Genomic DNA, 57671 nt, shown 5'->3' on the forward strand with positions numbered 1-57671 from the left:
ATCTTCGGATTGAATGCCCAACTGTTACTGGTCAACGGACCATAGACACGCTCGGCCGTGCCGCCAAAAACGCCCTGCAGGAGACCATCGTAGTCGATCGCATGCGCAATCGCTTCACGTGCCTTGACGTTGGCAAAGGGGCCGTCCTTCTTGCTGTTGTTGAATTCGAGCTGACGGATGATCTGGCTGGACGCTTCCAGAACTTTCACGTCCTTGTTGTCCTTCAAGGCTTCGATGTCCTCAGCAGCAATCGCAGACAACTGCCCTTGCTGCTGGACGACATCAACCCCGCCGCTTTCCAGCTCCAGGCGCCGTGTCGAAGCATCCGGGATAACGCGGTAAATGATGGAGGAAAGTTTCGGAGCACCGCGGAAGTAATCCGGATTGGCTTCAAGAACGACATTCGTATCGGCCTGCGCGCTCTTGAACACAAAGGGGCCGGTGCCAACCGGATTTGCGGCAAACTTGTCGCCATATTTTGCGACTGCCGCAGGGCTTACAATCGCAGACTGCGGCTGCGCCATGATGGAGAGGAAGGCTGGGTAAGGGGCACTCAGAGTAATCTTGACCTCGCTCGGTGAGACGACAGCGATGTCCTTGATCAGATCGAATGTTGCCTTGACATAGGAATTCGACGCCTTGGTGCGCTCCAGCGAGAATTTGACGGCGGCAGCGTCAAAGGCGGTGCCGTCCTGAAACTTCACGCCATCGCGCAGCTTGAAATCAAACTCCTTGCCGTCGGCCGAAACAGTCCAACTCGTTGCGAGGCGGCCTTCCAGCTCCTTGAAATCGGGCGAAGTCCAGGCAACCAGCGTGTCGAACACATTGAGGATGATCTCGCTACCGATCGGCTCGGCCTTGTTTGTACCCGGCTCCAGACTGACCGGATCGGACGGAACGGCGACCACCAGCGTTTTTACTGGGTCAGCGTTTTGCGCCAGGCCGTTGCCGGCAATGAACGGCAAGGCAACCAACGCCGCCGCAAATCCCTTGAAGAGGTTCATTCTACCACCCTTTCCTAGCCATAGCTTGCCAACGTCCGCGAATTGCCGCCACGTCCATCGGTCTGTGATATACTACGAAATATATCATGAAGCACACCACTGTAAAGCTGCCTTGGCGAGTCTTTAAACAATCGCCAAAATCGCACATTATTTATGCAAGATAAGAAAAAATATGCCGATTATTCGCTCATCATGAGAACAGAAATGAGCATTGCAGACCCTAGAGCGGATCAGCACCCGTAATCACCGGCCGCCTCGGATCGCTGATCCACTGGGACCAGGAGCCTGGATACATGGCAGCCTCTATTCCGATCGAGGCCAATGCCAGAACTGTATGCGCGGCCGACATTCCCGCGCCGCAATAAACCCCGACGGGAGAGGAACCGTCGGCACCCAGTGCGCGGTACATTTCCATCAGCGTCGGTCCATCGGTGAAATTACCGTAGTCGGTCACATTGTCAGGTGCCGGCGCGCTGATTGCGTATGGAATATGCCCCCGTGCCGGCTGACCCGGTTCGACGGGTCCACCAATGTAGTTTGGTCGGATGCGGGCATCGAGCAGCACCCCTTCCCGGCCGAGGCGCAGAGCGCCCTTAGCATCCAGCTCCGGCATGTGGCCAGGCGAAAGCACAATATCACTGTGATGAGGCGCAGCAACTGCGTCGGTGGTAGGCAACCCCGCCGCGATCCATGCTGGCATGCCGCCATCCAATACCCTGACGTCGGGCAGGCCTGCCCATTTCAGTACCCACCAGGCTCTCGCCGCAGTCATGCTGCGATCCCCGTCGTAAACGACGACTGTGCTTTCCTTCCGGAGTCCCCAGCGACGAGCCTTCTCCTGAAGAACGTCAATTTCCGGTAGCGGTCGCTGGCCGCCCGCAAAGGAGGCAGGCGCCTGAAAGTCCGAGTAAGCCTCCGTGTCGACTGCCCCGGCGATCCGCTGACCCTTGAACGAAGGCGTACCCGTGTACGGATTGATCGAATGAACTGCGAGGATCGTCACGTCGTGGCCGGATGCGCGAAGTTCATCCAACTGGAGAGCCGTCAGAAGAACCTTTCTACGAAGATCATCCGTCATGTGCGGCCTCCTCTGGAGCATGAATTGTCCATCCATCCTCCCTTATCGGAAGCGCCTTGGCAAGACCAAATATCTTACGTAGTATATCACGACATTTCCGGACCCGGCCCCATATAACAGGGTCTTGGCCAATCGCCACGGAGTTCCTGCGTGACCATTCTATCTCTTGACCACCTGACAACCTCTTTTCGCCGTGACGGCCAGTGGGTGCCTGTCGTCAATGACGTCAGCCTGACGGTCGCGGCGGGTGAAACGGTGGCAATCGTTGGCGAGTCGGGTTCGGGAAAAAGCGTGACAGCCATGTCCATCATGCGACTGCTGCCGGAAAAGTCATCACGGGTCGAGGGGAGCGTCAAACTTGAAGGCCGGGAGTTGCTGACCTTGCCGGAACGTGAGATGCAAGACATCAGAGGCAATGAGATCGCGATGATCTTCCAGGAGCCAATGACATCGCTCAATCCTGTCATGACCGTCGGACGCCAGATCGCCGAAGCGATCCGCCGCCACCGTGGCGTGACAGTTGCCGAAGCACGAGCACAGACAATCGCCCTTTTGGATCGCGTGCGCATTCCGGCCGCTGCCAAGCGTTTCGACGAGCATCCCCACCAATTGTCTGGCGGTACGCTACAGCGCGTGATGATCGCCATGGCACTTGCCTGCCGGCCCAAGCTCCTGATCGCCGACGAGCCGACGACGGCGCTTGACGTCACGGTCCAGGCCGAAATCCTCGAGCTTATCAAGAGCCTGCAGGACGAAGAGCAGATGGGCGTCCTGTTTATTACGCATGACATGGGTGTCGTTGCCGAAATTGCCGACCGCACTGTCGTCATGTTCCGCTCGCGCGCGCTCGAGGCCGGAAGAACCGATGAGATATTCGCCAGGCCGGAGAACAACTACACGCACGCCCTCCTGTCGGCCGTTCCCCAGCTGGGGTCGATGACAGGTCATAATAACCCTGCGACCTTTCCCTTGATCGACGTCGAGAGTGGCAAGCGGCTTGCCGAGCGCGAGATTGCCGGTGCCGGCGTCAAACCGGTGCTGGAAGTTCGCAACCTGGTGACGCGGTTTGATATCAAGAGTGGCGTGCTGGGGCGCGTGACCGGTCGAGTGCACGCCGTGGAAGACGTTTCCTTCGATCTGAAGGAAGGTGAAACACTATCGCTTGTCGGGGAGTCGGGCTGCGGTAAGTCGACGACGGGCCGTTCAGTGCTTCGCCTCGTCGAGCCTTTAAGCGGCAGCATTCGTATCAATGGCGAAGATGTTCGCGCCATGGCGCCCGCAATGCTGACACGACAGCGCCGCCGGATGCAGATGATCTTTCAGGATCCCTACTCCAGCCTCAACCCACGCATGCGTGTTGGCGACGCCATTGCGGAGCCGATGATCGCTCATGGGCTGGCACCGAAGGCGCAGGCGCGCGAAACAGCAGTCGACCTTCTGGAGCGCGTCGGATTGAAGGCCGACATGGCGCGGCGGTTCCCGCATGAGTTTTCCGGCGGCCAGCGCCAGCGCATAAGTATCGCCCGCGCGCTGACGCTCAGTCCCGGCCTGATCGTTGCCGATGAGGCGGTTTCGGCGCTCGATGTTTCGATCAAGGCACAAGTTGTAAACCTGATGCTCGAACTACAGGAAAGCCTGAAGATCGCCTACCTCTTCATCAGCCACGACATGGCAGTCGTTGAACGTGTCAGCCACCGTGTTGCCGTCATGTATCTCGGTGAAATCGTCGAGATTGGCTCGCGGGCGCAAGTCTTTGGTAGCCCTCAACATCCCTATACCAGGCGTCTGCTCGATGCAGTACCGGTCGCCGATCCAAGCCGGCGCCATACACGAAGCCGTCAACCGGCAATCGAGCTCGGCAGCGCTGTTCGGTCTGCAGACTATGTACCGGTAAAGGCGATCTATCGTGAGGTCGCAGCTGGCCACCTGGTCAAGCAGTGACGATGTGGGCGGGGCCGCTTTGCTAAAGCGTGAAGCCGCCCTGCGCATTGGAAATCAGCGCATTCAGCAACCCCTGCCGGGTGTTTTCGTTGTGCTCGACCATGGCTTGGCGCGCCTTCTCGCTGTCGCGTTCGCGCAGCACAGCAACGATCCGATGGTGGTCATTGGCCGTCTCCGGATTAATGTCGCGCACGCGCGTGCCCATGTAAAAGAGACGGGCACATTCCTCCAGGTGACTCATGACAAGCCCGTGAAGACGTGGATTGCGCGAACCGCGAGCGATCGCGGAATGAAACTCCTCGTTGGACGTGACAAACGTCTTGGTGCTGACCCCCTCCCCCATGACATAGCTTGCATTGGCAAGCTGATCGAGGACGTCCAGCTCCTGTTCCGTCAGGTTCTTGGCGGCAAGTGAAGCGGCCGTCCCCTCCAGCATGCCGCGAACCGCGAAAAGATCGTTCATGTCGCTGACCGTGACAGGCGTCACCCGGTAACCACGCCGCGGAATTGCCTCCATGAAACCTTCGACACATAGCCGAGCGAGCGCTTCGCGAACGGGCGTTTTGCTCATCTCCAGCTGTTCGGCGAGCTCCGGCTCTGAAACGTCTGCCCCCGGTGCCAGATCCCCTTGAATCAGTCGCTCGCGCAATATCGCGTAGGCCTGCTCGGTCAGTGATTTGGCGCGCTTGTCAGTAGCCGGTGCAAACGTGTCAGTCTTGTTCAAAACCTATCTCCAGTTGCCCGAATACGGGTCAGACGCCTTTGTCGCCAGACATTGCAGGCAAGTCAAAGACTTTCGATATCGCAGGCAGTTGGACCTCATCAACGGAAGGACTTTGACACCCGACGACCTCTGATATACTACGTAATATATCTATCTTGTGCAACAGGCTTCCCGTCTGACGGGAGACCCAACAGGTGCATGCCCCGTGTCCGATATCCTCGTCATCAACCCCAACAGTTCGACATCCGTCACGCGTTCCATGGAGGCTTGCCTCTGCCCTGTGCGGGCATCGACATCGCACAGCATCAACTGCATAGAGCTCGCCAAGTCACCGCCTGGCATAGAAACGGACGATCACGTTGCCGCAGTCGTCCCCAACATCATAGAAGCGGTCTCGAACTCATCGGCCGATGCCTTCGTTGTCTCGTGCTTTTCCGATCCAGGCATCGCACAGGTAAGAAAGCTGGTCGCCCGGCCGGTCGTTGGCATTGCAGAAGCGGCCTACCTGGCAGCCCTTGGCCTTGGCAATCGCTTCGGCATCGTCTCCCTTGGGCAGTCTTCAATCAATCGGCACTTGCGCTACCTGAAGGCGCTTGAACTTGACCGGCGTCTGGCTGGTGACCGATCGATCAACATGACGGTCGTCCAACTGATGGCAGGCGATGTTGTTGAGACCGTCTCGCGCACGGCCCGGCTGTTGCGCGACGAGGATGGCGCCGACGTTATTATCCTCGGTTGCGCGGGTCTCGGCTCCTACAGACAGGCAATGCAGGAAAGCCTTGGAATTCCCGTCATCGATCCGGTTCAGGCAGGTGTTGCTCTGGCCTGCACCAATCTAGATCTGGCCTACGGAAAGAAGAAACAATGACGTTTGACCTTGTCGTGCGCGGAACCGCCATCTTGCCCGACGGCCCCGTGGAAAATAGCTGGATCGGCATCAGCGACGGCAAGATCTCCGCCATCGGAAGAGGCAACCCGCCAGATGCAAGAGAGACTTTCGACGCCGGCGACGATCTGATCATTCCTGGTGTCGTCGACGGCCAAACCCATGCTTGCAGCTACGGCGGGCTTCCAGGTATCCGGTCGACCACGAGATCGGCCATTTCAGGCGGCGTGACGACGATCGTTGACATGCCTTATGACAACCCAGCTCCTCTGAACTCGCTGCAGCGCCTCAACGACAAGATTGCAGCCATCAAGGAGCATGCCCATGCAAACGTTGCGCTCTACGGCACCGTCCTCCCCGGACAGACGACGGAAGAGATCCAGCCGTTGATTGAGGGCGGCGTGGTCGCATTCAAGATTTCGACGTTTGAAAGCAGCCCAACCCGCTTTCCCCGCATTGCGTCTGACCAGATCCTTGCGGTGTTCAATACGCTCGCCGACACAGTCATTCCACTCGGTGTCCACAATGAAGACCAGGAGATCGTCCGGGCCTATATCGCTGCGGCAAAGGCCAACAACCGGGACGGCATAGAAGCTCACTCAGGAAGTCGGCCGCCGGCCGCCGAGCTCGCGGCGACGGCACAGTTTCTCGAACTTGGCGCCGCAGCTGGAGCGCACGCACATATCGTCCACCTGACGACACCGCGGGGCTTCCACTTGGTCGACAACTACCTTGCTGATGGCTTTCGAGCTACCGGCGAACTCTGCGTGCATTATCTTTGGTTCGACCCGGAGCGAGATGGCGCATTGCTCGGCGCACGCATGAAGGTCAACCCGCCGATCCGCCCCGGACAGATCGATGCCCTGTGGGACGAAGTGCTTTCGGGCCGGGTGGCTTTCGTCAGTTCAGACCATTCCAGTTGGCCGATCGATAACAAGTTCACCCCGTCGATCTTTGACGCCGGTGCCGGTGTGCCCGGACTGGAAACATTACTGCCCGCCTTCTACACTGCGGCCGACAATCGGGGCCTTGACGCAGCTGTCACAACAGTCGAGCAGCTTTGCGAGCGGCCGGCAAAGTTCTTCGGCCTCTGGCCTGAAAAGGGAGCGATCAGGCTTGGTGCGGACGCTGACCTCGCGGTCCTTTCGAGCAAGGCTCAGGTGTGGGATTCTTCCCGAGCGAACGACGAGCTGTGCTGGAGCCCATTTGATGGCCGCGCGTTTTCGGTAACCGTCACGCGCACCTATCTCGGAGGCAACCTTGCTTGGGACGGCCTGTCCGTCGTCAATCAGCCAGGATCCGGACGCTATGTCCGCCGTGGCAACTCTCACTGGTTTGAATAGGATCGGATCAGCCCATGTCCCTTATCACAACAGATAGCAAAGGCGTCTTTGTCATTGCCGTGACGCCATTTAACGACGACGGCTCGCTCGATCGCGCGAGTGTCGACAAGATGGTGGATTTCTACTTCGACAAGGGTGCCGATGGCCTCACCATCCTTGGCATGATGGGCGAAGCCCCTAAGCTGACACAGGCAGAATCGATCGAAGTCACACGTCTCACCCTGAAACGCTCGGCGGATAAACCTGTCGTCGTTGGCGTCTCAGCACCCGGACTGGCAGCAATTGGCGAACTCACCAAAGCCGTCATGGATCTTGGAGCGGCTGGTGTCATGGTTGCACCTCCATCGTCGCTTCGCACAGACGACCAGATCATAGCCTACTATCGCAATGTGATTGACACTGTTGGTACAGACGTCCCCGTCGTCCTTCAGGACTTTCCGCTTTCTACCAGTGTCCAGATCACTTCGAAGACGCTTCTCTCGATCCTTGATGCCCACCCCAGCATCGTGATGGTGAAGCACGAAGACTGGCCAGGTCTGCAGAAAATTACGGATCTGCGAGAGGCCGAGGCCAAAGGCCGGCGCCGCGTCTCTATCCTGTGTGGCAATGCCGGCATCTTCCTGCCAGAGGAAATGCAGCGCGGAGCCGATGGTGCCATGACCGGGTTCCCCTATCCCGAGATGATGGTCGATGTCTGCCGCCTGAGCAATGCAGGCAGGTACGATGACGCGCAGGACATCTTCGATGCCTATCTGCCGCTGATGCGCTACGAACAGCAACCGGGCCTTGGCCTTGCTGTGCGCAAATATGTCCTTGCCAAGCGAGGAGCAATTGCCACGCCTGCGCAAAGACGCCCAGGTGCGGCTCTTGGCGCAATCGCCGTCAGGGAAGTCGAAAAGCTCATCGAGCGACAGGAACGCAAATTGGAGGCGCTGAAGTAATGGACCTGCAGATATCAGGGAAGAAGGCACTCGTTCTTGGCGCAAGCCGTGGTCTGGGTGCTGCGATCGCTGAAGGTCTCGCTGCCGAGGGCGTCAGGGTGTTTGCCGCGGCCCGCAATATCGACAGGATCGCCTCCTCCGAGAATATCACGCCAATTGCCGTCGATCTTTCCGATCCAGCATCTGTCACGAAGCTCATTGTGCGGCTTGCCGCACAACGAGGCGTGGATATCCTCGTCAACAACTCGGGGGGACCGAAGGCAGGGCCAGCACTTGGCCAGTCCCGCGAAAGCTGGCTTACAGCCTTCGAAGCGATGGCAACGTCGATCTTCGCCATTTCCGACGCCATGTTGCAGGGCATGATCAGCAGGAAGTGGGGCCGGATCATCACGATCGGCTCATCCGGCATTGAGCAGCCCATTCCAAACCTTGCGCTTTCCAATGGCGTTAGAGCAGCCGTGGCCGGCTGGTCAAAGACGCTTGCCGCCGAAGTTGCCCGACACGGCGTCACGGTCAACATGATCCTGCCCGGGCGCATCGACACTGACCGGGTCCGCGAACTGGATGCCGTCAAGGCGGAAAAGACAGGTGCCAGCATCGAGGATGTGCAGGCCGCGTCGCGCAACGACATCCCTGCCGGGCGTTACGGCAGACCTGAAGAGTTTGCAGCCGCAGCCGTATTTCTCGCGAGCACGCAAGCGAGCTATATTACCGGCTCGTCGATCCGCGTTGATGGTGGCATGATCAGGGGGCTATGACAGGTATGGTCAACTTCGATATTGTTCATGAGCGCCGCGGCACCGGTAGCTCCAAATGGAGCAAATATCCAGGCGACGTTCTGCCCATGTGGGTTGCAGACATGGACTTTCCCGCCGCACCCGAAATTGTCGATGCGATCCGCAACCGCCTCGAGCATCCACTTCTTGGCTACGGTGTGGCGCGCGACGAGTTGCGCACGCAAATCGTTTCGGACATGCAGGAGAAGTTCAATTGGTCGATCTCCGCTGACGAGATCGTCTTCCTGCCGGGGGTGGAGCCAGGCTTCAACATGGCGCTGAAGGCGATGCTTCAGCCGGGTGACGGTGTCCTTGTTCAAACGCCTGTCTATCGCCCGATCCTCAATGCGCCGGGGCATTGGGGCCTGAAGCGAATTGAAGCGCCGCTGACGGCGACCGTAACTGGCCATGTCATGGATGCCAATCTTCTTGGCGACAAGCTCGCGCAATCAAGGGCTTTCCTTTTCTGCAATCCGCAGAACCCGACAGGCAAGGTGTTCACAAGGGAAGAGCTGACCGACATAGCAGCACTTTGCCGAGCGAACGACACGCTCATCATATCCGACGAAATCCACGGCGATCTTCTTTTTGATGGACGCCCCCATATCCCGATCGCCAGCCTCTCGGATGACGCAGCCGAGCGAACCATCACGCTGATGGCCGCAAGCAAGACCTACAATATTGCCGGGCTGAAGACTGCATTCGCGATCATCAAGAACAAGGAGATGCGCGAGACGTTCGCCCAATCGCGGCTCGGCATGGTCGACAGTGTCAATATTCTCGGACTGGAGGCTACGCTCGCAGCATTTTCGAGCGCCGGGAAATGGAAGGCTGCGATGTTGTCCTACATCGCTGATAATCGCGACTATCTGTCGGCACAGATTGCCGACCGCTTCCCATCAATCCGCCTCGTCAAGGCGGAAGGCACGTTCCTTGCCTGGCTTGACTGTGCGGACCTTGGGCTTAGCCCTGATCCGCAACGACACTTTCTGGAGCACGGCAAGGTCGGGTTCAGTGCGGGCGCAGAATTCGGCGAGGCTTATGGGAATTTCGTCCGGTTCAATTTCGGCTGCCCTCGACAGCTACTCGACGACGCGCTTGATCGCATGGAGAATGCGCTGCGCTAGGGACGAAAACGGCTCGGAACCGGTCGCGCCGCCCGGGTGATCGGTTATGCATCTGCGCCTCATGGATGAGGACCTGTAAAGAGCGAACTCGTGAACTCCAGCTGCCTGTCAAGCTGCGGGACCACGATGGGCGCCGGTTTTCTGCGTTTGGCGGAAGGCGACCTACCGCTAAAGCGGTACGTGTCAACCATGTCCGGTTGTGCTCTTATGAGCGCGGCCGACAATGGTGGCCGTTTCTCAACAATGCTCGGAGGTCCGCAGAAACCCCAGCGGACCTCAAGCTTCTCTGGAATACTGCCCCACCCAGGCTAACATTCCTTCTACCGTGGTCAGATACTCTCGCAGGGCTTGCTGGTTTTCAATATTGGCGGAAGTGGTGGCCAAGCGCCATTTCGGTCCGCCCTGTGTCTTTTCCTATGGCGGCGCTACGTTGCGCTGTGCGTCGGCTTTTGAGGACTTTTGACCTAAGCTGGTCCGGCACTCGAGGGCGTCCTTCAACTTCACGCCATCGGCATGTGTGAGATTTGCCACACTGACGAAGGAACCTTCTCTGCTGCGCAAATTAGCGAGGATCTGGGCTTTTCCTTTTTTAGGAACTCCTCATAGCTTGCTCCCACCCGAAACCGGGTGGAAACGCCGCCGACCTTTGTCGAAGGCAACAACTGAGTGTCGGTGGCGTTTCATTTGGTACGAGGTTCGACCTCGGGCGCCTCACGCAAATGAGATGGATCCCTCATTCTTGATGATGCGCCAGCAACCATTTGCATGACGATTCAATTTACCGGGCTCTCGCGTCTCCCCACTGTAGCTTTTCGTGAAGCGAAGGCAGCTGCCCGCATAAGAATCCCATCGGCATATTCCACGATCGCATGACCGCCGATACAGCCTACCATGGCATCATCGCCGCCGGCGGTCCGAACTGGACGGACCTGTCACGCTCTACGCTGGCACATCGAAGATCCTGCAATCTTTCAAAAGCAGATCCGTGTGACGATTGAGCATGGTCATGCGAACCGCCGCTCGGATGACATTTCTCCCGTAGCCTTCTTGTATCAATCCGAACCGCATAAGGCCTGCGAGCAGCTGCCACCTGTCGAGGAACGTGTTCCGACCTTCCGGCGCCCCCATCAGAACTGGGCCGCAGCCGAGATGCAGGCTAAAGGGAAGACCGCCTCAGACGCATAGGATGTTCTCCGCCTTGGGTGGCGAGAATTTACTCCACCCGCGGTGACGCGGGTGGCGATTTACCCCGTCCACACTAGTTTTGACGGCGCCACCACCTCGGTTCGGCACGCCCCTCGGACAGACTTTAGCGTCGGGCAGAAGTGCATGAAGGCGGACCACTGAACTGGCCCCCAGGGTTTCCATTCAAAACGCGGTCGACGATACGGATCCGCCATCGTCAAACGGATCCAAAGTCGTGACGCGCCTATCGCGGATCTGGCGTCACGCACCTGCAAATGGAAGTCGAACCACGCACGGAACATGACTGGTCTTTTACGGGAGTCCACTGCGAAAATTCTCGAGCGAAAGCAGACTTCAGAAAGTCCTGAATTTCGTCCTGAACTGGGCTGATTTCGGGGGGCAGGCTGAAGCAACTTCCGGTTTGACCGGATGTGAAACCCACGTGGTCAAATGTCGTCCAGCCACCTGCCCTACGGAGAAGTGTTTCCCCCTTGAACCCCGGTGCACGGACCGCAGTCTCAATCTTTCTCAGCCTGGCGGGGTCCTCGTTGCAGAACCATAGTGGATTGTCGTTTTCCCAACTCTCGACCGTGCAATTGGCCCCGGCGTATATGCTCGGGATCGTGTTCCCCCACGCGTCGGCCTCGTTCACGTCGATTATCTTGAGGAGATAAGGCCAGGTCGACTCGACGCCGGCATCGAAAACTCGCATCATCTTAAGAGTGCCGTTGCGAAACTCTCCCTTCAGGTCAATACCGTCGGCGGTTAGCTCGTCAACGATGGTGATGTACTCTGAGTGGGGAAGCCCGTTGATTGATAGGAGATTGATGTTCTCCTTCACCCCGCGAATATGCTCGAACCCCTTGCTCTTTAGCGCTCTTATGATCCGAACCGTGGAGTCAGCACCGCGTCGTTTGACACCCCCGACGGCAACAACAAATGCGCCAGAGGCGCGACCCGCGAAATAGTCCCACCCTTGCTGGTCGGCGCCGTTCGCCAACAGTAGTTCGATCAGGTGGTGATCTGCCTCAGCCTGCAGAGCCTCTTTTACAAAGCTCCGCTTGAATCGCCCGTCGGCAAATCCGTTCCCGTCGACATGGCCACGAGCTAGGATAGTTTGAGCGCCAAGGAAATCGTTCTCTCCTATCGCCGTTATCATCGCCCGGCCATCATCGGTAACTGGATCCGCGGCAATGCCCCTTGAAGGTCCCCAACCGAAACAGACCGATACGAGCGCCATTGCGATTAAACGCCGTCGCAGTCGCCCTTTCCATCCGGGTGCGACAATCATGTCTCGTCATCCTTACGACTGGTGCTTTCCGTTGCCAACCGCTCCAGCTGCCTGGTCCCCAATTCTAAGCACTGCAGGGCTTCGTTTGCAAAGTTTTGATATCGTTCCTCGAGAACACGAACGCCAATTGCCGACCATTGCGGCCGACCGGGGGCGCGTCTCCGCGCGATCGAGCTGCATGGGCTCAATGCGAAAGAGTTCATTCTGCCTCCCCACCTGTCGTCAAGCTGCGAACGTGGTCGAATGTCGACTTGAGTCAAAATCAGTGGGTTAGATGGAACTAACATAGCGCTTGTGCATTTATGAGAGTTCCGAGAAATCAAACCCCTCTCGGGGCCTGTAACGATCAAACTTGCCCCGCACCTTCCTGCGGGGTTTTTCTTTCAATTTTGTCTGCCTTCTCCCCCCTCCCCCAAGTGATTAGGTCGCCCATGCGAACGGAGGCGTCCCTCGTTCAGCCACGGTGCGCTATTCTCGTAAAGCTTGCAGATTTCTCTGTAAGCGGAGACGGTGGCCAAGCGGAACCCCAAGCGGACCATGTGTCTCTGTCTATGGCCAGGCCGCTGCATCTGCAGCGGCCTCGGCTGAACAGCTTAGCTTCAGGCTTAGCTGGCGAAATGCCCCAAAGTGAGATGTGAGGGGCCGCGCATAATTCCGACAGTGGACGAAAGGTGTTGCTCCCAACTCAATAGATTGTGAACCTGTAAAAGCCGAAAGCGCGGAATACCCCAACGCGTTTGGGATTGACCGATTTGCGCGGGTCCGGCCTCAGGCGAGCTTATCCAGACTTTGTCCGCTGCGAAAAGGTTCGTTGGGAGCCCCAGCTTTTCGAGACCATAGCCAATGGTCGCCTGTGACGAGCCGTACATGGGGGATGAATCGATGGGCCTTCCACCGCTGGCAAAAAATGCGCGCATCACCTCGGCGCACTCGTCCTGCAATTCTCGATCGTTTCCCACATTGAAGGTAATCCAGCCAACGACTGGGATCATTTCGCCGCTGGAGGGTATCTTCTTTTCAATAATCTCGCCAGCAGCGGCCGCCCTCGCAGAGCAGCCATTGTTGCCAGACCGGGAAGTGCGAGCAGGCACTGTCGTCGTGTTATGGACAATTCGCGTTACCCCAATCTCGCTTTGATCGTTGGGAAACTTGGCGACTCTCTCGGCAATTTCAATCTGATTTGGCATCTCTGAGTGGGTCTTTTCAAAATCCTGGATGCGACACCCACATTACGAATGCAACGCCTGTTTGAAGAAGGTGCCAGGCAGGCGGGCGAGAGAAGATCGATCCCAACCGATTCGCGCCCTGTCCCGGAAAAGAACAGGAAGGAACTTGTCACCGGCGACGACCTTCGACGAATCCGGCGCCAATTGGCGGTTGCGTAGCTCATTTTAGGGGGCCCAGCCTTTCGAAAGGCCTGCTTGAGCAACAGCTCCAACGTGACACCGTTCACCTACGCTCGAGCCCCATGAGGACCGGTGTCTTGATGGTTTGACGCCCGCATATACCGCGGCTCGGTGATAGTCTCGCTCACCCCAATCATGAGAAAATCCGGTGGACGATTACGCCCGGCCTGGTTGAAGCTTGTAGGAGTTACGTCCGGCATCGTGCTCATAGCGCCAGGAGCTCACCAGGAAGTTCCCCTGTTGGTGATATCAACGCGATCCGGCTCGTCACCGCCGCGTCGACGGAGCCAAAGAAACCGTGAAGCCGTTATCGTGCGGTTTGACATTCCGGTCGTTGACCACCGCCTTGTCATTCTTCATGAACCGTCCGCTGTTACGATGAAACACTGAGTCCCGAAGGAACATTGCAATGCCCGAGAAAATAACTGCGGAGTTTCTTGAGGGCTTTCTCGGGAATCGGCGTCTTATGGACCAACTGGCGTTCATACTTGAAGTCGAAAAGCTCAAGACGATCTTGCGAAGGACATTGTTGCTGGACCGCTCCAGGGTAGAGAATGATGCCGAACATACCTGGCAGCTGGCCCTGATGGCTGCCGTGCTCTGTGAGCATTCCCGCGAACCGGTCGACACCCTGCGTGTGCTTAAGATGCTGCTTATCCACGATATTGTCGAAATTGATGCTGGTGATACCTTTGCCTACGATCCCATCGCGGCCTCCAGCCAGGCCGAGCGAGAGCTGAAGGCTGCAGATCGCATCTTTACGCTGCTGCCAAACGATCAAGCGGAAGAGTTCCGTGCTCTGTGGGATGAATTCGAGTCGAAGACTTCCGCCGAATCCCGTTTCGCCAACGCCATGGATCGGCTGCAGCCGCTGCTGCACAACTTTTTCACTGACGGCGGGACCTGGCAGACTGCAGGCGTCACCTCACCGGATGTAAATCGCCGAATGGCACCAATTGGTGCAGCCTCGGACACGTTGGGCGATCTCAGCACAAGACTGATCGCACTGGCTGTCGAGAAGGGTATCCTGGCGCCGGGAGTGGAGTAGCGCACGGTGCCTTTTCAGTCAGAATCCGATAGTCGTCATCTACTGGCTCGTGGCTCTCACCGCCGCTGAAACCGGCGGAGCGTCAGGGAGGCTGTGACAGGCCGCCATTGTTTCCTACGCGACCGGAAACACCTTGAAACAACGCGTCGGATCATACGGAGCGCCGGGTTCGCAACCCCCATGCTCGCATGAGCTCCAATGGCGCAGAAAGTTCCGACGGCAGGACGTAAGCATCAGCTGCCCTCTCCTTTTGATTTGAGAACCGTCGCGGCAACCCATGCCCCAGCCCCTGAACGGAGTAAAATGACAGCTGCAGACGGTCTCCCCGTTTCCATTCCTCCAGAGTGCCCCATGACATCTGCTTCGTTCGCCCCGCCTCATTGACCAAGTCCGTTGCTTCGAGCCATTGCGAGACCAAAGCGCGTCCATTGAGCGGATTAACGACACTATCGGCCGTCCCATGCCATACCGAGATCGGTGGCCATTCTTTCGCGTTCGGCGAAACACTGCGCACCAGGTCGCCCCACTCCTGCGGCTCTCGCTTGATACCGGACCTCATGCCGCGCATGGCCGATATTGCATCCCTTGCCGCGCCGAACGGCATCCCCGCGAAAATGGCAGCACCAGCAAAGAGATCGGGATACGTGGCGACGAGCGCCGAAGTCATCGCTCCTCCAGCAGATAGGCCCGCAACGTAGACCCTGGAGCGATCTACCCGATAGCGGCGGCATGTGTACTCGATCATCTGGCGAACCGACATCAACTCGCTACGGTCCCGCGCCACCGCGCTTGGCCGAAACCAATTAAAGCATCGCTGGGCGTTGTTTGTCTCGTTTTGCTGAGGATAGAGGAGAATAAAGCCCCGCTGTGTCGCGAACTTGGAGAAGCCGGTTGCCGTATCCAGGCTTTCCGGCGTCTGTCTGCACCCATGCAGGACCACCACCAATGGCGGCTTGGCCGGTAATGTCCTGGGCACAAAGACCTTCATCGTTAAGCGTCCAGGATTGCTACCGAACCCCGTCACTTCGCCGAGTTTGGGCTTGGCCGCGACCGGGCTACGCGATTTTGACGCGGTTCGGGTTGGTGCACGAAGAGCCTTTGCAATCAGTTTTCGATACGCTTTTTGCGTTCTCAGCAGTCTGGAGAATGATCTCGGCAATTTGAACGTCATCTTAGAACGCCTTCCTTCGACGTCGCCGATGCTCTCCCGCGGCTTGAATGGGCGCCGCCACCGACAGATTAGTGAAACTAGCCTATTGGATCAGAGGCTTATTCAGAAGGGCGAAACGGACAACTCTCCTATGCGTTCAATCGGTTGGGGGATGGACGACCTACAGCTTCGACCCCGAGAATTGCCCGCATTTCGTGATAAAGTCTCAGGATTGAAGGTCGACAAGAAGGCCCTATATGTTCCCTGTTCGAAGGGAGGCGGCAATGCAGGACACCGATTTTCTAATTCTCTCGAGCGCCGTCAGGCAGTGGTATCGGTACTATGACGTAGATCCGGACGAAGAGGCATCCAGACTTCTTAACCACGCAGCAATAGAACTTTTCGACCAGGGTCATCGGTCGGTCGAAGGCATAGCCACGGTGTTGATCGAGAACTACGTTGGCCCGTGGCCCTCGTCGGAGAACGTGACCAGGTCTAATCTGGTCCAGTAGTTCGACGGGCGTCCCGAAAAGCCTCGTCCAGAGAGTTGCAGGAAAACCTTTCGCGTCAGCGCTCTCGCGAACGGAACAGACTAAATCTGCGCTCTCCGATGCGACCACAGCGATGTCGCATGTTCCAGAGAGCCATTCCTGAAAACCGCCACCAAAGCGGCACAAGAGCCGTCCCTGGTGGGCAATCTGTCTGGAACCAATTCTGACTTTCCGCATTTCATGCTGCGGTTGAAGCGGAGCTTGAAAGAAAATGCAGTGGCATACGCCTGTTGTCGTCAACATCGGATCTGCAAGGCATGTCGTGAGAGGAACTCAGGAAGCGGCTTGGCTTCTTGCAGACAAATGGCCAACCTTGACAGGCAATTCCTTTGTCAGGGCACTTAAGGCTTGCGCAGCCGCTCTTGAAGGACGGCGAACGCAGACCTATGCTCGGCTTGCTTTCATCGCTGCAGCACATCACGCATCTCTTGTTGTAGAGCGCTAGCGCGCGTGCTCCCATCCTCGAACAGCCGATCGAATCGGCCGCGAATGAATTAACAACGTCGATCTGCATCCCTTGAGCGTCGAACCTAATGAGTGTTCGGCAGCCAATATTGATTGCGCGTGTCCCGGGACGCATTCGAACGACGACGATCATTGCTGATGCCCTGTTTTATTCGCTGTCTGTGGCTATTCCTTTATCGATTTCATCGATGCGGGAGTGGTTAAAGAGTCGGCTGATCGGTTCTCGCGCGCCAGATGCGATGGGACTACATGATCTTACTCAAGGTTTTCCTGTCGAGTGCAACAAGAAGGAAAAGTCGCCGGCGTCGGAGAATTTACATTTGCCCGCGCCGCCCTCCCTTCCTTACCCGCAAAAGTGCGACTTGTCGCCCTCGGTTTCTCAGGGTCCTTATCGGTTGCAGTCCCGACGCCACCAGCGATCGTGACAGCACAGACGCCGCGATGGTCGCGGCTCGGCAATCAGAAAAGGAGCATGAAATGGCTACCATCGGGACCTTCACTGCCACGGAGGGCGGCTTCACGGGTCAAATCCGCACACTCGCTCTGAACATAAAGGCTCGGATCGCGCGCGTTGAAAGCCCCTCCGACAAGGGACCTCAGTATCGCATCTTCGCAGGCGCCGTCGACCTGGGCGCTGCGTGGCTGAAAACATCAGAACATGGCCGCGATTATCTGTCCGTCAAGCTGGACGACCCGAGCTTCTCGGCACCAATTTACGCAACCCTTGCCGAGATCGAAGGGCAGACAGAACACCAGTTGATCTGGTCGCGTCCGAACCGGGATTAAAGCAAGGCAAGCCCCGCTTAGCTGCGGGGCTTTTTCCAATATTGAGAGTCTGTGTTCGGCTTTCCAGTCGTTGTCCACACATATTAACGCCTGTCACGGTGAAACTGGTTGTCGGCCACTGAGCGTCTCATATCGGCGCGTCGAAACCAGATCGCACGTCCGCATCGAAGTGGCGGGTTTCCTGCAGTGAACACAATCTGCTCATCAGCCCTCATCTCCAAGACTTCATGTGGTAAGATCAATGGCCGCGCGGCGAGCTGCTTCGACCGGGTTCTCGAGAAGCCTTTGGATTGGGAACTGTTACTGATCTGGTCGACCTCGACAGTCGTCATTCCACACCGACGTGAAATGTATTCGGCAGTTTCCGCATCATTGACAGCTGCAAAGCTAATCCAGCTCGCGCTCTCAAACCATTTGCTGGACGCGTCACGGCCCCCATAGGACTCGCGCAACTGACCGATTGATTGGTACATCATTGTAAGGGTAATGCCATACTTGCGCCCCGCATCCCGGGCCGTCTCAAGAATTCCCATGTGACCAAGCCGTGCGACTTCGTCGAGGAGGAACAATACCCGTCCTACCCTATCGCCGCTGCGGTTATAGATGGCATTGAGTAGGGAACCAATAATGAGGCGCGCAAGGCCGGCATGGTTCTCAAGAGTCTTCAGATCTATGTTGATGAACACGTCGTTGACGCCGGAGGCAACATCATCCGTTACGAAAGTGGTCCCAGACACAAGAGCGGCAAGGTTCGGGTAGGAGAGCCAATGGGTTTCTTTACTTACGTTGGCGTACACGCCTGAGAAGGTCTCAGGGGTCATATTCACGAATGCTGCAACGTTCTCTCTGACAAACGTAGACCGCGAGTTGTTGTAAATGTCCTCCAATCTCAATCTAAGTTTCGGTTCAGGCTCGGACATATTGGCACGAACCTTTTGAAGGGTCTGATCGTGTTCCGGTGTATGTCCTGATAGGCAGACATCAGCGATCAGCGCCGTCAGTAGCTGCAGACTCGAGGCGCGAAAAAAGTCATCCTTCGGTCCATTGACCCGACCGCTATCACTGATGATCCAGGAAGCCACCGCGGCTATGTCCTCCTCGGCGGTACTGCCAAACCGGCCGATCCAGTCCAAGACATTGAAGCCGGTCTCCGGGTGCTTGGGGTCCAGCACCATGGTGCGGCGGCCAGTCTGCACCCGTTGCCTCCGCACCATCGGCTCGACTTCGCCAGAGGGGTCGAGCACGACCATCGAACCGTCCCATGTGATCGCCGTGGGTATTGTTACAGAACTTGTTTTGAAGCCTCCTGAACCGGCGAAGACAAGCCCATGCGAGGAGCCGAATGAGCCGTCGAAGCAAAGCAGGGGCGACTTGCCACCTGCCCCCCATGTTTGTGGATCGCGTGGCCGAAATGGAACGCCCACGGCATGGTCACGATCTACCCGGTATCGCTCGCCGATCACTATTCCGCCAGCTTCGGAAAAAATTGATCCCGATTGCTTCATTGTCATCCAATCGGCTTCACCATAGATCGCGCGCCTGCCCCTTTTCCGCCTTGGCTTGGAAGACCCGAATGCAGCATTACCGATGAAGACGGTACGCAACGCGAAGCCCCCGGCAAATACCAGTGCGGCACTTCCAGCGACGGTACCCCAATCGATAAAATGCACCAGCGACGGGTCCGCCGGCAGTTGATCAAGAAACGGCGCCAGCCGCGCCGTCTCTTGCAGCCCTCCAATCAGAATGAGCGAGATGCTGGCGGCAACTACACCTGCGCCAACGACGGAAACAAACTTCGAGCCGGCCGAGGCAAACAACATAAGGAGGCCAGCAGTGGCTGCGGCGGCATTGGGTGCCGCTCTCTCTACGTGCAAGAGCAAGAGCATTGCCGCATCTGTTCTGCCGAAACCGGCCAGCCAAAAGTCGATAGCTGACAAACTTCGAGCGACAAGGATCATCAGTGACAGTGAAACCATGAAGAGTATCAGCCTAGCTGCTTTCATTGACCAAGGCCTCCGTGCCAATGAAAGTCAGCGTTGAAGGTCGGCTCCATCGATTTCAATCTCCCAATGCCCGCCCTCAACGCGAGGCGGCCAATGCGCTTTGCCCGGCGCGTCTTCGCGTGTTTGAGCTGTTCCTGGAGTCTGGCGATTTCTTCGCGGAACTTCGACGATTGCTTTTGCATTGCTGATACCTCTCGTACGATTGGCGCGAACAACAGACGGTCTCTTAGATCGCGTCATCGATCTACTCGCATATTTGCGGGTTGGCGCAGTCAATGCCTTTGAGCAACCCCAACTGTTCCGAGGGAGCGGGTGCCGAAGGCAATTATACGTCGCTTGGGCGACGCACTGGCAAAGGGCGGCCTACCAGCTCGCCCTTTGCCTGAAAAACCAATGAAGGTACCGGCGCGGGTCGCCCATGATGAGCCGTTCCGATTGCCGATGCTGCAGGCGACATCAGGGGCATAACTAACGGAGAGATCGAATCTTTTGGCCCCTCAGATCCACAACGAGGGGCGTCAGTTGCCGTCAGTTCCATTCACATCAAGACGGTTGTTGTTCGGTTTCGTTGCGATCAGCATGTCGTCAGTTACAGTGTTTGTTCGTGCAATGACGACAGCTTCGAACATGTGGATAGCTTCGAATTATTCTGGTACAGAACCGGAGGGACGCTCCCGGCGCTCAGCGGTTGATCAGGAGCCGCTGCCCAGTCAACGTGAGAGCGTTGAAGTCTTTCACTAAAGCGCCAAGACATTCAACAAGAGTTTCCGTAAGTCTGGCTCGTTGACATGTCGCGCAGCCTCAACCGGCTTCATCCAAATGACATTGCGCTCGGCCATTTCTGGAAATCGCTTCTTACGCCGCCGCACCTTGATGAGGTAAACAGACACTAGTGGCTCGATCTTGCGTCCATCAGCAAGAATCTTGGAGTAGCGGAATTCACCGAACGGCTTTCGTTTGACCTTTCCAACGACGCCAGCCTCCTCCCATGCCTCGCGTTCGGCAACCTCCCGGGGCGTTAGACCGTTTATGGGCCATCCCTTTGGGATCATCCATCTCCTCGTCTCTCGAGTGGTGATCATTAGTACTTCAGGGCCGTCAGCTTGCGAGCGCATGCAGATCGCCCCGATCTGGTAAGCAGGTGCCGGGGTCGAAGTATGTATACCGTTTGCCTGCTTATTCATTCGCTCACCGCTGATCTCGTGGCCGAACAAGCACGTGAGGTCGGAGTTCCCGACCTCCTGGTGCGTTAGTGTTCGCCATGCGATGCTTTCGTGAGTCAATGAGATGTCGAAAAGTTCCGTGACGCGGGCGGAAGGCTGCTCGGAGGCGAGACTGGCCGCGTTGAACGTGGCTCGAAAGACTTGCTGATTGGTAGCCTGTGGATGCTACTCCACGGCGGCAACAATGTCTTTCGGTTTCAATCTGACTTCGCCAGCCGTGCCACGGGTCCGGCGATCCAGGCGATCTCAGCCAAGTATTATCCTCGGACCCATATTTGAACCCAAAAATGAGCCATGCCAGCAGCTGAAAATGCGGCACTTCACAATGAGAAGGGTTCATTGCGACGTTGGCCGGGAAGCCAGTTGGTCGAGACGTCCCCTCGCCCACACGTTTTCACGGTTCTTTTGATTGTCAAACCTCAATCAATGCTGAGCGGCTTGGATGGGAGCGGTAAGAACCACGCGGAGCCCCGGCATGTTGTCCTCTTCGTCGAGGCCGCCTTGGAGCCTATTGACGATCGCCGACAGCATTCGATAGCCGAAACCCGTTGCGTCTGGATTCTGCTTGCCCCGCCCTCGGTCTGACACGATCAGACGTAGCGTTCCACGGTGTTGTTCCAACTTGATTGTCAGCGCGCCCGGACTTCCTCCATAGGCGTATTTCTGGGCGTTGATGACCAACTCGGTAAGCACAAGACCGATATTTACAGCCTTATCGGTCGCGATCAATACAGGGGTAAGATCGAGCGTGAGTTCCTCCTGCCAGCCGCGATCCATGCCTTGCATCATGTCGAAGAGGAGCGTCTCGATGTAACGGGAGAGATCAACAATCTCCACGCTGTCATCCTGATAAAGCCGTCTGTGTACCAGCGACACTGCGGTGAGCCTCTTTTGCGCTTCGTCGAGACCCTCCTTCAGATCCTCCGATTTTGCCTCGCGGGCCTGCAAGCGCAAGAATGCAGAGACCAGCTGGAGCGAGTTCTGAACGCGGTGATTGACCTCCTTGAGGAGGTAATCCTTTTGACTGAGCAGGCTTTCGTTCTCGCGCAAGGTTATAGAAAGTTCTTTGTTCAGTTCCCTCATGCGGTGATTGTTGCGCTGTTCAAGCATGAGCCGTACGATCCGGGTAGCCGCTTCCACCTCTGCATGGCTCCAGGGCGGTGCAGTGCCCCTGACATTTTCGCTCCATGCGGCAAATGAGGATCGTGGGCGTAGGGTTGCTCCTGGCTCCAATGGAATATCCTTATGAGGTTCTCCCGCCCACTTTAGTACCTCTATGTGCTCCGCGCGGAACCACATCAGTATGGTGGGCACTTCCGTGGACATCGTTACGCCGAGCAACCCGCTAGCCTGTTCACGGAACGCCTCCGCCTCCTGCCATTGTCGAGAGAGGCTGGTTGTCACGTAGGGCTGGCGCGATGCAGGAAGCCTCACATGCTCCGCGATCTTGCGCACGTCAATCTTGTCAGGCGTGATCCCGTATACGAGCAAGTCCTTACCTTGCACCGCCGCAAAGCCATCAGCCGCCAGCAATCGCGCAAGTTCCGGACCCGAATTGACAAAGAACTCCTCCAGTGAACTGTCGTTGCCAAGCTTGGCAAGGACCACATCCTCCTGAGAACGCAAGCGGATACGCTCCCGGTAGAGCTCGCCCTCCTCTTTGGACCTGATTTGTCTTGAAAGAGCGTTAGCCAGTGCTTGGCAACCCATCCGTGTCGACAACGGAATAGCCCGCGGAGAGGCGTGATGGCACGCTATCAACCCCCATAACACTCCATCCTTGACGATCGAGAACGAAGCGGAAGCGCCCACGCCCATGTTCTTCAGGTATTGAATGTGTATCGGCGACACGCTTCTCAGGATAGAGTCGCTGAGATCAAGGTTTCGCAAATCGAACCGGGAACGAATAGGGCGCGGCTCGTAGTCCACGTCTGGAATGACCCGGGACTTGTTCCTGAGATAAAGCGCCCTGGCTTGCTTGGGGATATCCGACGCCGGAAAATGATGGTTCATGAAAGTGGATGTCCCAACGGCGGTGCTTTCACCCACGACGACGCCAGCGTCGTCATCGAGAAACTGGTAGACCATAACGCGATCATATCCAGTCAACTGCCGGAAGATCGCCGCCGCCTCCCGACAAAGTTCCTTGACACTGCTAGACCGCTCAAAGCGGGAACTGGCGGCATCCAGGGCGACCAGAAAAGGAATGGTCTCAACCGTCTCATCCTCGGTCGGGTCGAATTCCACAACAACAAAGGGCCCTGACCGATAAGCCACTACATCGAGTGGCCCGCGCGGCCCCTGCATGCGCCCAAGCACGGTTAGCCGTCCATTCGTCGCGTCGGAAAGACGCTCCGCAAGTTTCTCTCCAAGAACATCGTGGACTGAGTTTCCAAGCGTCGGTCGACAGAGAAATGCGGCGACGTCACCCGCCTCACCAACGATTTCATTCGAGCTGCCATCGGCGACAAGCATGACTCCGTGCGGCTGGATGGAGCCAGGGATGTGTATTGGTTCAAGATCACACGAAGTCAGTTCGGGCGATGTGGCGGTTCTATCGTTCATGTCGCCCTTTCCGGCACAGCTGGCAAACACTTAGAGCGGAACCACAAGCTTTCCAAGTGCATTACGGGATTTGGAAATACTTTGCTGAAAGGGCAACACGGGCGGCGGACGCGTGATCCCCCTTGAAACGATGAAGTTCGCGGATACATCCCGTGAACCTGCGACAGGTTGAAGACATTGGGCCCAAGTGGCTGACACGGATTGAACAATGCACGACGAGAACCACCGTCGGGATGCGCGTGATGCAGGCGACCGCCTCATAGCATCCCATCCATCCGAGGACCCTTTCGCGGCAGCCTTCAAGGCTACGCGCATGCCAATGCTCATCACCGACCCGCGCCAGGATGACAATCCGATCATTTTTTCCAACCGTGCGTTCTCCGAGTTAACGGGCTACAGTCAAGAGGAGCTCATCGGCCAGAACTGCCGCCTTCTCCAGGGCCCGGAAACCGACCAGGAAGCCGTTTCTAAATTGCGAAACGCAGTCGTCAGTGAGCGTGACGTCTCAGTTGACATTTTGAACTACCGCAAAGACGGCAGCACATTCTGGAATGCCCTTTTTGTCAGCCCTGTTCGAGATCGCGATGGCAACGTTATATACTTCTTTGCCTCGCAAGTCGACTTTACGAACATCAAGAGCAAGGAATCCGAGTTGGCAAACGCCCGTCATAGCGCGGAGGAAGAGGTTGCGCGGCGTACGGCAGAGCTACGCGACGCACTCAGTGTGAAAAGCGACCTTGTTCACGAGGTGGACCACCGGGTCAAAAACAATCTCCTAACGATCGCATCGATCATAAAGTTACAAATGCGAATGACAAGAAATAGTACGGTTGAGAAAACGCTTAAATCCGTTCTTGACCGTGTCGAGGCCCTGAGCACGGTGCAACGTAAGCTCCTGAACGATGAAAGGCTTGGTCATTTCGACGTTGCAGATTTCGGTCGGGATTTGGTGACGGACATCGTTGGGTCACTGAAAAGGCCCGATATCGTCCTGACGACGGACCTGCATCCGGTGACGGTTTCCGCTTCAAAGGCCTCGCCGCTGGCTCTCATCATCAACGAGCTTGTCGGAGATGCCGTAAGGCGGGGGCTCAGCGACGGCGGTGGTGAGATACATCTGGAAATTCGCAGGTTGAACGGCCACTTCCTCATTCGGGTCGTTGATACAGTCACTCCCGTCGAGGTGGACGGTGAGCAGGACGCATACAGCCGTGCAATGCTGGACGCCTCGATCCATCAACTGCGTGCGAGTATAGAACGTCACGTGGAAGGCCACAGAACAGAAGTGCGCGTAACCCTTCTTGTTGAAGATTAGGAAAGGACCGAGTCTTGAGAACGCTTATCGTTGAAGACGAGATGTTGCTCGCTATGGAATTGGAAAGCGAGATCGAGGCAAGCAGTCATCAGGTCATTGGGATTGCTGGAAATTATGAGGAGGCAATCCAGCTTATTGACCAGGGTAGCCCAGAATTCGCATTTGTAGATATCCAGCTCCGCGATGGCCCGACCGGTATTGATATCGGCCGCAAGCTGAGCTCGAAGAGTATTCCCTTCGTTTTTGTCTCTGGAAACCTCAAGAGAATCCCATCCGACTATGCGGGTGCCCTAGGCGCCATAGAGAAGCCCTATACGATCAACGGCCTCAAAAATGCACTATCTTATGTCGACGCAGTAGTCTCGGGATCGCGTCCACCCTCCCCTCCCCCCAGCCTCCTTGTGTTCGAGCCACCCGGTGAATCAGACGCGGAAGTCACGTCAAGACAGCGGCAAAGCGGCGCTGCGGCCTAAGCCTTTCACCGCCAATCGCATCCTTCCGGATGCGCCCCTGCCCCGTCGCTAAGGCCTGTAACGGTGATGTCTCTGCGGTAAGCGCCCTCACTGAACCCGGCGTCTCCGTTACAGCCAGCCAATCCGGCGAGTGGCGAAAGCTCACTGGGTTGGCCGGCTTTTGTTGCAAGATGCATTTACAAAAAATTCCATGAATTTGGCGCTAACATCTTGAACACTGAATGTCTTGAGACAATCTCAGCTCTGCCTGGAGATTTTCGCTCCCATGCTGAAGGTTTTTAGGAGGCACAATGATGAGAATTCGAAGCTAAGATCCGCGTCAGGTTGGAGCCGCGACGCCGATATGGCCTAGCCGGTCCAAGAGGCCAACACGTCTACCACGTCTGTGATCGTGGACAAATTCACGGCACCCCGGGGCTAGGACATGCCTACAATAAGGATCGTTGGCCCTTGGGCGGTTGAACTCGCGACGTCGTTTGAGGACGTTCGCGCTTTTGTTTGCTGGAGAGCTCTCATGAGGCTTGTACAACTGACGTTGATTGGGCAGGCAGCGATGCCCGTGTTCATAAACCCGGATCAGGTGGTCGCCTTGGTGGCGCTACCCGACCGAACACAGATTGTCACTAGGGCCACGAGCGCTCACGGAGCGTCAATTGTCTACGATGTGACAGAATTGGCTGCAGAGGTCGTTCGACAGCTATCGGCCAATGTCACGACTGGCCCGCAAGGTCGAGCGTGAAATAAACGCGCATAGGAAGTAGGGAAGCATTCTCCGGACTTCCTGACTGCGGCGCCGCGGGCTCGCCTGTGGATCCGAATCCGTCGGTTTGGGTCGCACGCCCCATCGGAGCTTCGCTCGGCGCGTTCCATTCCTAATTCTTGGGAAACTGGCCATCGTTATGCCGCACAATGTATCTGGCGTACAATTGCAGTTAGGGGGAACATTGCGGCAGGCGCAAGGTTAGGCGACGCCATTCCCGCTTGTTCCCTTCTCCTGCGGCGGGTACCTCGCCGGGGAGCGGCGCGCCCCGCTCCCGGCATTTTCCTGCAAAATTTCTTGGTTCGAATGTCGAAAATTTAGCTAGCAGAGCCATATTTAAAAGGTGCGCTGACGCGTCACCCCTCACCGCCAGTGCACGGCCGGCTCATGAAGGCGAGTGGAGTGCTGCAATGATTGAGCCGGCCGCCGACCCCAAGTCGGAAACGCAGAATATTCCAATGGCACCTCAATCGGGCGATCTGTTGACGTCCGCCTACAGTTACAAACCAAGCGCTTCCAGAGCCTGCCGCAGGTCGATCGGCTTAGAGAGGCAGGGGATGTCGCACAAGCCCTCAGGCAACGAGGCGGCTTCATAGCCTGTAACAAAGACCACCGGCGTCTGCCGCTCTCTTAATGCCTCTGCCGCCGGATAAACTTGCTGACCGCCGAGGTTGACGTCGAGAATGGCGGCGTCGATAGTCGAACCAGACGCGATAGCCTCAAGAACGTCTTGAAGCGTAGCAAAGGGGCCGACAACTGCGAGGCCTGCCTCCTCGAGGCTCAATTGTAGATCATCCGCCAATATGTACTCGTCTTCAGCCACGAGCACTCGACGACCAGCATGCGTGCGATCAGACATGCGCGGCCTCCTCCATCGTTTCTGACACGGGGATAACGATGTCGCAGTGCACGCCAGTTGAACTCATGATGTAGCTGGTCTTTGCCTTTAGCTGATAAGGCAGAGCTTTCTCGATGAGTTCGCGTCCTTGGCCCGAGCCTTGCGGCGCCGCTCCAGCGGGAGGCATTGCTACGCCTACCTCTCGCCACTCGACCCGCAGCCAGTGCTTCCCATCGTCCTCCAAAACCAATGACCACGAGACGAACAGACGTCCGTTCTCCTGGCGAAGAGCTCCGTATTTGACAGAATTGGTGGCAAGTTCGTGCAGAGCCATTGCCAAGGTCTGTACCGTCGACGACCGTAAACGAACGTTGGACGGGCCATTGAGCCGCACCTTGCCCTCACCGCCGCCCATGGCACTCATTTCGGTCGTGATCAGTTCGTCGAACGTTACGCGGTCATGCGTATCGAGCCGCGACAGCAGTCCCTGTACGCGAGCAAGAGCCTCGATCCTATCCTGGAAGCGCTCCCGAAAATCGGCGAGATCGGAACTCGCACGGGCCGTTCTCTCCGCCATCGCCTTGACCACCCCAATGAGGTTCCTCGTCCGGTGCTGAAGTTCTGTTACAAGGACCGCCTGCCTTTCCTCCCATTGCTTGCGCTCGGTTACATCCTGGCCCACTTTCAAAAAGCCGCGGCCATCTGCCAGAGGTCGCGTTGAGCCCTCAATGAAGACTCGGCCGCCATCTTTTCGCAGGTGCCAGCGCACATTGGGCGAGTAATTTTTTACACGGGCCTGGGCCATCTCCCACTCGGGCACATTATTTTCCCGATCCTCGGCGGTGAAGGTCATTGCCGCGTTCTTGCCAATTGCTTCGTTGGCTGTCCATCCGAACACTGCTTCAGCACCCGGAGGCCATGTCTGGATAATTCCGTCGACGTCGGTTGTGAAGATCGCATAATCACGTGCACTTTGAAGAATTGCTCTGTAGCGTTCTTCACTGACACGAAGCGCCATCTCGGTCCGTTTGCGTTCAGTGATGTTCGTGAAAAGCACAGCAACACGGTTGCGCTCCTTGTCGAGAGTGAAAACGTTCAGGTCGAAGGTGAGGCCAAGCGTAGCCTCTGTTTCTTCCACTCTAAGCGGCTCGTTGGTATCAAGCGCCTTGCCAAACATGCGCGCCCATCGGGGGTTGGGGGTGCCGAGGAGTTCGGTCGCCGTCTTACCAACCGGATACGGCATCGTGGTGTGAACCAGAAATGCCGGGTTCACCTCAAGGAACCGAAAATCATGCCAGGTCCCCCTTGCATCCTTCAGGACTTCAACAACGGCATAGGCTTCATCCATTGAGTCAAAGAGTGAGCGATAACGTTCCTCGCTTTCGCGAAGCGCATCGGCACTGAGCTTCTGCTGGGTAATATCCCTCCAGAAGCAAGCGACGCCGCCGTCTGGCGTTGGGTAAGCACGTACGTCCACCCACATGTCGCGTCCATCTGGCCAGAGGTAGCGGAATTGAATTTCGCCGGGAACACGCTCGGCCATGATCCTCTTGTAGAAATGACCAAGCTCCGATTGTTCGGTGCCGGGGAATGCATCCCAGTGCGAACGACCGACAAGTTCATCGCGCCGCCGGCCGTCCAGCCGAAGCGTCTCCTCATTCACCTCAATGATGATGAACGTTGGACTGAACAGCGCAAAGCCCTCCGCCATGGAATTTAGAACGTTGCGAAGTCGCTCCTCGCTTTTGCGCAAAGCAAATTGAGAGCGTTTAACTTCGTCGATGTCGCTGATGGCGCAAACTGCGCCAACCACCTCACCCTTGTCATCGTGAATGGGGGTTGACGCAAACTGCTTCCAGAACTGCTCTCCACCTTCCTTACCGTAGAGCATTTCGAGGCCAGGGGTGACCTTCTCGCCCCGCAACGCTCGCGCACCAGGAAAATCGTGTGGAGCAATGGGCTTTCCGTTGACGTCCCAGCTTCGCCACAAGGACACACGCTCCGGATCCCGAGAGGGAATGAAGTCGGGAATGAGGTCTGTGAACGCCCTGTTTGCCAGCTTGACGGCGCCATCGGCGCCAAGCACTCCGATTGCGGCGGGAACGCCCTCAACAAGGGCTGCAAGTTGCCGCTCGCTTGATTGCAGTTTCTCCTGGGCCTGCCTAACGGCTGTGACATCGGTCGCGGTGCCGAGCCATTCGGTGATCTCGCCTGACTGGTCGAAGACGGGAACGGCGCGGGAGGCCGTCCAAGCCTGCGTCCCGTCCGCCTTGTAAACGCGGTGTTCAAGCGCGAAGGGTTCCTTTTTCCCCATTGCGGTGGCCATAGCGCCCAACACGCGCGGCTTGTCGTCTTCCACGATGTAGGTGTCGAGCCAACTCTTGTCTGTTACGGCATCTCGTAACAAGCCTCGGCCGTCAAGAGACCGCATCTCACTCCAATCCGGGCTCATCCTGTACATGACATCTGAGCTTGCTGCGACGAAGCCACGAAAGCGGGCTTCACTTGCCTCGATGAGTGCCGCCGCATCCCTAGCCATAGTTACGTCCTCAATGGCGAGTAGGATGAGCTGCACATGGTCAATACGGCGCGCATTCAAAAGGAAGGTTTTGGGGCCGATGGTATCGAAATCGTGCCGTACCTCGAAATCGTCAAAGACGTTGTTCTGTGGCAGGATTTCCTCTAGAAGACTTCGCAGACGGGGGATATCCCACTGTCCGTTTCCAAGTTCGTAGACCAATCGTTCTTCTGTCTCGGACGGGTGGACCCTGAACGTCTCATAGAACGTCTTGTTGGCACTCCTCACCCGCAGGTCCCATCCAAGGATGAGCAAAGAGTCGCGCGAGGCATCGACTATCCTTTGCGCATATTCCTTCTGACCTTCGAGTTCCCACCTGGCTTGTTCGCGGTCGCTCACGTCTTCGATAGAGACAAGGACGCGATTGCGGTTGGCGCCTTCCGGCATTTTGTAAGCGTTCATAACCAACGTTCGCTCACCGATCCGCTCGAACGTGTGCTTGACCCGGTAATCTCTAACTTCGCTATCCTGGGGGAGAACCGTTTCGAGCAGCTCTCGAAGTTCCGGAATGTCCCATTGACCGTTCCCCAACTCGTAAAGCTTCACGCCCTGTGTCTCATTTTCCTTTACCTTGAACATCTCCAGGAAGGCCCGGTTAATCCTCTCCACCCGGAGATTATCATCGAGCACCAGAAGCGGATGCCTCATTGTTCTCAAGATGGCGTCGGCATAGGCAGGATCATCACTAAAACCCGCTCGAGAGTTCAAAGGTTGGCTAAGCCCGTCGCTTGTCATCGCGCCACCGTTGATCGTTCAGCTCAAAGATCCCTTCGGGTCATGTCCCGGCACTCAATGTGCCTCTTCTGAAGGCTCTTATGAATATGGCGGCCCGGCCCGGTATGACAAGACGACGGTCGGTGCCGGCATACCAAGCCGCTAACCGAGCTTGAGTGGTGCAAGGCGGTGTCAAGCATCGAGCAAGACATTTGTGACGCCAGCAGTGGCAACGATCCGGCAACCCTCGAACATACCGCCCGTGGCACCTGTCTACTCAGCCGTGATGGCGACCACACGAAACCGCGCCGCGGGATGCCACGGCACGGCTCCGGTCGATCAGACGAAGCAGCAGGTCGAGGGTTGCGACGTTCTGATTATCAGGCCAAGACGCGCAGGCGAGATGCTTCCTTTTCGTTGGAGGGACCGGGATGCCTTCGGGATGCTTGAGGCATACGTTCGAAGGGCTCTAAAGAACGGAGCGCCGGTCAGCACCTAGGCGCTTTTTGCCGCTCGGGCTTACGGTTCTTCGCCGCTACCCTTCTTCGAATTAGGCTGGGACGATGGAACGCTCTTGCGCACTCATCGTTTCTTTCGGAGGCAAGCGAGATTCCAATGCGATACTTCTTCCACATGCGTTCGCACCATGGCGACGAAACCGACGATCAAGGTCTAGAATTCCCATCCTTGGAAACCGCGCGCGGCCAAGCCGAGGAAGCTGCTCGCGAGATTGTAGCCGAACTGGTGATGCAGCAGGAGCGTATCGACGGCACGCGGTTCGAAATCACCGACGAACACGGACGCATTCTAGCCACCGTTCCCTTCAGGGACGTCGTGAAGCTCGATTAGTAGGAGCAGAATACGAGCCCGAAAGTGGTCGCGAGGGAACGCAGCGAGAGGCCTACTCGCGCTCAGCAACCGCTCGGCCTGCCCCGTCACCGTGGTGGGAACGTCGACGCCATTCGTCGGATCATTCGGGAGAACGCCGATCAAAATGTTGGATGAAAGAGGTATCGTCAAAACCACGGCCGGCAACAACCAAAGCATGCGCAAAGATCAATCATTTCTTCCTTCAAGGTCGGCAAGCCGGCAAGTGATTTGGTAGGTGAGGAGAGGCGCTTTGACGACCGGCGGCAAGTTGGACCCGCCAGTCTTTGCAGATGAGGAAACATCGAAGGTCTTCAGGCCTCTCCTCGGCACCGAAACAACCAGCTCGTGGAAATGTTCCCGGCCTGCCAAAAACCAAACAACTTCGTTGGTCCCGAAGTCACCGATGAAGCTCACTTACTCTCCGAGGCCAATTCCCCGGCGGGACACGCGGGGTTCCAGATCCGCTTCGATGCCTCTTGAAGATGACATAAACCACGTAGCAGAGCGCGCCTAACGCGAAGCCAGCCCCTGGTCTCTTCATAGTTGTGAAGGAGAACATGACGGCTATTGGCCCTCAGAAGAACGTGCAATCTGAGAGATGAATGCCATAGTCGCCCGCAAGCGTAGGAAGTGAGCAGCGAGCGTCCAATTACCGCGCCTCCTCGTGGTGACGAATGATCAAAGTATTTGGGTCGTTCCATCGGTAGGCCGCTAGACCGCTATTCTTGGAACTCCTTTCAACGAGCGGCGTTCTTCGACAAAAGGAGAACCGTGATGCATCTTATCGACACAAAGGTTGTACACCAGGAAAACATGCTCGTTGTGGATTTCATCGGCGAAGGAGGCGAAGTAATTTCAGTTCGTCTGGATGAAGGTGACGGGCAACTTGATGACGCTACTGCAATTGATCACGCGAAAGTAATGATGGTGCAACTCACCGCGTTCGATACCCAGGAACGACCGGCTATTAACGCTTACGATGCCTTGAGCAACGGTAACCTTGATGCTGAGGTCGACCCTCTGGCAATTACTGATGCCCCTTCAGATGTAACCACGCATTGAGGATTTTACTTTGAAGATGATGAAAACGCGTCGCCCGAGTCCAGAAGCGCCCGAGTAAGTGGGCGAAGCCCCTACATGGTCTCTGTGTCGACAACAGGCCGTTCGGTCAAAAACTCCTACGCCAATCGTGTGCGAGGCGAAATGAATTGAAGTAATAAGAAGGCCACGCGCCTTTCAACCTGCCCTGTCCAAGTGAGCGCCTCGGAGAGGAACGTTTGCTCTCTGTCTGGTCAATGGAAGGGACATCAGTCGCCCATGCTCTGCCTCCGGGATACCGTAGCATTCCCCTGCAAATTTGATAAGACGCGGGCGATCGCGAATTTCGAGGTGGCCTCGGGACGACCGGATCAGGTGCTCACCTTCGAGAATGTGGATTGATTCCGTCACCGACGAGCGGCGGGCGCCAAGCATGATCGACAAGTACTCATGGGTAAGGCCGAAGGCGCTATCAGCAGAGCGGTCATCCACCATGAGCAGCCAGCGGGCAAGCCGCGTTGGAATGTCGAATTTGCCGTTGGCGAGCGCCGTGTGACTGACCTGAATACTAAGCGACCTCGCGAAGCGGCCGGCCAGGAGACTTAGATCCGGCACATCGTGAAGAACTTTCGTAAAATCCGTCACAGACATCGCCAGCGTCTCTCCTTCGATCTGATTGATGAGTTCATGAGGCGTCTGATTGTCGCCTAACGCAATACCCGTCCCGGTCATGCCCTCCTTGCCGATCAGCCCGGCCTCGATCCTCGATCCGTTACTCCCTACCGCAACGAGGGATGCGATACAGTCAATCGGAAAGAACACACGATTGATGGTTTGGTTCACTTGTTCGAGAACAGCTCCCCTGGGCAGACGGATGTGACAAAGTAGTGGGAGTAGCTCCGCTAGACTCTCCTTCGGGAGACGGGCGAGTATTTGATTGCGCAAAGCCCGTTCCATCGTCACCGAACTTGGCCGAGCTGCCCTTGAAAAGCCCAGCGCCAATCCCTCGTCGTTGAGAGGTTTGCGAAGAACGATCTTGTCGGCATGCCGTGCAGGAACAACGTCGGGCTCGTAGCCAGTTGCGAACACGAAAGGAAGACCCCGCCGTTCAAGTTCATCTGCCACCGGAAAAACCATCTCTCCACCCAAGTTGATGTCGAGGATCGCCCCATTAAGGTCTGGCCTCGCAGCGATCATCCCGAGCGCGTCCTCTACGGTGGGGGCGGCACCAGTAACAATGACATCCATCGCAGCGAGACGGGAGGTCAGGTCACTGACGGCAAAGTAGTCGTCTTCGACTAACAGAATGTGTTTTCCTGCAAGGGTCGACCTTATGGCCATGGGAGTCCTGAGCTCCTGCTTCGTTTTAGATACCATAGATGGATCATCGCTCATCTCTGGCAAGGAATTCAAAGCGGGTATCGGCGTCATCCCAACTGGGAGGTTCACGTGAAATGGCTTGGGGAGAAGCAAGAAGCTGACCACTTTCCTAAGCCGACACTCTGATCTTTTCGACGAAACACAATATTGCCGATCGCGCTTCCTATTGGATCTTCTCGGTTCCGAGTGGCGTTTTTACGCCGGTTGGGCCGCTGCCGCTCCCGCTTGGTGAAGGGGACCGATCGGTGGCTTCTGGAGGCCGGCCGCTCCCTCCGGGCTGATTGTTGTCAAAGGTTCCGGGTCCGGAAGGCTGGGAAGTGATCGGATCAGGCGCAGTGGAGGCGCTCGTCCGGGGGTCTTTGTCGATGCCCTCTCCCCATATTTCCACACCCGCCCACGCAACCATGGCTAGAAGAAGCCCGCAGACCAAGACATAAAAGACCGGTCGCCCAAAATTGCCTTGCCTGGCTTCCGTTGCCGTCTCCGTCACCTTTGACTTGTTCCCGCTTGAATCCCGGACGCTGGCCATAGCTTACTCCTGAAGAGCGTTGAAAAGAGACCTAGACGCAGCCTGTGTGCGTGGATGCGGATTGGTCCTGCCTTAAACGCTAACTCGAAAGCGTCCACTCTGTTCCACGACTTGATATCCTGATGCGAGCCACCGTCCTGAAACGCAGACGGGATTGTCCGCATTTCGAGCCACAGAAAGCCGGTCAGCTTAACCGTTACTGTTGGCATTTCTCTCGTTACAAGGGTCACGATCCGCGAGCAGAGCGGCGGTTGTCCCGCGCATGCGGGCACCACCTACTGATCGACGATCAGAATTTTTTCAAGAAGATCCAGACTCTCCGGAGGGGTGCTCGTCCTACTGAATATAACCCGATTGCCTTTCAGCCTAAGCGCCTCGATTTTTTTCCAGGCAGCCAGTTGGGATTGCCGGGGCCTTTTTGTAAAATCGAGGGCGATCCCCGCCGGTCCTGAACTCAAAGCAGTGACACCGACAGCGGCCGCCTGCGCTTTTATACGGCTAAGGCGTAGCAATGTCATTACCTCCACCGGCGGATCCCCGAAGCGATCAGACATTTCCTCTTCCAGATCAACGAACTCCGCTGGAGTGGTCGCTCGCAGCATGCGGCTGTACAAGTTTAGCCTCACAGCTGGATCTGGTACGTACTCAGAAGGTATCGTTGCAACCAAACCTATATTGAACGATGGCATCTGACGACGCTGCGACTTCTCCTTTCGCAACGATGCAACAGCATCGCGAAGCAATTCCTGGTAAAGCGAGGTGCCTATCACCTTGATGTGTCCAGCCTGATCGTTGCCCGTCAATATACCCGCACCGCGCAGTTCCAGGTCTTGCATCGACAGACTGGTGCCAGCACCAAGGCGATCCATGGTCATGATCGAGTCCAGGCGGGCGCGGCTTTCCTCGTTCAGGCTCCCGTCTCTCTCCGTCAGCAGATAAGCCAGACCTTGTGCGCGCCCTCTTCCTACCCGGCCACGCAATTGGTGGAGTTGTGCCAAACCGAAACGATCTGGCCTCCAGATGAAGATTGTGTTCGCTGCAGGCACGTCCAGCCCGCTTTCTATGATGTCAGTCGACAGAAGTACGTCGCCATGGCCCTGTGAGAAACGAGAGACCGTATCTTCCAGTTTTTCCGCAGCCATTTTTCCATGAGCGACGAGAATATTGAAATCAGGTGCTAGTCTCGTGAGCATGCGCTGAAGCGGCGCAATGTCGGCGATACGCGGAGCAACAAAGAAGCTTTGCCCTCCACGCCGTCTCTCCCGCTGTAACGCTAAGCGGACCGTCGTCTCGTCGAATTCGAGGACCGAAGTGCGCACCGGCCGTCGGCGTGCCGGGGGCGTCGACAAAAGGCTCACGTCCTGAACTCCCACCAGAGCTGCTTGCATCGTTCTTGGTATGGGGGTGGCCGACATGGCCAGACAGTGAACATTGGGGAAAAGGCTTCGCATCGCCCGCTTATCCTCGGCGCCGAAGCGATGCTCTTCATCGATAATGACCAGCCCCAGCTTGCGGAAGCGCACATCCTTGCTCAGTATCGCGTGGGTCGCGACAATTACGTCGATTTCGCCGTCTTCAGCCGATCGGTGTGAGTGCGCCAGTTGACGGCGTGAGACAGCTCGAGACAGCAGCCGCACGGTTTTGCCAACCGCTGCAAACCTCCTTTTGAAGACCTCGAAATGCTGACGAGCAAGAACGGTGGTTGGAGCCACAACTGCAACCTGCATTCCCGAAAGGGCCACGATGGCCGCGGCACGAAGGGCGATCTCGGTTTTGCCGTAACCTACATCGCCACAGATCAAGCGATTCATAGGCTGGCCACTGGCTAGATCCGACGCGCAGGCCTCAATCGCAGCCCGCTGATCTGCCGTCAGCGAATACGGAAAACGCGCAGTGAAAGCCTGGTATCGATCTTGAGGAGCTTTCAAGACAGGCGATTTGGTGAGTTGCCGCTCTCGCGCTTTCTCAAGCAAGTATCGGGCAGCATCCAGGATATCATTTTCGAGTTCGGCCCGTTTTTTTCTCCACGCATCGGTATGGAGGCGGTCCAGGGCGACCGATCCCACCTCGCTGCCATATCGCCATAGCAGAGAAAACTCTTCCATGGGGACGAGAAGGGAAGCTCCCCCATAATATTCCAGGCGGACCGTATCCTGCTCTATCTCGTCTACCCTGGCGGTCTCAATGTCTCGCAAAATGCCCACACCGTGCGTCTCATGGACGACCACATCACCAATGCCCAGGGCGGGCGCGCCGAGTGCGGGCGGGGAGGCGGAGAGATCGCCACGTGACGGGCCGAAGACGTCATCGCAGGTTACCACCACAAGCCTTTGCTCGCGGTCGATAAATCCGCTGGTCCAGGGAAGTGCGATACTGGAAAGGCGAGCGCCATCTTGCATGCAGGTCTTCCAGTCATGGACATAGTTGACCTCTTCACCAAGGGTCGCTTGCAAGCGATTGCAGGTTCGCGCCAAGCGCTGTTCGTCCCCGGTGATCACGACTTGAGAGGTTGTCATAGCCTCCTTCACGAAGTGAGAAAATGCAGCGAAGCCCTTCTGCAAGGAGGGAAGGGCCTGGTAGTCCGCCGCGGAGATCTCTGAGCGGCTCGATGGGCATTCATCGCCCCAGGCTTGTCGATCCAGATACAATCTACTTTCCGACGCAAGTTCCGCCGTAGCTCTTGCCTCGTCAATGATGTCCAGATACTCGTCCACTCTGTCATCGACGCCGTCCTCGAAAACGAACGCCGACGGTTTGAAGATATCGAAAACGGACTGCAGATTGTCGTATCGGCTCATCATTTGCCTATAGACAGGAACGGTGTCTGCAAATTCCTCGGTATCGTCGTTGCGACAGATGATCTCGGAGGCTGGCCCGACAATCATCGTCTCCGCGCTCGACTGAGTACGCTGCGTCAGACGATCATAACAACGAAGCTCGGACACGTGACCGTCTTCATCGAAATAACATCGCATCGGCTGAGATGCGCCAGCCGGGTATATGTCTATAACGTCCTTTAGAATGGCGACTTCACCTGGCTCGTCTACGACACCGTCCGCCACGTATCCGGTTTGGAGAACAAAGTCCTTAAAAGCGCCCACATCGAGCTTCTGGCCGACCGAGAGGTGAAACGAGGATTCACGGATGACTTGAACCGGTGGAACGCGCTGAAGCAAAGCCTCCAGCGATGTTATGCAGAGCCTCTTGCTTTGCGTGACCATCAGCCAATCACGCAAGGCACCCATTCGCATACCCATTGATGCTCGCGAGGGCGGGATTCGATCAAAGGGGAGGCAATCCCATGCGGGAAAATAGAGGAGGTCACGATCGGACCAAAGCGGCTTAGACGCTTCGAAAATTCGTTTTGCACCGGCGTCCGACCGCGCGACGAAAACCGTGTCGATGTTCGTCTCGCCTTCAATAAGCTGCCGAAGCTTGCAGGCTGTGTAGGATGCCGGTGCGGAAAAACGAAAGGATAGTCCTGTTGACTTGCTGTAAGGATTGTTCACGGAAGGGTTCCGGTAAGAGTGGATCCCAAACAACGACCGTTGCTCTCCCAGGTTCCATCGATCCTTGGCATAACCAGCGCCGCCATCACCCCCCGGTGGCCCCTTAAGGTCGCGAGAGCTCTCCGCGACGGGGCTGCGCTAATGAAATGCTCTTGGTCAGGGAGACGATACAATTCCTCTTCGACACCCTAGGTGCAATCTGCAACGACATGTCCAAAAAAAGCATCATCATTTGCGGAACTTTTTCCCCCGGTCTTTCTTCCGGCCATTGGGGATGATCTCCTCTCGTCGAGTTTGTGGGGAAAGCAGATATCTCTATGATGACAGACGCAAGCCTGAGCCCCCTATGGTGGCATCAATCGACAATCTACCAGGTCTATCCACGCAGCTTTGCTGATAGCAACGGCGATGGGGTCGGCGACCTCGAGGGCATTATTTCAAAACTGGAGTATCTAAAAGCTCTTGGGATCGAGATCATCTGGCTATCGCCGATTTACGCTTCTCCTATGGACGACAACGGGTACGACATCTCGGATTACTCCGCGATAGCGCCGGAATTCGGTACGCTTGCGGATTTCGATCGCCTTGTCGCTGATGCGAAGAGCCGCGGTATCGGCATCATCATGGACCTCGTGGTAAACCATACTTCGGATGAGCATCCCTGGTTCATCGACGCCCGCAGTTCGACAGACAGCGCCTATCGAAATTATTATATCTGGCGGAAGCCAGCCGAGAACGGCGCTCCCCCAAATGCTTTGACATCCTCCTTTGGGGGGTCAGCGTGGACCCTCGACCCCATAACAAACGAGTACTATCTGCACCTCTTTTCCAGACGGCAGCCGGATCTGAACTGGGAAAACCCGAGCGTTCGGGAAGAGATCTACAAGATGATGAACTGGTGGCTCGATCGGGGCATTGCCGGCTTCAGGATGGACGTCATCGACTATATCGGCAAGCAGGTCGACCAATCCATCGTCACGGATGGTCCCCACCTCCATGACTACCTGAAGGAAATGCACCAGGCAACCTTTGGCAGCCGGGACGTGCTAACGGTTGGCGAGACCTGGAGCGCAACGCCCGGTTCGGCGCTTCTTTATTCAGGCCGCGAGCGCAAGGAACTTTCCATGGTCTTTCAGTTCGAGCACGTGACCCAGCAATGGGACGAGATCTACGGGAAGTGGCGCTCAAGGCCCTTCGACCTCGTCAAGCTGAAGTCGGTCCTCAGCAAGTGGCAGTATGCTCTGTCCGATGACGGATGGAATTCACTCTTTTGGGGAAATCATGACCTGCCCCGCGCGGTGTCAAAATACGGAGACGTCAAGGGATTTCCGGTCGAGTCAGCCAAAATGCTCGCAACAGTCCTTCATCTTCTGAGAGGCACACCATTCGTCTATCAGGGCGAGGAGATAGGAATGACCAACGCGCCCTTCACCAAGATCGAGCAGTACAGGGATGTCGAGACGCTCAACATGCATCGTCTCCACCTTGAGGCTGGCCTCTCCCCCGAAGAGTTCATCAAAGGCGCCAGTGAGAACGGACGTGACAATGCCCGAACACCAATGCAATGGACATCTGGGGCCAACGCCGGCTTCACCACAGGCATTCCGTGGATCGAAGTCAACCGCAATTATACGGCCATCAACGCTGAACGTGCCGTGACTGATGAACAGTCCATCTGGAACCACTATCGCAAGCTGATCGCGCTCAGGAAGAAGCACTCAGTCATCGTCTATGGCCGTTACCAGTCCTACCTCGATCAGCATCCTGACGTCTTCAGTTATACGCGCTCGCTGAACAGCGAGCGTTTAGTCGTCATGGCAAACTTTTCCGCGCGGACGATCTGCGTAGACATGCCGAATGAGCTTCAGCTATCGGGTAGCTGCTTGATCAGCAATTACAACCCTATCGATCAGGTGCCCGCCATGCTCAATCTGCGCCCATACGAAGCCTTCGCCATTTTAGCTGAGACGGACTGATCGGCGGAACAAAGGCTTTCAGCGGTAGTTCTTCATGACCCGCGCATTCTTTCGCTGACCTTTGTGACCTCCAACCTCCAGGAGTACCTATGAGCGTGACGCGCCAAGCACCCGCCCACTCTCTTATGGATAGACAGCAAAGACGTTATCCGGTCGGTGCGGAGCTCATTGGTGATACAGCGTCATTTCGGGTATGGGCACCAGCACAGGACGGCGTTTGGCTCCTCATTGGCGATGGACGTGAATACGCGATGGATCCGGAGGAAGGGGGCTACTTCCGCCTTGATCTGAAGAATGTGGGAGTAGGCGCTCTTTATCGCTTCAGGCTTCAAACTACTTCGGACCTAGCTGCGGATCCTGCCTCGCGCTTTCAGCCAGAGGGACCAACAGGCCCTTCGATGCTCATCGATCCAGGCGCCTATACCTGGCGGGATGAAGATTGGCGCGGCATCAGGCGGGAGGGCCAAGTCCTCTACGAAATGCATATCGGCACGTTCACGCCCGAGGGAACGTTCGCTGCCGCGGCGGTGAAGCTCCCTCTATTGAAGGAAATTGGTATAACCTGCCTGGAAGTCATGCCGGTAAACGAGTTCTGCGGCGCTTTCGGATGGGGATATGATGGCGTCCTGCCCTATGCGCCGACAAGGCTCTACGGGACGCCCGACGATCTACGGGCGTTCGTGGACACCGCCCATGAGCTTTCGATGGGCGTCATCCTCGACGTGGTTTACAACCACTTTGGCGCCGGCGACAGGTTCAACGACTTTTCGCCGGATTATTTCACGACACGCTACTCGAACGAGTGGGGCAGTTCGATCAATTTCGATGGCGACAACTGCAGCGGCGTGCGCGAATTTTTTGCGAAGAATGCCGCCTACTGGATCGACGAATACCATTTCGATGGACTGCGCATCGACGCGACCCAAGCCCTCTACGACAGTGGCGAAGACCATATCATCACTATGATAGGCCGCGAGGCTCGCGCGGCCGCGCCAAACAGATCTATCTATCTCGTGGGAGAAAACGAGCCGCAGGAAACGCGGCTTGTTCGCACTCCAGAGCACGGAGGCAACGAACTCGATGCGCTCTGGAACGACGACTTCCATCATTCGGCGATGGTTGCGCTCACAGGCAAGAATGAGGCTTACTACCACGACCACCTTGGGCGCGCGCAGGAGTTTGTCTCGGCGGCGAAGTACGGTTATCTTTTCCAGGGTCAGCGTTACGACTGGCAGGACGCGCCACGCGGGCATCCGGGACTGGATCTTGCTGCCTGCAACTTCATTCATTTCCTGCAGAACCATGATCAAATCGCCAACTCCGGCACGGGCGTGCGCCTGAACAAGCTCGCCTCGCCGGCGCGTGTTCGAGCCTTAACTGCGTTACTCTTGTTGGGGCCGCAGACACCTATGTTGTTTCAGGGGCAGGAGTTTGGCGCATCCACTCCGTTTTATTACTTCGCAGACCACTCGGGGGATCTCGGGGAAATCGTTCGCAATGGGAGAATTGATTTTCTGAGGCAATTCCCGAACCTCCAGGATGAAGTATTTGCCGAAGCGATGGCCATTCCGGGAGCCCGCACAACTTTCGAGCGTTCAAAGCTTGCTTGGTCGGAGAGAGAAGCAAACGCCGATATCGTGGCTTTGCACCGGGACCTTCTGGCGATACGCAGGCAAATAAAGGCGATCTCCGCGCCAAACACGGCGTTGCGTCCGCTTGACGGAAGTGTGCTCGACAAGTCGGCATTTCTTCTTCGCTATTTCGCAGTGGAGCCTCAAGATGAGCGGGTGCTCCTCGTTAATCTTGGTGTCGACCTCGCAGTCTCCAGCCTTGCCGATCCTCTCTTCTCACCTCCGGGCGGCTACCAATGGGAGGGGGTATGGTGGAGCGAAGATTTTTCGTATGGCGGCGCCGGCAAGCCCCCTGTCGGCTTGCAAAAGCGATGGACGCTCAGTGCCGACAGTGCAATGCTACTCGCGCCCGTACCAGAGAAACGTCGCCGTACTCCGTCTCCCAAAAGGCTGGCTGCCTGGCAAAGTACGATTACGAATACACCGGCAAGTTAGGCTTCCGCGAGGCAGCGTGCGCTCTGCGACGCAGGTCGACTGCCCTGCGATGCACACGCCCGATGGAACTCCAGAAATTCGAATGAACGGGCAAGGTTTACGCTTTATTAACCGCACCGTTTCTAAGCTTGTCTGATCACGAAAGGTGCTGCAGATGAAGCTCATTGCTCTTGCGCTCGCCGCCATGATGTTCGTCGCGACGCACTCCAATGCGGAACAGTGGCGGGAACCACAGTATCTGGGATATCGGTTGGACCGCGGACGACCTCTGCAGAACTGGTGGCAGCATCCAAAAGTAACCAACTATCGTCGTCTCGGGCTCAGCGATCCGGGCCCCGGCCTGCAGTGGATCAGAATCGAAAATCACTTCGTTCTTCTCAGTTCCAACACGGGCATCATTCGCGGCCTGGTAGCAACTCGCTGAATTTTGGTCTTCTGCACGATCGCGGGCCACTTCGCTGTTTCAGGCTGAACTCGTCAACGGCCAGTCGACCTTTGGAACACATGTCCCGACGAAGTGTCCTTTGTGCGTCGTGAAAACCAAGGAGGCACCATTTTGCTTGGAACGGCAACACTTTCCGAGCTTTTGGCCTCCCGTCGCCCGGAGCTTTCCAAAACAGCTAGATGACAAGGAAGACACCTGACATTATCCAAAACAAACGTTGCGACCGCGGCGTACCACCCGTCGCTCCATTTGCCTGTTATCAGTTGTAGGCCACTTTTGCTAGATTGCTAGCAGGATCGGTAGCCCAGTCTGACATCAAGGCTGGACCACCCTTCAGCCGGCGGTGCTCCGATGTTGCGAGACCCAAATCACATGTCGACTTTGGCGTTGTCGCCCATGTCTGGCTTGGAACTCGACACAGCGGCCGCTGCCATTTTGATATAACTTACGATCGTGCCGGGACTGTCCCAATATTCGGCCGACGAGGGCGTCACCTTCAAGATACGAATGGAAGGATCGTCGGGACTGTCCCACCAAGCCTTGGCGGGCGTTGCCCATAGATCGCGAATTTTTTCGCGGTCATTCTGTATTTCAGCGACGCCGGAAACCGACACGTATTTCTGACCCTTGCTGTCTGCAAACGCGAGGCACACCTGAGGATGCGAGGCGATCTCGTCGTCCTTATGACTGGCAACGTCGGTCAGAAAGTAGAATGAATTCTCCAAACGCTCCACATAGGCTGACATTGGCCGCGCTCTCAGCTCTCCAGCCGCTCTCGTTGTCAACATGCAAAAGCCTATCTTCTCGGCGAGATCCCAAACCTTGTTCTGCTCTGTTTCATTGGCCATTCAAAACTCCTATTGCTTGCTCTCATTTACACGCCACTCTCGTCCGGAAATGGAAACATACAGCCCCGTCTGACTGCGGGCGGGCTGAAACGCATTTGCTTCACGCCAAGCACGGGATTGGTCCGTTAACCGCGGTTCGTCCAGTAATCCTGACGCTCCGCGATTTGCTCATAGGTGACGGTTCAGGCGCTCCGTCGAAGCGACTGCCTACCGCCGGAAAATTCCTCGCATTGCACGAAACAAACCCCGGAAAATCCAGTTTGTTCCGAAGGTTATCGACCTCCCGCCTGGTGTGGCACTTTGACCATCCTTGGAAATTTTCCTTGGTCGCCCTAGGTCGTTGGAGAAGTGGTATGAAGGAGTAAAACAATGCCGAAAGTAACATATCATGTAGGACCACATGACGACGGGTACGGATACCGTCTCGGCGATGTCTGGTCCGAAACGTTTGCTGATCACGACACGGCGCTGGCCGCGGCAAAATCGGCAGCAGAGAGGCAGCATCTCGAAGGACGCGACGCTGAAATCGCCTATCAACTCCCCAATGGCAGATGGCAAACAGAATATGCGGCGGGAGGAGATCGGCCGGATACGGAGGTTATTGATGACGGAGAGGCTCGCAAGTCATGACTACACTTACCGGTTCCTGCAGGTGCGGGCAGGTCAGGGTTGCTGTGCGCGGCGACCCGGTGCGCGTCGGAATTTGCCATTGCACCGACTGCCGGCAGGAAAGCGGCTCCGCATTCACCTTCTTCGCAGTCTGGCCAACATCGGAGTTTCAATCGAAAGGTGAACCGTCAGAGTATGCCGGCCGTCAATTCTGTCCAAAGTGCGGATCTCGCTTGTTCTCGCTCAGTGGCGAGGAAGTCGAGATCAAGCTCGGAATTCTGACTGATGCGCCAACACCTCTGAAGCCGACATACGAACTCTGGATAAAGCGCAGAGAAACGTGGCTAACTCCGGTTGAGGGCGCAGAACAGTTCGACGAAGATCGTTTGTGAAATCTCGGAAAGGATCCAGAAACCGAGGGACATTTACCCAGGGAGCGTGGACCGCCATCAGTTAGTTGATCATGTCGCGCGATGGCGTTCATCAGTGCTGAAATCGTCTTGAGGGTCTCAGGGCCCTCATGACATCGATTTTGGAACCGATATCGATATCTCCAGTTTGACCACCCTACGGCGGTTTTCTGGCTCCCTCTTCAAAATAGGGAAAGAATGATGCTCACGTCACTCCACCACCCTCGCTTCGTCGGCCTGATCGGCTATCTCCAGATCACCGAAGGGCATGCTTCCTGGAAGGTACTGGTGACCTCGGGAGCTATCGAAAAGCTTTCCCAAACCCAAACAGCCGATCTCGTATTGGCGAAAAGCGCGGCCGAGATTGAGCAAATTGCCCGTCAGAAGCTTCGAAGGGGTCAAACGATTGGCGACATGATCTGGATTCGAGCGCTCGACGTGCCCTAACCGCAAGAAGGCAGTCTCCCTGAAAGGCAAGGAACTTGCAGAAATCCGTGGCGTGAACGGAACTTCGTTCTCGTGCTTGAGAACAAGAGGCATTTGTCGCAGTCACTCGCTTTTCGACGAAGAGCATAAGCTGCGCGGCGCCTGGCTGACGGAGACCGGCGCGTTCCAAAACGCTACGCTGGGCTTTTTTTCTTTGCCCCCCAGAACGAACACCCCCGCCGGACGTAAACGTGAGGTGTTGAATGCGATCGGAGACCTCGCAGTTGGTGGTGACGACAAGGCTAGCTTACACCGCCATGCCGTCGTGGGCTTCAAGGATGATGGACCAAGGGCGGACACCTGAGAAAAGGAACGGCGCACCCGACACTGGAAAATAGTGATCCGGGAAAGCGCAATTAGACTTCGCCGCCGAAAGAGAGACGATCTTGGCATCGCTTTCATCGACCTTTTGAGCCACCGAAGCACTCGCAGAGGGCGCTGTCGCGCCGACTTCGCTCATCGATGCATTCCGGTCCTTCAATGGCCGATGCCTTTGAGAGATGCGGCAGGGATCACCTTTGGCGTCAATTTCGACCAAGTCGGCGAGGCGACGTGCACATCGCCGCGCTCACATCCTAAAATGCCCGGAGGTGGTAACGTCGGACTTGCCGATTCTTTCGACTATGGGTAGCATTCGATCCAGCCTCACATTCTCTCGTGCATTCATCCTTTCGTCACAACACGGAGATGAGAATGCCAAGTGTCAGTGCATTGCAGGCATGGATCGTCGCCTCTTTGAGCTTTTTGCAGCTGAGTTCGATCGCATTCGCAGAGCCCACGGTCGGCATCATCAGCGTCAGATCGGAAGACGTCTCAGCAAAGCATGAGTTCGTGGGAAGGGTTGAAGCGATCAACTCGGTCGACATTCGATCAAGAATCAGCGGCTTCATCGAAAAACAGCTCTTCAGCGACGGCCAGTTGATAAAAAGCGGGCAACAGCTATTCCTGATGGATGCGCGGGGCCTGCAGATATCACTTGCCGATGCAAAGGCGGGGTTGGCCAGTGCTCAGGCCAGCCTGGATGATGCTGAAAGACGTCTTGCAAGAAACCAGTCACTGAGCGGCCAAAGCGTCACCCGAGCTACATTGGAAGAAAGTCAGGCAGCGCGTGAAACCGCGGCAGCAGCTCTGCAGTCCGCTCAAGCCCGCGTCAGCCAGGCCGAGCTCGACCTCAGCTACGCCACGGTTATTTCTCCAATTGACGGGCGCATAGGCGCTGCCAACCTTTCAGTCGGCAATTTCGTCGGCGACAGTTCCTCTGTACTCGCTCGCATCGTTGAGATCGATCCGGTTCGTGTGGTTTTCTCCGTGAGCGACAGGACCATCCTGGATTTAAGAGCTGCTGCACCAGAAGCCAGCAAGGAGGAACTTGCAGGGCGGTACCGGCCGGGCCTGAGATTAGCGAACGGTCAGGCATACCCAGAGCGGGGGACGATCGAGTTTTTCGGGAACGAAATAGACGAGCAAACCGGAACACTGGCGGTTCGCGCCCTGTTTCCTAACCGGGGGTCACTCCTCACCCCCGGCCAGTTCGTCACTGTTGTCATTGCCGAAGCCGAACCTGAACTGCGGCCGGTGGCGCCTCTGGGTGCGGTCCAGCAGGACCGAGCCGGCAAGTTTGTGTTTTTGGTTGACGAGAAGAACGAGGTTGCTCTTCGCAGGATCGAGGTCTCGACCCAGACCGGGGGGAACTGGATCGTGGACAGCGGTTTGAAAGACGGTGACAAACTTATCGTGGAAGGACTTCAAAACGTCGCAGAAGGGGTGGCTGTAAAAGCTGTTCCGGCTTCGTCTGAAGCCGAGCCCTCGCCGGCCGGTGCCGCGAAATGAACATATCGGCGCCGTTCATTGCACGACCTCGCTTTGCGATGGTGATCGCAATCGTGATGATGATCGCGGGTTCACTCGCGCTCCTGCAGATTCCCGTGGCCCAATTTCCTCAGATCACGCCTCCAGAAGTCGTGGTATCTGCGAGTTATCCCGGCGCCAATGCAAGCGTCATGACCGATAGTGTCGGGGCGCCGATCGAAGATCAGGTCAATGGTGTCGAGGACATGCTTTACATGTCTTCATCGAGCACCAACAACGGAGCCTACAGTCTGACGGTCACGTTTGCGCCAGGAACCGACCCAGCCATCGCGCAGGTCAATGTGCAAAACCGCGTTGCCATGGCAACGCCGCGGCTTCCTGCAGCCGTAACCCAGACGGGCGTAGCTGTTCGCAGCCGATCCTCCAGCATGCTGCTCGGCCTTTCGATCTACTCGCCAAGGGGGACCAAGGACGAGATCTTCATAAGCAACTACGCGACGATCAATATCCGCGATGCTATCGCTCGCATACCAGGCGTAGGAGAAGCGAGCGTCTTTGGTCCGACTTATAGCATGCGTATCTGGATGGACCCCGACCGGATGCAGGCGCTCGGCATCACCGCATCCGATCTGACCACAGCCATACAGGCTCAAAACGCGCAGGCGTCCGCCGGCCAGCTTGGCGCTCCGCCGGCAGTATCGGGCCAGCAGATGCAGTTGACGGTCATGGCAAGGGGCAGGCTTACCTCGGAAGCGGAATTCGGAGGCATAATCATCCGAACGAACAGAGATGGGGCGGTCGTACGACTTCGCGACGTGGCAAGGGTCGAGCTTGGAGCACAGTCCTACGACACCGCATCGACATTGAATGGCCAACCGGCAGCAACAGTTGTTGTCTATCAGTCCTCTGATGCGAATGCCTTGACTGTCTCGAACGCCGTGCTTGCCGAAGTATCCGCACTATCGAAGCAGTTTCCCGAGGATGTCGCCTACACACTTGTTTTCGATACCACGTCTTTCGTGAGGCAGACAATCGAGGAGATCTTTGTCACTCTTGCGATAACGTTTACCCTTGTCGTCGCAGTGGTGTTTGCCTTTCTTCAGGATTGGCGCGCCACAGTCATACCGACACTCACCATCCCGGTCTCGCTCATCGGCGGATTCGCGGTGCTGTATGTCATGGGCTACTCTGCCAATACAATCACACTGTTCGCGATGATCCTGGCGATCAGCCTTGTCGTGGATGATGCCATCATCGTCGTCGAGAACGTCCAGCGGGTGATGACCGAAACCGGGGTCGACGTGCGCGAAGCGACAGTCCGCACTATGGCTCAAGTCACCGGGCCGATAGTTGCCACGACGCTGGTGCTTGCTGCGCTGTTTGTTCCCGTCGCGTTCCTTGCCGGCATAACCGGGGAGCTTTACCGACAGTTCGCTGTGACCATCATGGTGACGATCATCTTCTCGACGATCAATGCACTGACCCTCAGCCCGGCTCTTTGCGTGCTGATGCTGAGGCCTGCGCAAGAAAGCCAATTGATCTTGTTCAAGAAGATCAATGGAGGGCTTGATCGCTCGCGTCACTTCTACCTCCGGCTGCTGGCGACATTCGCGCGACGGATCGGGATCAGTGCCATGCTGTGCCTCGCCATTGCTATCGGAATTTTCGGCTTCTACCGGGTTTTGCCTACAGGGTTCGTGCCCGCAGAAGACCAAGGCTACATGTTTATGAACGTCCAGCTCCCGAATGCGGCCTCCCTGGAAAGGACTCAGGAGACGCTTGCGTCTGTTACTTCGATCCTGCAGCGAACGCCTGGCGTTGCCAACACGATCGGCATTGCGGGCGCCAGTATGATCGGCGCCGGTGGCTCCAATACGGGCATGGTGATTGCTGCGCTTACGCCTTGGAACGACCGCGGCCGTGATCAAAGCGTGTTTACTCTGATCGAAAGGCTGAGGGCGGAATTTTCCGCTGTGTCCACGGCCTCTGTCGTGCCGTTCAATCCACCTGCAATCCCGGGCCTTGGGAACACCGGTGGATTTGACTTTCGTCTGCAGGCGCGCGGCGGACAAAGCCAGGAGGAGCTTGCAGAAGTCATGCGCGGCTTAATCACCAGCGCCAACAGCACGCCTGGATTGTCCAGTGTCTTCAGCACGTTTTCGGCCGACGTTCCCCAAGTCTATCTCGATATCGACAGGAAGCGCGCCGAGCTGTTCGGAGTGTCCCCCGCGCTCATTTTCAGTACCCTTCAATCACATCTTGGCTCATCATATGTGGACGACTTCAATATTTTCTCGCGGGTCTATCAGGTTCGGATTCAAGATGAACCGAGCTTCCGCGGGCGGATAGAAGACATTCAGAGATTGCATGTGCGAAGCCAGTCTGGCGCCCTTGTTCCCATGCAGGGAATGCTGTCAATCTCAACCGTTTACGGTCCGAGCTCCATCAACCGCTATAATCTTTTCCCGTCGGCAGCTATCAATGGTCAGGCCGCGTCGGGAACGAGTACCGGACAAGCTTTGAGCGCAATGGAAACGTTGGCCGGCGAGAGACTGCCGGCAGGATTTGGATATGAATGGACGGGCCTTGCCCTGCAGGAAAAGCAGGCCGGCAACCAGACAATCATTATTCTGATCATGGGAATGGTGTTCACCTATCTGTTTCTCGTGGCGCAATACGAAAGCTGGTCCATCCCACTGGCGGTCATGTTGTCCGTCGCGACCGCCCTCCTTGGCGCCTTGGGCGCCCTCGTTATCGGTGGTATCGACCTCAACATTTATGCGCAAATTGGGCTGCTTCTTCTGATCGGTCTGGCTGCAAAGAATGCAATCCTGATCGTCGAGTTCGCAAAGGAACGACGGGAGGAGGGCCTCAGTATCATGGAGGCTGCCACGGAAGGGACGTCACAGCGTTTTCGACCGGTGCTGATGACGGCAATGGCGTCGATTCTGGGCGTCGTTCCGTTGGTCGTTGCCACCGGAGCCGGCGCTGGCAGCAGACAGGCAATCGGAACGACGGTACTCGGCGGCCTGCTAGTGGGCACCGTGCTCGGGCTTCTTGTCATCCCACTCCTCTACGTCTTCGTACAATCGATCCGGGAAACAGCAAAAAGACGCGTCTTCGGAATTCAGGAGAGCTCTCCAAGGAAAGTCAACGAGCCTGCAGGTTGAGTGGTCACAACCGTAAGAACGCCCGCCGATGGCAACGCCGTATGGTGGGACGCCTTCCGGAGGCGGCCTTTTCGGAGCGCACTGGATGCGCGTGAGGTGAGAGAATGAGAGGCCGGATACCTGCGGCGGGGATTTCGTAGGAACAAAAGCACGGTGCGGTCATTCCTTTGTATCCATGGAGGAAAAATGATGACCTATGATCCCAATTCTGAAAAAGACCTCGATCTTCGAACGACACCGCGGAGCTACCGTCCGGGAAGCTGGAGTACGTGGGTTGCCGTGGCTGCCGTCATTTTGATTGCTGCTTTCGCTTGGATGCAGTGGAGCGGAGCGGACACGGATCATTCGCCCACAGCCTCAACAACGCCGCCTATTTCTGAATCTGCCCCCAAACCAGTCGCTCCGGCAACCCCGCCTGCTGCCGCTCCGGAAAATCCGTCGACCAATACGCAGCCGTAGCCACCGCTAACGAGCAAGCCGCTGTGAATACCGCAGCGGCTTTCGCACGAGCAGAAGACGCTCAGTGCAGAACATCGCCTGCTCTTTTCCTTGGGCGCGCAGTCCGTAGATTGCGGCAAGCAGGCTCAACAACAGAGCCTCGCCTCGACGCGGCTGCCGAGCAGTCGACAGTTTCAGTAGCGAAAGTCACCGCACAAGATTCGACCTTAGAAGAAAGGGGTTATGTGCGTCAAGTTCAGCAAATTGGGCGGTCATGCGGCTTGGCGCATAGCGAGTTTTTTGTGCTCTCGTAGATCGTCCATGTTGATGTAGCGATTGGCCTCCATCCAGTTTTCGTGGGTTTCAACGGCGAGGGCTCTGACGAGGCGCAAGCAGCTCTCTGCGTTTGGAAAGATGCGCACGACATAGGTCCTGCGGCGGATTTCTTCGTTGAGGCGTTCAAGCATGTTGGTTGATTTCAAGTGCTTGTGATGCTGGCGTGGCAATCGGAAGAAGGTCAGCGTCTGTTCGATTGTCTCCTCGACCCAGCTGGTCAAGCGCGGATAGCGTGCCGACCACTTGGTGAGCCAGGCAGAGAGATCGGTCTTGGCTTCGTCGAGGTCGCGCCGGTCGTAGAGCCACCGCAGTTCCTGCAGGCAGTCGTCGCCATGCTTTCGGGGCAGATGATCGAGGGCGTTGCGCAGAAAGTGCACGTAACAGCGCTGCCAGGCGGCCTCTGGAAGTGTCTCCGCGATCGCCGCCACGAGGCCGGCATGATCGTCTTATACCACCAGTTCCACACCTCGCAAACCGCGCCCTTTCAACTTGACGAGAAAGTCCTTCCATGCCGAGCGGCTCTCGCGGGCCGCCATTTCGACAGCCAGAATCTGCCGCCGTCCGTCCCAATCGATGCCGACTGCAATCAGAACCGCCTGGCTCATCACCACGCCGGCCTCACGGACCTTCTCATAGCGCGCATCGAGGATCAGATAGGCAAAGGGCTCGAGAAGCGCCCGCTCAGCAAACGCCTTCAGGCTTTCGTCCAATCGCTTGTTGATCGCCGAGATTGAAGATGCCGAGAAAGCATGGCCGCAGAGCTCTTCGGTGATCGCCTTGACCTTTCTGGTCGACACCCCCTGCACATACATCTCCGCCAAGGTCGCCACCAAGACTCGCTCGGAACGTTGATATCGTTCAAACAGTTCGGTGGAAAAATGTCCCGAGCGATCTTGCGGAACACGCAGTTCAAGCTTGCCAACGCGGGTGATCAACGTTCGGCCGTAGTGGCCTGAGCGGTACCCGAGCCGGTCCGGCGTGCGCTCGCTTTTGCCAGCTCCAAGCGCCTCGTCCATCTCCGCTTCCAGAACCTCCTGCATCACTGCGCGGATCACTTCACGCAGGCCGTCGGGGTTCGATAGCAAAATCTCTTTCACTGCAGCACTGGCTGTCCTACCATCGGTCTTGGTCATGGTGGCGCTCCCTCCGGGGAATGGGTGACGTTGAACATCACCAGATCCCATGGGGACGTATGGATAGCGGCGAGTGCTCTGGCAAAGTGACGTTGCTAACAAACACCCGTGGAGGAATACCATGCATGTAGTGGCTGACCGATCCGAAACTCTGACTGCTATCCGGACTGATCTGGGCGCGATCTTCGTGTCGTTGGAGCTCAGCCGTTCAACCTGGCTGATCACGTCGCTGTCGCCTGGTGGCGGCGAGAAGTTGTCAAAACACAGTGTCCCCAGTGGTGATTTATCCGCCTTGTTCCGTCGCCTCGATAGCGTGCGAGAGAAGACGAGAGCGCGCCTGGGACGAGACTTTCCCATCGTTGCTATCCAGGAGGCCGGGCTGGATGGCTTTTGGATCCATCGAGCTTTGCGCAAGGCGGGGGTCGAGAGCTACGTCGTTGATCCCGCGTCGATCGCAGTGTCTCGTCGCAGTCGCCGAGCCAAGACCGACAAGATCGATGGTGAAGCGCTCGTTCGCTCTCTTCTTGCCTTCAAGCGTGGCGAACCGCGCATATGTGCAATGGTCAAAGAGCCAACACCGGAGCAAGAGGACCGTCGGCGCATCTGTCGCGAGCGCAAGGTACTGACGACCGAACGGATATGTCACGTCAACCGAATAAAGGGGCTGTTATTCGCACAGGGGATCACGGACTATGAACCACTCAACCGAGACCGCAGGGACCGACTTGAGGAACTCCTAACCGGCGATGGAAGATCGCTTCCGCCCCATCTTAAAGCCCAGATCGGCCGCGAGCTCGACCGCCTCGAACTATTGCTTGCACAGGTTAAAGAGATAGAGATCGAGCGTGACAAACTTCTGCATACGGAAGAAGTCGTAACTCGCAGTCCCGCCAAGCTCCTTATGGAGATCAAAGGCATTGGCCCGGAGTTTGCGGCTGTCCTCTGTCATGAAGGCCTCTTTCGACATTTTGACAATCGCAGGCAGGTGGCCGCCTACGCAGGCCTAGCGCCAACGCCGTGGCAAAGTGGTCAAGTCGACCGAGAGCAAGGCGTGTCCAAAACTGGCAATCCACGGCTGCGAACAACGATGGTCCAGCTCGCGTGGCTTTGGATACGCCACCAGCCGGGGTCGAACCTTACACTGTGGTTCCAAGCCAGGCTCCAACGCAACGGAGGTCGTTTCAAGAAGACTACGATCGTCGCGCTCGCGCGAAAGCTGCTGATTGCTCTCTGGAAATACGCGACATCTGGCGTCATCATCGAGGGCGCCTTGATGAAAGCCGCATAACTGTCTCATTCCCCAGGGCCTGATCAGTCCTGACGGATGCAGGTGGACGAACCGCATGGCAGACTGGCCTGAAATGCCGCTCACTCAGAATGGTCTCGTCGCCTGAGCCCAGCCGCCGAAAGCGGGATATTGGTGCAGCCGTGAAAGAGCGGCGACCGAATGTGAGGTTGATCTGCTCGGCTAACGAGCAGAGTCATGCAGTCGGGCTCAACCTGGATCCCAGAATTGAAAGGGCATCGATATGAGAAGCTAGTCCCACTTGACCGGCGCTTCCCCATGTGAGTCTGCCATGGCCGCCTTCCCTTAGGAAATTTGCAGAACCTTCAGCACTCTACCAAGAAAGGTCGGATCGTTCGGTGATGTGAACACTCCGTTTTCAGTGTTTTGACTTTGTCGACGACCGCTTGAAAGCAACCTGCCGCCTTGGGGAAACGCTTGAAACGGCGCCAGGTCTTTTCGAGATATCAAAACCCGCCGTTTCCACGGGGTCGTCATAGGCTGTGTGGCACTTCGAAAATGTCTGTCCTCTGGTGAGCCCGCAGCGACAACCGTAGCCTCTGGCTTGCGCACTTCGCGGTAGGAAAGATGCTGCTCAAAGGACAGCATGAGGCTTTCTGCGCCGGTCTGACAACGTTGCGCGGGCACATCGAGAGTTGCCGAGGCCAGCTAGTTGCGATCAGCGACAGGACGAGATGGATCCTGCTGGCTTTCCAGCGCAGCCCATTTTCGCTCATTGCGCGTTGCTGGCTTGAATCTCCTGTAGGTTCTGTCAATGAACCGCAATATCCGGGTAACATGCATCAGCTTGTCCACCCAGGAGCTCAAATTAACCAAGCGCTCCGCCAACACTTCATTTGCCGTAAGGGCAACTTCAACCGGTGAATACTGCGGGAAGTGCGCAGAAAGCTCGGCGTAGGGATTCATGCGCTGTCGACCAAGGATGTCAATTTCTCCGCGCCGATACATCAGGCGTAAGACAACTTGCTCGAAGGTCCAGTCATGAACGTCCAGCACCTGATAGCGTTCACTTCGTTTTGAGGAGAATCCTGCAAGAGTAACTTGTATGTCCGGCTGAAGCTGTGCGAGCCAGAAGGCTAGCGCAAATCCGCTGGTCGGAATACTTGCGGGCGGGTAGAACGAAGAAAATACCGCCGTCAAATCAAGATGTCGGACTTCTACGTCCCCAAATTCCGAAGCCGGGCTAAATTTCTCGCGCTCACCAATCGCGAGATTGACGATTCCAAGGAAGCTGCTTCTGTCGAAATATTGCAAGACCTTGGAGACCTTACCACTTTTGACCAAATTGGAGCCCAATGTCCCGCTTCGCGTCACAAGAAGCGCAGGACGCAGGAAGGGCTCGTTCAAGACCTTGTAGACCTTGTTGAAAAAAATAAAGAGCGTTGTCTCAGGAAGGCGCGAGGTCAAGTCACTGATGTTCACCTCGTCGCTGTTCGCGACGAGAACGATATGGCTGTAGCCTTGAAAGAGGGCCTTCCAACCATCCCAATTCATTTCCTGTGAGGGGATAATATCCATGTATTCAAGGCCCTGCCTGCTCTGAAATTTTCGGTGAAAGTGGATGACAAACGGTCACCAAAGTCAAGGCAAGTGCTTCGGCGATGACCGAGGGATTGTCGAAAGCAAACAAATGCAGGCTCCTTATGCCGACTTGGCTTTCAGGCTCTTGTCGCCTTATGCTGCAAGATCCAGATCTTGAATTGGAATTGCATGAACAACCCGGCGTGAACATGCATTGGCTAACGCGTCGACGAAAATCAAAGGAAGAGCAGTCCCGAAGTCAACACGAGGCCGAAGAACATGTCATACCTGAGTGACTTGATACACCTGAAGCGTCATGCGAATCGATGGCTACGGTATAGGTTGGCGGCGCCCCAAGTTCCCAATCTTGAGGAACTGTTCAAGGGAAAGAACGTCGTCGTCGTCGGTTCAGCGCCTGTCTCGACTGAGCCCCCCGGGTGGAACGATCGCTTTCGAGTGTTGACCATAAACGCTTCTCAGGTTGCTGCAACGGCGTGGTTGAAGCAGGCCCCAGATGCCACATTGATGCAATTCAACCAGATAGAAGGAACCAACCCGGCGGCCCTTGAGGTCCGCAAGGTACTCAAGCATCAGAAAACAGGCATGCTCTGCATTCTCAATTGGCGCCACGACCTGCCCCGATTACAGAGAGGAATTGAAGCATTCCAGTACAGCTATGACGAATTGAAGCTAATAAGTCGGCACGAGCGTATTGCCCTGATGCATCGGATGACCGGACGGCTCAATCTTGAGATGGAGGGAGAGGCTAAATGGTCAAACGGGATCGTGGGAGTTGCTCTTGCAATCAACAGCGGCGCTGCCAACGTGATTCTCACCGGAATCGATCCCCTTTCCAACGGCCACAAGTACAATTCTCTTGATCTTTCTCGCATGCACAAGGAGACAGACCTCGAGGCCCTCAAAGCTTTCCGCGAGCGGGAGATGCCGATCTTTACGGCGGACCCCCACGTTGCGCAGTCCACTAATCTTCCGCTATGGGCGCTCCGCAGTTAGGTGCTAAAACGTCTACTTGGTTTGGAGGGCGTGCGATCGTGACCGACTTCGTTTGACTACCTTACCCGCCCGTTGCTTGCTCCGTTCCGGCAGCCTAGCGGTAGTCTGTCGCTCGCGGTGGCTCGTCAGCGCTAGCCGCTGCGATTTCCACGAAGCCTGACCAGTCTTGCGGGCGCGCCGACATAGATCCCGCCAGGAACAGTCGGTCCCTTCACCACACTGTTGGCTCCGATCACGCAACCACGAGCAATATGAGCGCCTGCCAGAATTTTTACGCCGGCGCCGATCCAGACGTCGTCTTCAATTACCACTTTGGCTTTTCGCAGTGGCTGGTCTTTGATTGGAAGCAATGGATCATCGAAGCCATGCTCGAACGAGATGATCGCCGTCTGCGCTGCGACCCGGACGTGGTTTCCAATGCGAATGCCACCATGCCCGAGCAGAACCGTATGGTCGTTCAGCGAAACATTGTCTCCAATCTCTATGCGTCCGCTCTGGGCGTCAATCACAACGCCGTAACGCATTGAGATCCGGTCGCCGATTGCTATTGCACCAGAACGCCACCTGAAGTGGGGCCAATAAAGCATCTTTGGCTTGGCTCCGATGGTGAGGTGACCACCGGAAAACCACGAGCGGACTTTAGCCAGCCACCCCAGGTTCACGTGTCAGGCCGGAGCAAACCCTGGATCAATCGCGTATGCCTTGTCCAGCCACCTCTGGGAATACTCGACGTCTTGCCAATTTTTGAACCAGGGACCGCCATTGGTGTAGTGAACACCTTTAGGATATCCGGTTGTTGGTTTCTGGCTCCAGCCCTCAAGCCAGTTCCATTCCTCTGGAATTTCTCCAATCTCGCTGTCAGCAGCCCACTGCAAACGATGAAGGAAAGCGCCGCTTTCTCTGTTGACAAGTTCCGGCGTCAGCTTGCGGGTTGACGGATGATCGCAATTGAAGAGCATAAATGACGACCAGTTCTTCCGAGGATAGGTCGTCTGGATCTTTCCGTCCATCTTCACACCTTCCTTGGGCGTATAGTCATGGTGTACGCACGCAACTGCGTGGTTCTCATTGCGGTACTGCAGGAGATCAGCGACGTCGCCAAAAAACAGGAAGTCGCAATCGCAGAACAGAGCCCATCCCTTGTAGTCTGCCAGCCACGGCGTGAAAAAGCGAGAATACGTAAACTCGGTGGACGCAAGTGGATCGACTTCACGGGTGTAGACACCGCGATCAATCAAGTCCTGCAGCTTGATCGGATGCACATCGACATCGATGGAAGCATTTTCCAGCAAAGTCTCCTTGGCCACCTGATAGGCGATATCCTCGCGGGAATCCCATCCAATAAAGACCGACAATTCTGCCATGTACTTCTCCCTAGATGACGTTGGGTGAAGATGGACGACTGTCGTAGGCGAAGTCAACCCAGGTTGCACGGCCAATCACCGCCTATCCTGAAGAGATTATCCGATGTTCAGTTGCGCTGACCTCATCCCTGTATAACGCTCGCGAAAGGGCTCGACAGAGTACGGTCCCCGCTGACGCTGCAAGGAGTGGTGCCCGACCATGGGGATGACGGCTTAGCGATCGCACATTCCCGGCAATGTACAAAATGGCGCGCACCAATGATCAACGAGTTCTGCACAGCAAAACCAAAAGTGAGTTGTGCATTGCGGGGACGAGATGCTCTTAATTGGCCATGATCCGCTGATTAGAGGCCGGCGAGCAACGAGCAAGTTGGAAGCAAGGCTGTATCCGTCGCTAATTACTCTGGGACAGAATTGAATATTTTAATCATCAGTCGCAAGTCCGAGAACGAAAGAAGGCGTTTTCAGTCTCAACAGATGGCGAGGCTCGGATTGACATATCGCTTCCTCGATGCGTTCGAAGCGAGCGACCTGTCCCCGGAAGACTGTCAGAAGGCTGCGAACAATTGGCCGAGTCCGACGCTTCGCCAGGACATAGCTTGCTTCACATCGCATAGGATGGCCTGGAAAGTCGTCGCCGAGCGAAACGAACAGACAATCATCCTGGAAGACGATGCCGTCCTCTCGACCGATATTGTCGAGGTGATAAAAACCATCCGCGCACGCGACGACGCCTGGAATTGCGTCTACGATCTGGAATTTGTGCCCCTGCCCCATATCATGGCGAAGTCGCCGCTGTGGATGAATGATGACAGCGGCCACAAGGCAACCCGCGTCTTTCAAAATCGGCTCGGCCTGGCGGGCTACGTCATCGGACCGCAAGCCGCCGCCAGGATGCTCGAGGATACGAAGGATTACGCTCTGGTCGATGCACACTTTTGGCATAGATCGTGGATGGCAGCCTTTCAGATCGAACCAGCTCCGGTCGTCCAGCTGCGCTTTCTCGGCAGCAGCGCCGACAGCGCGCCCTTTGTGCGGGCATCCGAAGACGACACGTTCAGGCCAACGAGCAAGCTACGCAAACATTTCATGCGCTTGCGTCTCGAGTTCATCAAGGCCCGCAATCTCGTGAAAGCACATCTTCGAAGCGAAAAGCGACAGATCGATATGGATACCGCCAAGTTCGCCTTCGCGTCCGACTACGACCACTCTTGAGTTCTTCGATGTCTCTGACAGGATAAGC

The 57671-nt window shown here is 56.6% G+C and carries 46 protein-coding genes and 2 pseudogenes (1 of these 48 cut by a window edge); 27 read left to right on the plus strand and 21 right to left on the minus strand.

Annotation, left to right across the window (positions count from 1 at the left end):
• Positions 1–1004, minus strand: the 5' portion of a protein-coding gene (locus JNB88_RS14075) for an ABC transporter substrate-binding protein (RefSeq protein ID WP_220355982.1). Its footprint begins 559 nt before the window's first position; 1004 of the gene's 1563 nt are visible here — the first part of the coding sequence; it begins with the start codon at positions 1002–1004; its stop codon lies beyond the left edge, outside the window.
• Positions 1005–1224: 220 nt separating this feature from the next.
• Positions 1225–2082 carry a sulfurtransferase gene (locus JNB88_RS14080; RefSeq protein ID WP_220355983.1) on the minus strand — a complete coding sequence of 286 codons (858 nt, stop codon included), beginning with the start codon at positions 2080–2082 and terminating at the stop codon, positions 1225–1227.
• A gap of 150 nt (positions 2083–2232) precedes the next feature.
• Between JNB88_RS14080 and JNB88_RS14085 the strand changes: the two genes are divergently transcribed.
• The gene (locus JNB88_RS14085) at positions 2233–4023 is read left to right on the plus strand and encodes an ABC transporter ATP-binding protein (protein WP_220355984.1); all 1791 of its coding nucleotides are present in this window, start codon (positions 2233–2235) and stop codon (positions 4021–4023) included.
• 22 nt (positions 4024–4045) lie between these two features.
• On the opposite strand, the gene JNB88_RS14090 is transcribed toward JNB88_RS14085, so the two are convergent.
• Positions 4046–4747, minus strand: coding sequence for a GntR family transcriptional regulator (locus tag JNB88_RS14090; protein ID WP_220355985.1), 702 nt, complete (start codon positions 4745–4747; stop codon positions 4046–4048).
• Between the two features lie 205 nt (positions 4748–4952).
• Here JNB88_RS14090 and JNB88_RS14095 point away from each other — a divergent pair, with 205 nt between their 5' ends.
• From JNB88_RS14095 to JNB88_RS14120, 6 genes are all read left to right on the plus strand, one after another.
• Positions 4953–5615 carry an aspartate/glutamate racemase family protein gene (locus JNB88_RS14095; RefSeq protein WP_220355986.1) on the plus strand — a complete coding sequence of 221 codons (663 nt, stop codon included), beginning with the start codon at positions 4953–4955 and terminating at the stop codon, positions 5613–5615.
• Positions 5612–6976, plus strand: coding sequence for a dihydroorotase (locus JNB88_RS14100; protein ID WP_220355987.1), 1365 nt, complete (start codon positions 5612–5614; stop codon positions 6974–6976). The genes JNB88_RS14095 and JNB88_RS14100 overlap by 4 nt, the downstream gene beginning before the upstream one ends.
• Before the next feature lie 14 nt (positions 6977–6990).
• Positions 6991–7917: a dihydrodipicolinate synthase family protein gene (locus JNB88_RS14105; protein WP_220355988.1), complete on the plus strand. Its 927-nt coding sequence runs from the start codon at positions 6991–6993 to the stop codon at positions 7915–7917.
• Positions 7917–8675, plus strand: a complete 759-nt coding sequence (locus tag JNB88_RS14110; RefSeq protein ID WP_220355989.1) for an SDR family oxidoreductase — start codon at positions 7917–7919, stop codon at positions 8673–8675. The genes JNB88_RS14105 and JNB88_RS14110 overlap by 1 nt, the downstream gene beginning before the upstream one ends.
• Positions 8672–9820 carry a MalY/PatB family protein gene (locus tag JNB88_RS14115; RefSeq protein ID WP_223217192.1) on the plus strand — a complete coding sequence of 383 codons (1149 nt, stop codon included), beginning with the start codon at positions 8672–8674 and terminating at the stop codon, positions 9818–9820. The genes JNB88_RS14110 and JNB88_RS14115 overlap by 4 nt, the downstream gene beginning before the upstream one ends.
• Before the next feature lie 891 nt (positions 9821–10711).
• Positions 10712–11005, plus strand: a complete 294-nt coding sequence (locus JNB88_RS14120; RefSeq protein ID WP_223217193.1) for a DUF2961 domain-containing protein — start codon at positions 10712–10714, stop codon at positions 11003–11005.
• 244 nt (positions 11006–11249) lie between these two features.
• Here the strand turns inward: JNB88_RS14120 and JNB88_RS14125 are convergent, their stop codons facing one another.
• Positions 11250–12245 carry an ankyrin repeat domain-containing protein gene (locus JNB88_RS14125; RefSeq protein WP_223217194.1) on the minus strand — a complete coding sequence of 332 codons (996 nt, stop codon included), beginning with the start codon at positions 12243–12245 and terminating at the stop codon, positions 11250–11252.
• Positions 12246–12964: 719 nt separating this feature from the next.
• Positions 12965–13387 (minus strand): annotated as a pseudogene (locus JNB88_RS33605) (aldo-keto reductase family protein); the annotation flags it as partial.
• 724 nt (positions 13388–14111) lie between these two features.
• Here JNB88_RS33605 and JNB88_RS14130 point away from each other — a divergent pair.
• Entirely contained in the window at positions 14112–14750 is a 639-nt protein-coding gene (locus JNB88_RS14130) for an HD domain-containing protein (protein WP_220355990.1), read from the plus strand.
• Positions 14751–14901: 151 nt separating this feature from the next.
• Here JNB88_RS14130 and JNB88_RS14135 read toward each other — a convergent pair whose 3' ends face one another.
• A complete protein-coding gene (locus tag JNB88_RS14135; RefSeq protein WP_220355991.1) occupies positions 14902–15921 on the minus strand; it encodes an extracellular catalytic domain type 1 short-chain-length polyhydroxyalkanoate depolymerase in 1020 nt (339 codons plus the stop codon).
• A gap of 263 nt (positions 15922–16184) precedes the next feature.
• Between JNB88_RS14135 and JNB88_RS14140 the strand changes: the two genes are divergently transcribed.
• From JNB88_RS14140 to JNB88_RS14150, 3 genes are all read left to right on the plus strand, one after another.
• Entirely contained in the window at positions 16185–16412 is a 228-nt protein-coding gene (locus JNB88_RS14140) for a hypothetical protein (RefSeq protein WP_220356089.1), read from the plus strand.
• 250 nt (positions 16413–16662) lie between these two features.
• The gene (locus tag JNB88_RS14145) at positions 16663–16896 is read left to right on the plus strand and encodes a DUF982 domain-containing protein (protein WP_220355992.1); all 234 of its coding nucleotides are present in this window, start codon (positions 16663–16665) and stop codon (positions 16894–16896) included.
• A 497-nt stretch (positions 16897–17393) separates the two neighbouring features.
• Entirely contained in the window at positions 17394–17702 is a 309-nt protein-coding gene (locus JNB88_RS14150; protein ID WP_220355993.1) for a DUF736 domain-containing protein, read from the plus strand.
• A gap of 83 nt (positions 17703–17785) precedes the next feature.
• On the opposite strand, the gene traG is transcribed toward JNB88_RS14150, so the two are convergent.
• The 4 genes from traG to JNB88_RS14170 form a co-directional block, all read right to left on the minus strand.
• On the minus strand, positions 17786–19705 hold the full coding sequence (gene traG, locus JNB88_RS14155) for a Ti-type conjugative transfer system protein TraG (RefSeq protein WP_220355994.1): 1920 nt from the start codon (positions 19703–19705) through the stop codon (positions 17786–17788).
• Positions 19702–19887 carry a TraC family protein gene (locus JNB88_RS14160; RefSeq protein ID WP_220355995.1) on the minus strand — a complete coding sequence of 62 codons (186 nt, stop codon included), beginning with the start codon at positions 19885–19887 and terminating at the stop codon, positions 19702–19704. Before JNB88_RS14160 ends, traG begins: the two co-directional genes overlap by 4 nt.
• A gap of 555 nt (positions 19888–20442) precedes the next feature.
• Entirely contained in the window at positions 20443–20889 is a 447-nt protein-coding gene (locus JNB88_RS14165) for an NUDIX hydrolase (RefSeq protein WP_220355996.1), read from the minus strand.
• A gap of 462 nt (positions 20890–21351) precedes the next feature.
• Positions 21352–23493: a histidine kinase dimerization/phosphoacceptor domain -containing protein gene (locus JNB88_RS14170; protein ID WP_220355997.1), complete on the minus strand. Its 2142-nt coding sequence runs from the start codon at positions 23491–23493 to the stop codon at positions 21352–21354.
• Positions 23494–23701: 208 nt separating this feature from the next.
• On the opposite strand from JNB88_RS14170, the gene JNB88_RS14175 reads away from it, so the two are divergent.
• The 3 genes from JNB88_RS14175 (at position 23702) to JNB88_RS14185 (ending at position 26020) form a co-directional block, all read left to right on the plus strand.
• A complete protein-coding gene (locus JNB88_RS14175) occupies positions 23702–24808 on the plus strand; it encodes a PAS domain-containing protein (protein WP_220355998.1) in 1107 nt (368 codons plus the stop codon).
• A gap of 14 nt (positions 24809–24822) precedes the next feature.
• Positions 24823–25281, plus strand: a complete 459-nt coding sequence (locus tag JNB88_RS14180) for a response regulator (RefSeq protein WP_220355999.1) — start codon at positions 24823–24825, stop codon at positions 25279–25281.
• A gap of 514 nt (positions 25282–25795) precedes the next feature.
• Positions 25796–26020, plus strand: a complete 225-nt coding sequence (locus JNB88_RS14185) for a hypothetical protein (protein WP_220356000.1) — start codon at positions 25796–25798, stop codon at positions 26018–26020.
• A gap of 520 nt (positions 26021–26540) precedes the next feature.
• Here JNB88_RS14185 and JNB88_RS14190 read toward each other — a convergent pair.
• Positions 26541–26900, minus strand: a complete 360-nt coding sequence (locus JNB88_RS14190; RefSeq protein ID WP_220356001.1) for a response regulator — start codon at positions 26898–26900, stop codon at positions 26541–26543.
• Positions 26893–30192 carry a PAS domain S-box protein gene (locus JNB88_RS14195; RefSeq protein WP_223217195.1) on the minus strand — a complete coding sequence of 1100 codons (3300 nt, stop codon included), beginning with the start codon at positions 30190–30192 and terminating at the stop codon, positions 26893–26895. Before JNB88_RS14195 ends, JNB88_RS14190 begins: the two co-directional genes overlap by 8 nt.
• A 594-nt stretch (positions 30193–30786) precedes the next feature.
• Between JNB88_RS14195 and JNB88_RS14200 the strand changes: the two genes are divergently transcribed.
• A complete protein-coding gene (locus JNB88_RS14200) occupies positions 30787–31020 on the plus strand; it encodes a DUF6894 family protein (RefSeq protein ID WP_220356003.1) in 234 nt (77 codons plus the stop codon).
• A 207-nt stretch (positions 31021–31227) separates the two neighbouring features.
• Here the strand turns inward: JNB88_RS14200 and JNB88_RS14205 are convergent, their stop codons facing one another.
• On the minus strand, positions 31228–31455 hold the full coding sequence (locus JNB88_RS14205; RefSeq protein ID WP_220356004.1) for a hypothetical protein: 228 nt from the start codon (positions 31453–31455) through the stop codon (positions 31228–31230).
• A gap of 360 nt (positions 31456–31815) precedes the next feature.
• Between JNB88_RS14205 and JNB88_RS14210 the strand changes: the two genes are divergently transcribed.
• Positions 31816–32103 (plus strand): hypothetical protein, encoded by a 288-nt coding sequence (locus tag JNB88_RS14210; protein ID WP_220356005.1) that lies wholly within the window; start codon positions 31816–31818, stop codon positions 32101–32103.
• A 174-nt stretch (positions 32104–32277) separates the two neighbouring features.
• On the opposite strand, the gene JNB88_RS14215 is transcribed toward JNB88_RS14210, so the two are convergent.
• Complete coding sequence (locus tag JNB88_RS14215) at positions 32278–33474, minus strand: helix-turn-helix domain-containing protein (RefSeq protein WP_223217196.1); 1197 nt, start codon at positions 33472–33474, stop codon at positions 32278–32280.
• Between the two features lie 789 nt (positions 33475–34263).
• Positions 34264–37497, minus strand: coding sequence for a DEAD/DEAH box helicase (locus tag JNB88_RS14220; protein ID WP_220356006.1), 3234 nt, complete (start codon positions 37495–37497; stop codon positions 34264–34266).
• A 317-nt stretch (positions 37498–37814) separates the two neighbouring features.
• On the opposite strand from JNB88_RS14220, the gene JNB88_RS14225 reads away from it, so the two are divergent.
• From JNB88_RS14225 to JNB88_RS14235, 3 genes are all read left to right on the plus strand, one after another.
• Entirely contained in the window at positions 37815–39473 is a 1659-nt protein-coding gene (locus tag JNB88_RS14225) for an alpha-glucosidase (protein WP_276572927.1), read from the plus strand.
• 89 nt (positions 39474–39562) lie between these two features.
• Positions 39563–41539: a malto-oligosyltrehalose trehalohydrolase gene (gene treZ, locus JNB88_RS14230; RefSeq protein WP_223217197.1), complete on the plus strand. Its 1977-nt coding sequence runs from the start codon at positions 39563–39565 to the stop codon at positions 41537–41539.
• Between the two features lie 154 nt (positions 41540–41693).
• A complete protein-coding gene (locus JNB88_RS14235; protein WP_220356007.1) occupies positions 41694–41963 on the plus strand; it encodes an RcnB family protein in 270 nt (89 codons plus the stop codon).
• A gap of 389 nt (positions 41964–42352) precedes the next feature.
• Here JNB88_RS14235 and JNB88_RS14240 read toward each other — a convergent pair whose 3' ends face one another.
• Positions 42353–42832, minus strand: a complete 480-nt coding sequence (locus JNB88_RS14240; protein WP_220356008.1) for a pyridoxamine 5'-phosphate oxidase family protein — start codon at positions 42830–42832, stop codon at positions 42353–42355.
• 369 nt (positions 42833–43201) lie between these two features.
• Between JNB88_RS14240 and JNB88_RS14245 the strand changes: the two genes are divergently transcribed.
• From JNB88_RS14245 to JNB88_RS14255, 3 genes are all read left to right on the plus strand, one after another.
• Positions 43202–43462 carry a hypothetical protein gene (locus JNB88_RS14245; RefSeq protein ID WP_220356009.1) on the plus strand — a complete coding sequence of 87 codons (261 nt, stop codon included), beginning with the start codon at positions 43202–43204 and terminating at the stop codon, positions 43460–43462.
• Positions 43459–43833 (plus strand): GFA family protein, encoded by a 375-nt coding sequence (locus tag JNB88_RS14250; RefSeq protein WP_220356010.1) that lies wholly within the window; start codon positions 43459–43461, stop codon positions 43831–43833. The genes JNB88_RS14245 and JNB88_RS14250 overlap by 4 nt, the downstream gene beginning before the upstream one ends.
• Positions 43834–44052: 219 nt before the next feature.
• A complete protein-coding gene (locus JNB88_RS14255; RefSeq protein ID WP_220356011.1) occupies positions 44053–44298 on the plus strand; it encodes a hypothetical protein in 246 nt (81 codons plus the stop codon).
• A gap of 286 nt (positions 44299–44584) precedes the next feature.
• Here JNB88_RS14255 and JNB88_RS14260 read toward each other — a convergent pair whose 3' ends face one another.
• Positions 44585–44797 carry a hypothetical protein gene (locus JNB88_RS14260; RefSeq protein ID WP_220356012.1) on the minus strand — a complete coding sequence of 71 codons (213 nt, stop codon included), beginning with the start codon at positions 44795–44797 and terminating at the stop codon, positions 44585–44587.
• Between the two features lie 233 nt (positions 44798–45030).
• Between JNB88_RS14260 and JNB88_RS14265 the strand changes: the two genes are divergently transcribed.
• Both JNB88_RS14265 and JNB88_RS14270 read left to right on the plus strand, forming a co-directional pair.
• A complete protein-coding gene (locus tag JNB88_RS14265; protein WP_223217198.1) occupies positions 45031–46167 on the plus strand; it encodes an efflux RND transporter periplasmic adaptor subunit in 1137 nt (378 codons plus the stop codon).
• Entirely contained in the window at positions 46164–49316 is a 3153-nt protein-coding gene (locus JNB88_RS14270) for an efflux RND transporter permease subunit (RefSeq protein WP_220356014.1), read from the plus strand. Before JNB88_RS14265 ends, JNB88_RS14270 begins: the two co-directional genes overlap by 4 nt.
• A gap of 710 nt (positions 49317–50026) precedes the next feature.
• Here JNB88_RS14270 and JNB88_RS14275 read toward each other — a convergent pair.
• Positions 50027–51223 (minus strand): annotated as a pseudogene (locus tag JNB88_RS14275) (IS256 family transposase).
• Between the two features lie 121 nt (positions 51224–51344).
• Here JNB88_RS14275 and JNB88_RS14280 point away from each other — a divergent pair.
• Positions 51345–52511, plus strand: a complete 1167-nt coding sequence (locus JNB88_RS14280; RefSeq protein ID WP_220356015.1) for an IS110 family RNA-guided transposase — start codon at positions 51345–51347, stop codon at positions 52509–52511.
• Between the two features lie 666 nt (positions 52512–53177).
• On the opposite strand, the gene JNB88_RS14285 is transcribed toward JNB88_RS14280, so the two are convergent.
• The gene (locus JNB88_RS14285) at positions 53178–54047 is read right to left on the minus strand and encodes a 3-deoxy-manno-octulosonate cytidylyltransferase (RefSeq protein ID WP_220356016.1); all 870 of its coding nucleotides are present in this window, start codon (positions 54045–54047) and stop codon (positions 53178–53180) included.
• A 282-nt stretch (positions 54048–54329) separates the two neighbouring features.
• Here JNB88_RS14285 and JNB88_RS14290 point away from each other — a divergent pair, with 282 nt between their 5' ends.
• Positions 54330–55064 carry a molybdopterin-binding protein gene (locus JNB88_RS14290; RefSeq protein WP_220356017.1) on the plus strand — a complete coding sequence of 245 codons (735 nt, stop codon included), beginning with the start codon at positions 54330–54332 and terminating at the stop codon, positions 55062–55064.
• A gap of 131 nt (positions 55065–55195) precedes the next feature.
• Here JNB88_RS14290 and JNB88_RS14295 read toward each other — a convergent pair whose 3' ends face one another.
• Together JNB88_RS14295 and JNB88_RS14300 are read right to left on the minus strand one after the other, a co-directional pair.
• Entirely contained in the window at positions 55196–55588 is a 393-nt protein-coding gene (locus JNB88_RS14295; protein ID WP_223217199.1) for an acyltransferase, read from the minus strand.
• A gap of 141 nt (positions 55589–55729) precedes the next feature.
• Complete coding sequence (locus JNB88_RS14300) at positions 55730–56428, minus strand: glycosyltransferase (protein ID WP_220356019.1); 699 nt, start codon at positions 56426–56428, stop codon at positions 55730–55732.
• A 414-nt stretch (positions 56429–56842) separates the two neighbouring features.
• Here JNB88_RS14300 and JNB88_RS14305 point away from each other — a divergent pair, with 414 nt between their 5' ends.
• Entirely contained in the window at positions 56843–57643 is an 801-nt protein-coding gene (locus JNB88_RS14305) for a glycosyltransferase family 25 protein (protein WP_220356020.1), read from the plus strand.
• The last annotated feature ends 28 nt before the right edge of the window (positions 57644–57671 follow it).

Origin of the sequence: Rhizobium cauense (genome assembly GCF_019511525.1) — a bacterium.
GTDB lineage: Bacteria > Pseudomonadota > Alphaproteobacteria > Rhizobiales > Rhizobiaceae > Rhizobium > Rhizobium cauense.

Bases quoted from the DNA above. Each gene is read 5' to 3' on its own strand.
- JNB88_RS14080 (WP_220355983.1), bottom strand. From the start codon at position 2,082: ATGACGGATGATCTTCGTAGAAAGGTTCTTCTGACGGCTCTCCAGTTG.
- JNB88_RS14100 (WP_220355987.1), top strand. From the start codon at position 5,612: ATGACGTTTGACCTTGTCGTGCGCGGAACCGCCATCTTGCCCGACGGC.
- JNB88_RS14105 (WP_220355988.1), top strand. From the start codon at position 6,991: ATGTCCCTTATCACAACAGATAGCAAAGGCGTCTTTGTCATTGCCGTG.
- JNB88_RS14110 (WP_220355989.1), top strand. From the start codon at position 7,917: ATGGACCTGCAGATATCAGGGAAGAAGGCACTCGTTCTTGGCGCAAGC.
- JNB88_RS14115 (WP_223217192.1), top strand. From the start codon at position 8,672: ATGACAGGTATGGTCAACTTCGATATTGTTCATGAGCGCCGCGGCACC.
- JNB88_RS14120 (WP_223217193.1), top strand. From the start codon at position 10,712: ATGGCATCATCGCCGCCGGCGGTCCGAACTGGACGGACCTGTCACGCT.
- JNB88_RS14125 (WP_223217194.1), bottom strand. From the start codon at position 12,245: ATGGCGCTCGTATCGGTCTGTTTCGGTTGGGGACCTTCAAGGGGCATT.
- JNB88_RS14130 (WP_220355990.1), top strand. From the start codon at position 14,112: ATGCCCGAGAAAATAACTGCGGAGTTTCTTGAGGGCTTTCTCGGGAAT.
- JNB88_RS14135 (WP_220355991.1), bottom strand. From the start codon at position 15,921: ATGACGTTCAAATTGCCGAGATCATTCTCCAGACTGCTGAGAACGCAA.
- JNB88_RS14140 (WP_220356089.1), top strand. From the start codon at position 16,185: ATGCAGGACACCGATTTTCTAATTCTCTCGAGCGCCGTCAGGCAGTGG.
- JNB88_RS14145 (WP_220355992.1), top strand. From the start codon at position 16,663: ATGCAGTGGCATACGCCTGTTGTCGTCAACATCGGATCTGCAAGGCAT.
- JNB88_RS14150 (WP_220355993.1), top strand. From the start codon at position 17,394: ATGGCTACCATCGGGACCTTCACTGCCACGGAGGGCGGCTTCACGGGT.
- traG (WP_220355994.1), bottom strand. From the start codon at position 19,705: ATGAAAGCAGCTAGGCTGATACTCTTCATGGTTTCACTGTCACTGATG.
- JNB88_RS14160 (WP_220355995.1), bottom strand. From the start codon at position 19,887: ATGCAAAAGCAATCGTCGAAGTTCCGCGAAGAAATCGCCAGACTCCAG.
- JNB88_RS14165 (WP_220355996.1), bottom strand. From the start codon at position 20,889: ATGAATAAGCAGGCAAACGGTATACATACTTCGACCCCGGCACCTGCT.
- JNB88_RS14170 (WP_220355997.1), bottom strand. From the start codon at position 23,493: ATGAACGATAGAACCGCCACATCGCCCGAACTGACTTCGTGTGATCTT.
- JNB88_RS14175 (WP_220355998.1), top strand. From the start codon at position 23,702: ATGCACGACGAGAACCACCGTCGGGATGCGCGTGATGCAGGCGACCGC.
- JNB88_RS14185 (WP_220356000.1), top strand. From the start codon at position 25,796: ATGAGGCTTGTACAACTGACGTTGATTGGGCAGGCAGCGATGCCCGTG.
- JNB88_RS14190 (WP_220356001.1), bottom strand. From the start codon at position 26,900: ATGTCTGATCGCACGCATGCTGGTCGTCGAGTGCTCGTGGCTGAAGAC.
- JNB88_RS14195 (WP_223217195.1), bottom strand. From the start codon at position 30,192: ATGACAAGCGACGGGCTTAGCCAACCTTTGAACTCTCGAGCGGGTTTT.
- JNB88_RS14200 (WP_220356003.1), top strand. From the start codon at position 30,787: ATGCGATACTTCTTCCACATGCGTTCGCACCATGGCGACGAAACCGAC.
- JNB88_RS14210 (WP_220356005.1), top strand. From the start codon at position 31,816: ATGCATCTTATCGACACAAAGGTTGTACACCAGGAAAACATGCTCGTT.
- JNB88_RS14215 (WP_223217196.1), bottom strand. From the start codon at position 33,474: ATGAGCGATGATCCATCTATGGTATCTAAAACGAAGCAGGAGCTCAGG.
- JNB88_RS14225 (WP_276572927.1), top strand. From the start codon at position 37,815: ATGATGACAGACGCAAGCCTGAGCCCCCTATGGTGGCATCAATCGACA.
- treZ (WP_223217197.1), top strand. From the start codon at position 39,563: ATGAGCGTGACGCGCCAAGCACCCGCCCACTCTCTTATGGATAGACAG.
- JNB88_RS14235 (WP_220356007.1), top strand. From the start codon at position 41,694: ATGAAGCTCATTGCTCTTGCGCTCGCCGCCATGATGTTCGTCGCGACG.
- JNB88_RS14240 (WP_220356008.1), bottom strand. From the start codon at position 42,832: ATGGCCAATGAAACAGAGCAGAACAAGGTTTGGGATCTCGCCGAGAAG.
- JNB88_RS14245 (WP_220356009.1), top strand. From the start codon at position 43,202: ATGCCGAAAGTAACATATCATGTAGGACCACATGACGACGGGTACGGA.
- JNB88_RS14250 (WP_220356010.1), top strand. From the start codon at position 43,459: ATGACTACACTTACCGGTTCCTGCAGGTGCGGGCAGGTCAGGGTTGCT.
- JNB88_RS14255 (WP_220356011.1), top strand. From the start codon at position 44,053: ATGCTCACGTCACTCCACCACCCTCGCTTCGTCGGCCTGATCGGCTAT.
- JNB88_RS14260 (WP_220356012.1), bottom strand. From the start codon at position 44,797: ATGAGCGAAGTCGGCGCGACAGCGCCCTCTGCGAGTGCTTCGGTGGCT.
- JNB88_RS14265 (WP_223217198.1), top strand. From the start codon at position 45,031: ATGCCAAGTGTCAGTGCATTGCAGGCATGGATCGTCGCCTCTTTGAGC.
- JNB88_RS14270 (WP_220356014.1), top strand. From the start codon at position 46,164: ATGAACATATCGGCGCCGTTCATTGCACGACCTCGCTTTGCGATGGTG.
- JNB88_RS14280 (WP_220356015.1), top strand. From the start codon at position 51,345: ATGCATGTAGTGGCTGACCGATCCGAAACTCTGACTGCTATCCGGACT.
- JNB88_RS14285 (WP_220356016.1), bottom strand. From the start codon at position 54,047: ATGGATATTATCCCCTCACAGGAAATGAATTGGGATGGTTGGAAGGCC.
- JNB88_RS14290 (WP_220356017.1), top strand. From the start codon at position 54,330: ATGTCATACCTGAGTGACTTGATACACCTGAAGCGTCATGCGAATCGA.
- JNB88_RS14295 (WP_223217199.1), bottom strand. From the start codon at position 55,588: ATGCGTTACGGCGTTGTGATTGACGCCCAGAGCGGACGCATAGAGATT.
- JNB88_RS14300 (WP_220356019.1), bottom strand. From the start codon at position 56,428: ATGGCAGAATTGTCGGTCTTTATTGGATGGGATTCCCGCGAGGATATC.